Raw genomic sequence first — 55,941 nt, 5'->3', positions numbered from 1 at the left:
TCGCCGAAGCGATCAAGGAGACCGGCGCCAACGTGTCCGTCGTCTTCGTGCCGCCGAAATTCGCCAAGGACGCGATCATCGAGGCCATCGACGCCGAGATCCCGCTGCTGGTCGTCATCACCGAGGGAATTCCGGTGCAGGACACCGCATACGCGTGGGCCTATAACCTGGACAAGGGCCACAAGACGCGCATCATCGGGCCGAATTGCCCCGGCATCATCACCCCGGGCGAGGCGCTGGCCGGCATCACGCCCGCCAACATCAGCGGCCCCGGGCCCGTCGGGCTGGTCTCCAAGTCCGGCACGCTGACCTACCAAATGATGTACGAGCTGCGCGATTTCGGCTTCTCCACCTCGATCGGCATCGGCGGGGACCCGGTCATCGGCACCACCCACATCGACGCCATCGAGGCCTTCGAGAAGGATCCTGACACCAAGGTCATCGTGATGATCGGTGAGATCGGTGGCGACGCCGAGGAGCGCGCGGCCGACTACATCAAGGCCAATGTCTCCAAGCCGGTTGTCGGCTACGTCGCGGGATTCACTGCGCCGGAAGGCAAGACGATGGGCCACGCGGGCGCCATCGTGTCCGGCTCGTCGGGCACCGCGGCCGCCAAGAAGGAGGCCTTGGAGGCGGCCGGCGTCAGGGTGGGCAAGACGCCGTCGGAGACCGCGGCGCTGGCCAGAGAGATCCTGCAGAGCCTGTAGCGGGTCGCCACCATCGACCTGGGCTCGGCGACCCCCGATTAGGCCGGGAGACGGACCTGCGGTAGATAGTTGGTCTATGAATCTCGACCCGAACACCCCCGTCGTCGTCGGTGTGGGGCAGGCCGCCGAACGCATCGACGACGCGAACTACCGGGGGATGTCGCCGGTCGAGCTGGCCGCCGCCGCGGCCCGGGCCGCCGTCGGCGACTGTGGTGTCGAGGACGCCGCGTCGGCCATCGACACCGTGGCCGGCGTCCGGCAGTTCGAGATCTCCGGTGTGATCAACGCCCCGCTGGGGCGGTCGAACAACTACCCGCGATCCGTGGCCAACCGCATTGGTGCGGCGCCCGCTCGCGCCATCCTCGAAATCGTCGGCGGACAGGGGCCGCAGCACCTGATCAGCGAGCTGGCGGGAGAGATCGCCGCGGGCCGCTCCCAGGTCGCGATGGTGTTCGGTTCGGATGCCACCTCGACGCTGCGCTACTTCGCGAAAGCCGAAGCCAAGCCCGACTTCAGCGAGACGGTCGACGGGGACTTGGAAGACCGGGGCCAGGGCATCGAGAAGCTTGTCTCGCGCTACACCGTCATGCACGGGCTGACCAGCGCGCCGATCCAGTACGCGCTGCTGGAAAACGCCCGGCGGGCCGGGACCGGCCTGGGGCCGGCGGAATACCGGCGGCGGATGGGCGAGCTGTTCGCGCCGTTCACCAAGATCGCCGCCAGCAATCCGTTCGCCGCCGCGCCGGTGGAGCGTTCGGTCGACGAACTGATCACCGTGACCGACCGCAACCGGATGATCGCGGAGCCGTACCCGCGGCTGATGGTCGCCCGCGACCAGGTGAATCAGGGCGCGGCCGCGCTGCTGATGTCGGTTGACGCGGCGCGTCGCCTCGGGGTGCCCGAGGAGAACTGGGTGTACCTGCACGGCCACGCCGACATCGAGGAACAGGCGCTGCTCGAGCGGCCCGATCTCGGGCATGCGCCGTCGCACGTGCTGGCGGTGGGTGAGGCGCTGGCGATGGCCGGCATCGGCATCGACGACGTCGCCGCCTTCGATCTGTACAGCTGCTTTCCGGTGCCGGTGTTCAACATCTGCGACGGCATGGGCATCGCGCCCGACGATCCGCGCGGCCTGACGCTGACCGGCGGGCTGCCGTTCTTCGGCGGCGCGGGCAACAACTATTCGATGCACGCCGTCGCCGAGACCGTCGCGCAAATGCGAAGGGTTCCAGGGGAATTCGGCCTGGTGGGCGCCAACGGCGGCATCCTGAGCAAGTACTCGGTCGGCGTGTACTCCACCATCCCGGCGGAGTGGAAGCCTGACCGCAGCGCGCAGGTGCAGGCTCAGGTCGCCGACTGGCCGACCTTGTCGGTCACCGAGCAGGCCGACGGCGTCGGCGCCGTCGAGACCTACACGGTGCGCCGCGACGATGGCCGCCCGACCGGGATCATCGTCGGCCGGCTCGACGACGGCAGCCGGTTCCTGTCCACCACCGAGGACGACGACTTGCTCGCGCTGCTGATCGACGGCGACCCACTCGGGCACTCGGTGCGGGTGCGCTCCTTCGACTACGGCAACCGCTGCACGCTGGCCTGACAGCCGGGTCGCGGTACGAAGGGTTCTCAGACGAGGGCGGCCAGCTTGCCCGCCAGCCGCTCGACGTAGGCGGCGATCTCGTCCTCGGGGCGGTCGGGGAGCCCGAACAGCACCTCGGTGACCCCCAGCTCGGCCCATTTGGCGAGCTTCTCGGGGATCGGCTTGAAGTCCAGCGCGACGATCTGCGGGGCGCCGTCGCGGCCGGCGGCCGCCCAGGTGTCCTGCAGCAACTTCACCGGCTCGTCGATGTCGAAGTCGCGCGGGGTGGTGATCCAGCCGTCGGCGCTGCGGGCGATCCACTTGAAGTTCTTCTCGTTACCGGCAGCGCCGACCAGCACGGGAATGTGTGGCTGCACGGGCTTGGGCCACGCCCAGCTCGGCCCGAACTTGACGAACTCGCCGTCGTAGGCCGCTTCCTCCTTGGTCCACAGCTCCCGCATGGCTTCGATGTATTCGCGCAGCATGGTGCGGCGCCTCGCGGGCGGCACGCCGTGATCGGCGAGCTCGTCGGTGTTCCACCCGAACCCGACGCCGAGGCTGACGCGTCCGCCGGACAAATGGTCGAGGGTGGCAATGCTTTTCGCCAGCGTGATGGGGTCGTGTTCGACGGGCAGCGCCACCGCGGTGGACAGCCGCACCCGCGACGTGACGGCGCACGCCGCGCCCAGGCTTACCCATGGGTCTAGCGTCCGCATGTAGCGGTCGTCGGGCAGCGAGGCGTCGCCCGTCGTCGGGTGCGCCGCCTCGCGCTTGATCGGGATGTGGGTGTGTTCCGGCACGTAAAAGGTCGTGAAGCCGTGTTCGTCGGCAAGCTTCGCGGCCGATGCCGGAGAGATGCCGCGGTCGCTGGTAAAAAGCACAAGCCCGTAATCCATGGAGAGAATTAGAACGTGTTCTACCTGCGCTGAGCAAGCCGCCGTCGTGGCGGCACGGATCGGCGTCCAAGCCGGTGGCCACGGCACCGGCGTTCCGAAGTGCGCTAGCGTGGTTGATCGATCGCGTCGCAACGCAACCGCCGGGCACGGCGTTTATGGAACGGCGCGCCCGCAAGCACAGCGTCGCGACGCAACTGTGGCGCCCGCAAAGGCACTTCAAGGCACTGGAAGCAACAGGAGGAGCCATGACCTACTCGCCCGGTAGCCCCGGATATCAGCCCGCATCGCCCGGGGGCTCCTACTCAGGTGCCACGCCGTCGTTCACCAAGGACGACGACGGCACGACGAAGCTCCCGCTTTACCTGAACATCGCGGTGGTCGTGCTCGGCCTGGCGGTATATCTGCTGAACTTCGGGCCGACGTTCACCATCGGCTCCGAGCTCGGCCCGGGCGTCGGCGGACGCGCCGGTGACGCGGGTACGGCGGTCATCGTCGCGGTGCTGGCCGCGCTGCTCGCGGGGCTGAGCCTGCTGCCCAAGGCCAAGACCTACGCCGGAGTCGTCGCGGTCATCGCGGTCCTCGGTGCGCTGCTGGCCGTCACCGAGACGATCAACCTGCCGGCCGGCGTCGCGATCGGCTGGGCGATGTGGCCCCTGGTCGCGTGCAGCGTGCTCCAGGCGATCGCCGCCGTCGTCGTCGTCCTGCTGGAGGCGGGCGTCATCACGGCGCCTGCGCCGCGGCCCAAGTACGACCCCTACGCCCAGTACGGCCAATACGGCCAGTACGGGCAGTACGGCCAGCAGCCCTACTACGGTCAGCCTGGCCAGCAGCAGCCGCAGCACCCCGGGTACGGGTCGCAGTACGGCGGCTACCCCGCCAGCCAGGCCCCGACCCAAAGCGCGGTTCCGACCGGCGGTTTCGGTGCCCAGCCGCAGTCCGGGCCCCAAGCGACCGCGCAACAAGGACCGTCCACGCCGCCCACCGGATTCCCCAGCTTCAGCCCGCCGCCCGCGGCCGGCTCGGGGTCCGAGGGTTCGGCGCCCAACTACTCCAGCCAGGGCGGGGGCCAGCAGCCGTACGGCCAGGAGCAGCAGCCGCCCTCGTCGCCGTCTGGTCCCGCGCCCTCCTAACCGTGCGCCCTCGCGCCTAGTCGGGACGTACGCCGAAGAGTGAAAAGGGTGTCGGAAGGCGCGGACAACCGGCCAGCGGGCGCTCGCCAGGCGCGTGACCTCGTCCGTGTGGCGTTCGGTCCGGCGGTGGTGGCGTTGGTCATCATCGCCGCGGTCACGTTGCTGCAGTTGTTGATCGCCAACAGCGACATGACCGGCGCGCTGGGCGCGATCGCCAGCATGTGGCTGGGCGTGCACCAGGTGCCGATCTCGATCGGCGGCCGCGAACTGGGCGTGATGCCGCTGCTGCCGGTGCTGCTCATGATCTGGGCGACCGCGCGCAGCACGGCGCGGGCGACCTCTTCGTATTCCTCGTGGTTGGTCGTCCGCTGGGTGGTCGCGTCGGCGGTGGGCGGTCCCTTGCTGATCGCGGCGATCGCCCTGGCCGTCATCCACGACGCGTCGTCGGTGATCACCGAGCTGCAGACGCCCAGCGCCCTGCGCGCGTTCACCAGCGTGCTCGTCGTGCATGCCCTCGGCGCCGCGATCGGTGTGTGGTCCCGGGTGGGGCGACGGGCGTTGGCGGCCTCGTCCCTGCCGTTTTGGCTCGGTGATGCCCTGCGCGCGGCGTCGGCCGGTGTGCTGGCGTTGCTCGGGCTTTCGGGCTTGGTCACGGCGGCGTCGCTGGTGGTGCATTGGGCGACGATGCAAGATCTCTACGGGATCACCGATTCGATATTCGGGCAGTTCAGCCTTACGGTGCTGTCGATGTTGTACGCGCCCAACGTCATCGTCGGCACCTCGGCGATGGCGGTAGGGTCCAGCGCCCACCTCGGCTTCGCGACGTTCAGTTCGTTCACCGTCTTCGGCGGCGACATTCCGGCGCTGCCGATCCTGGCCGCCGCGCCCCACCCGCCGCTGGGGCCGGTGTGGGTCGCCCTGCTCATCATCGGCGCGGCGTCCGGGGTGGCGGTCGGGCAGCAGTGCGCTCGGCGGGCGCTCCCGCTGATTCCGGCGACGGCCAAGCTTCTCGTCGCCTCCGTCGCGGGGGCGTTGGCGATGTCCCTGCTCGCATACGGCGGCAGCGGCCGGCTGGGAAACTTTGGCGATGTCGGCGTCGACCAGAGCGCCTTACTCATCGGGGTGTTCTTCTGGTTCTCGGTTGTCGGCGGGATCACCCTGGTGATGAGCGGCGGCGTCCGGGCCCGGCCCCGGCGGCCCAAGCCCGCGCCCGCCGCGCCCGAACAACCGGCGGACTTCGCCGGGGCCTTCGACGAGGCGGACGACGAACCGCCGCCGGATCTCGCCGATCCCGAGGAGTTCGCCGCGCACGACGCGCTGGTCGGCGACGACGCCGAGGCGGTGGGCGACGACACCTTGCCGCCCCCCGACGAAGGGCAGCCGACCGCGCCCGACCGCGAGCCCGACGAGTAGCTCCCACTAGGCTCTCTGCTTGTGGCCGAACCGCTCCATGTGCCCCCGAGCGCGCCGGCGCGGGTGGTGGTATTGGCATCGGGCACCGGATCGCTGCTGAGCTCCATGCTCGACGCCGCCGTCGGCGACTACCCCGCCCGCGTGGTCGCGGTCGGTGCCGATCGCGAGTGCCTGGCCACCGAGATCGCCGCGAGGGCGTCGCTGCCGACGTTCACCGCCCGGCTCGGCGATCACCCCGACCGCGCCGCGTGGGATGCGGCCGTCACCGAAGCCACCGCCGCGCACTCGCCCGATCTGGTGGTGTCGGCGGGTTTCATGAAAATACTTGGGCCCCAGTTTCTCTCGCGCTTCTACGGCCGGATCATCAATACTCATCCGGCTTTATTGCCGGCGTTTCCGGGCGCGCACGGCGTGGCCGATGCGTTGGCCTACGGCGTCAAGGTCACAGGTTGTACCGTGCACCTGGTGGACGCCGGGACGGACACCGGGCCGATCCTGGCGCAGCAATCCGTGCCGGTGCTCGACGGCGACAGCGAAGAGACCCTGCATGAACGCATCAAGGTCACCGAACGGAAGCTCCTGGTGGACGTGGTGGCCGAGATCGCGACCGGCGGCCTGACCCTGGTCGGAAGAACAGCGACGATCGGACGAAAGGCGACCAACCGATGAGCACCGACGAATGGCCGGAGACGGCGAAAAGACCGATCCGCCGCGCGTTGATCAGCGTCTACGACAAGACCGGGCTCGTCGAACTCGCCCGGGGGCTGGCGGACGCGGGCGTCGAGATCGTCTCGACCGGGTCGACGGCGAAGACCATTGCCGAAAAAGGGATTCCGGTCACGCGGGTCGAGGAGTTGACCGGCTTTCCCGAGGTGCTCGACGGACGGGTCAAGACGCTGCACCCGCGGGTGCATGCCGGCCTGCTGGCCGATCTCCGCAAACCCGAGCACGCCGCGGCGCTCGAGGAACTTGGCGTTGCGGCGTTCGAACTCGTCGTGGTCAACCTCTACCCGTTCAGCGAGACCGTCGACTCCGGCGCCAGCATCGACGAATGCGTCGAGCAGATCGACATCGGTGGGCCCTCGATGGTCCGCGCGGCCGCGAAAAACCATCCCAGCGTGGCGGTGATCACCGACCCACGCGGCTATGACGGCGTGCTCGCCGCGGTGCGGCACGGCGGCTTTACCCTCGCCGAGCGCAAAAAGCTGGCCGCGCTGGCGTTTCAGCACACCGCCGAATACGACATCGCCGTCGCGGGCTGGATGGAGTCGACGCTGGCGCCCGAGCACCCGCCGACGGCGTTCCCCAAGTGGCTGGGGCGCAGTTGGAACCGCTCGACGATGCTGCGCTATGGCGAGAACCCGCACCAGCAGGCGGCGCTCTACAGCGACCCCACCGCCTGGCCGGGACTGGCGCAAGCCGAGCAGCTGCACGGAAAAGAGATGTCGTACAACAACTTCACCGACGCGGATGCGGCCTGGCGGGCCGCCTTCGACCACGAACAGACGTGCGTCGCAATCATCAAGCACGCCAACCCATGTGGGATCGCCATCTCGTCGGAATCGGTGGCCGACGCGCACCGCAAGGCCCACGAATGCGATCCGCTGAGCGCCTTCGGCGGCGTCATCGCGGCCAACACCGAAGTCAGTCTCGAGATGGCCGAGTATGTGAGCACCATCTTCACCGAGGTCATCATCGCGCCGGCGTACGCGCCGGAGGCATTGAAAGCCTTGACGCGCAAGAAGAACATCCGGGTGCTGGTGGCCTCCGAACCGCTGACCGGCGGCACCGAGCTCCGGCCGATCAGCGGTGGCCTGCTGGTGCAGCAACGTGACGAGCTCGACGCGCACGGTGACAACCCGGCGAATTGGACGCTGGCGACGGGATCACCCGCCGACCCGGCCACGCTGACCGACCTGGTCTTCGCGTGGCGGGCTTGCCGGGCGGTCAAGTCGAACGCCATCGTGATCGCCGCCGGCGGCGCGACCATCGGCGTCGGCATGGGACAGGTGAACCGGGTGGACGCCGCTCGGCTCGCCGTCGAGCGCGGCGGTGACCGAGTCCGCGGTGCGGTCGCCGCATCGGATGCGTTCTTTCCGTTCCCCGACGGACTCGAGACGCTGACCGCCGCCGGGGTGAAAGCGATCGTGCACCCCGGTGGGTCGGTGCGTGACGACGAGGTGACCGCGGCGGCGGCCAGCGCCGGCGTCACGTTGTACCTCACCGGCGCCCGCCACTTCGCGCACTGAACGCTCGGCGCGTGGGGCCATTGGCCAACGCGTAGCGTGGAGTGGTGCCATCACCCAGCAATCTGCCCCGCACCGTCGGCGAACTGCGTGCCGCCGGCCATCGTGAACGGGGAGTCAAACAGGAAATCCGGGAAAACCTGCTGACCGCGTTGGCGGAGGGCGATGAGGTCTGGCCGGGAATTCTGGGCTTTGAGGACACCGTCCTGCCCCAACTGGAGCGGGCGCTCATCGCCGGGCACGACTTCGTCCTGCTCGGCGAACGTGGCCAGGGCAAGACCCGGCTCCTGCGCGCGCTGACCGGGCTGCTTGACGAGTGGACGCCGGTGATCGCCGGGGCGGAACTGGGCGAGCATCCCTATTCGCCGATCACGCCGGAGTCGATCCGCAAGGCCGCCACCCTGGGCGACGACCTGCCGATCGAGTGGAAGCACCGCAGCGAGCGCTACACCGAGAAGCTGGCAACCCCCGACACCAGCGTCGCGGACCTCGTTGGTGACATCGACCCGATCAAGGTTGCGGAGGGCCGCAGCCTCGGGGATCCGGAAACCATCGCCTACGGCCTGATCCCCCGCGCACACCGCGGCATCGTCGCGGTCAACGAGCTTCCCGACCTCGCCGAGCGCATCCAGGTGTCGATGCTCAACGTGATGGAGGAGCGCGACATTCAGGTCCGTGGCTACACGCTGCGGCTGCCGCTGGACGTGTTGGTGGTCGCGAGCGCCAACCCGGAGGACTACACCAACCGCGGCCGCATCATCACCCCGCTCAAGGACCGGTTCGGTGCGGAGATCCGCACCCACTACCCGCTGGAGCTCGAGGCGGAGGTGGGCGTGATCTTGCAGGAGGCGCACCTGTCCGCGCAGGTGCCCGACTACCTGATGCAGGTGATCGCCCGGTTCGCCCGGTACCTGCGGGAGTCCAACTCCGTCGACCAACGCTCCGGGGTGTCTGCGCGGTTCGCGATCGCCGCGGCCGAAACCGTGGCGGCGGCCGCCCGGCACCGCGGCGCGATGCTGGGGGAGACCGATCCGGTGGCCCGGGTGGTCGACCTGGGCACGGTGATCGACGTCCTGCGCGGCAAGCTGGAATTCGAGTCCGGTGAGGAAGGCCGCGAGCAGGCCGTCCTCGAACACCTGCTGCGCCGCGCGACGGCCGACACCGCGTCGCGGGTGCTCGGCGGCATCGACGTCGGGTCGTTGGTGTCGGCGGTCGAGGGCGGCTCCGCGGTCACGACCGGTGAGCGGGTTTCGGCCAAGGACGTGCTGGCCGCGGTTCCGGCCCTGCCGGTGGTGGAGAAAATCGCTGCCAAGGTCAACGCCCAGTCGGAGGGCGAGCGCGCCGCCGCGCTCGAACTCGCGCTGGAGGCCTTGTACCTGGCCAAGCGGATCGACAAGGTATCCGGAGAGGGCCAAACCGTCTATGGCTAGAGGCCATTCGTCGCGATACTCGGCGTACACCGGCGGGCCGGACCCGCTGGCCCCGCCGGTGGATTTGCGCGAGGCCCTCGAGCAGATCGGGCAGGACGTCATGGCCGGCACGTCGCCGCGCCGCGCGCTGTCCGAGTTGCTGCGCCGCGGCACCAAGAACATGCCCGGCGCCGACCGGCTGGCGGCGGAGGCGAACCGTCGCCGACGGGAACTGTTGCGCCGCAACAATTTAGACGGCACGCTGCAGGAGATCAAGAAGCTGCTCGACGAGGCGGTGCTGGCCGAACGCAAAGAACTGGCCCGCGCGCTCGACGACGACGCCCGCTTCGGCGAATTGCAGCTCGACGCCCTGCCGGCCTCGCCGGCCAAGGCCGTTCAGGAACTCTCCGACTACAACTGGCGCAGCAACGAGGCCCGCGAGAAGTACGACCAGATCAAGGATCTGCTCGGCCGCGAGATGCTGGATCAGCGGTTCGCCGGCATGAAGGAGGCCCTGCAGGGCGCCACCGACGAGGACCGCCAGCGCGTCAACGACATGCTGAACGACCTCAACGAGCTGCTGGACAAGCATGCCCGCGGTGAGGACAGCCAGCAGGACTTCCAAGGCTTCATGGACAAGCACGGCGAGTTCTTCCCGGAGAACCCGCGCAACGTCGACGAGTTGCTGGATTCCTTGGCCAAGCGCGCCGCCGCCGCGCAACGGTTCCGCAACAGCCTGAGCCCGGACCAGCGGGCCGAGTTGGATGCCTTGGCGCAGCAGGCATTCGGGTCTCCTTCGCTGATGCAGGCGCTGAATCGGCTGGACGCGCACCTGCAGGCCGCCCGGCCGGGGGAGGACTGGAGCGGGTCCGAACAGTTCTCCGGCGACAACCCGTTTGGGATGGGCGAGGGCACCCAGGCGCTGGCCGACGTCGCCGAGCTCGAGCAGCTGGCCGAGCAGCTCTCGCAAAGCTATCCGGGCGCCACCATGGACGACGTCGATCTTGACGCGCTGGCACGCCAACTCGGCGACCAGGCCGCCGTCGACGCCCGCACGCTCACCGAATTGGAGCGCGCACTGGTCAATCAGGGCTTTCTGGACCGGGGTTCCGACGGACAGTGGCGCCTCTCGCCCAAGGCGATGCGCAGGCTCGGCGAGACGGCGCTGCGCGATGTGGCGCAACAACTTTCCGGCCGACGCGGCGAGCGGGACCATCGGCGCGCGGGCGCGGCCGGCGAACTCACCGGCGCCACCCGGCCCTGGCAGTTCGGCGACACCGAACCGTGGCACATTTCCCGCACGCTGACCAATGCCGTACTGCGGCAGGCGGGAACGGCCGCGCCGGACGGCGCGGTCGGACAGCTGAAGATCACCGTCGACGACGTCGAGGTCTCCGAGACCGAGACGCGCACGCAGGCGGCGGTGGCGCTGCTGGTCGACACCTCGTTCTCCATGGTCATGGAGAACCGTTGGCTGCCGATGAAGCAGACGGCGCTGGCCCTCAACCATCTCGTGTGCACCCGGTTTCGCTCGGATGCCTTGCAAATCATCGCGTTTGGCCGCTACGCCCGAACGGTGACCGCGGCCGAGCTCACCGGTCTCGAGGGCGTCTACGAGCAGGGCACCAACCTGCATCACGCCCTGGCGCTGGCCGGCCGGCACCTCCGGCGGCATCCTAACGCGCAGCCCGTCGTCCTGGTGGTGACCGACGGGGAGCCCACCGCTCACCTGGAGGATTTCGAAGGTGACGGTACCACTGTGTTTTTCGACTACCCGCCGCATCCTCGGACCATCGCGCACACCGTGCGCGGGTTCGACGACATGGCCCGCCTGGGCGCGCAGATCACCATCTTCCGGCTGGGCAGCGACCCCGGCCTGGCCCGGTTCATCGACCAGGTCGCGCGGCGTGTCGAGGGGCGCGTGGTGGTGCCCGACCTCGACGGCCTGGGCGCGGCCGTGGTGGGCGACTACCTCCGGTCCCGCCGCCGCTAAGCCGCCAACGGACCCCCAACGGATAGGTGCTCACTCGACCGGGTACACGGAGCGAGAAGGAGGAGACGCATGAGCAAGATTCCAACGATCGAACTCAACGATGGTGTCGGCATTCCGCAGCTGGGCTTCGGCGTGTTTCAGATCAAGCCCGACGAGACCGCTGCGGCGGTCAAGACGGCGCTCGAGATCGGTTACCGGCATATCGACACCGCCGAGATGTACGGCAACGAAAAGGAAGTCGGGCAAGGCATCCGCGACGCCGGTCTCGACCGCGGCGACGTGTTCGTCACCAGCAAGCTCAACAACGGCTTTCACAAACCCGACGACGCGCGCCGTGCCTTCGACCGAACCCTGAAGGCGCTGGACTCCGACTACGTCGACCTGTTCCTCATTCACTGGCCGCTGCCCACCCTCTACGACGGCGACTTCGTCTCGACCTGGAAGGTGTTCGAAGAGTTCGCTCGCGACGGGCGCGCGCGCAGCATCGGCGTCTCGAATTTCCAAGTCGCACACCTGGAGCGGCTCGCCGCCGAAACCGACACCGTGCCGTCGGTCAACCAGATCGAGCTCCATCCGTACTTCGGGAACACAGAGGTCCGCGCGTATGGGCGCGAGCATGGCATCGCCACCGAGGCGTGGGCACCGATCGCGCAGGGCAAGGTGCTCGATGATCCGGTGATCAACCGCATCGCCGAGGCGCGGGGCAAGTCGGCGGCGCAGGTGGTGCTGCGCTGGCACATTCAGCGCGGCGACATCGTCTTCCCCAAGTCGGTGACCCCGGAACGGGTCAAGGAGAACTTCCAGCTCTTCGACTTCGAGTTGGATGATTCCGACATGGACGCGATCTCAGCCCTGGACAAAGGTGAAGCAGGCAGGAACGGGCCCAACCCCGATAAGTTCGACTACGTGCCCGGCTGACGCTAGCCGCGAGGCCTGCGGGCCTTGCGAATGATGCCGACGGCACCCCACAGGGAGAAGCCGCGAATGTTCACCTTCGGTGCGCCGGGGGTGCCCTGGCCGAGGACGCTGCGGTCGAAGTTGCCCATGACGCCGCGGCCGTGAATCTCGACGTTGACTTCGGGCGGCAGCAAAATCTTTGTCGCCCCCATGATCGACATCGCATGGATGTCGACCTCGGTCGAGGTGAAGTCGGCGTAGCGCAGATCCACCACGCCGTTGCCCCACAAGGCGAAGGTGGTCAGCTTCTTCGGCACGTTCCACCGGCCCCGCCGCTCGAACCCGCTCAACAGGGCCAGCAGCAGAGTGGACGGCGCCGGGTTGGGCTTGCCGCCCCGCCGCGGGTTGATCGGCGAACCCGGCAGATCGGCCCGGAGCTGATCCAACTCCTCATAGGTGGTCGCCGCATAGGCCCTGGTCAGCCGGTCTTCGTAGTCTTTCATCTGCAGCCGGCCCTGCTCGGCCGCGTACGCCAGCAACTGCGCGATCTGGATGCGATCGGTGTCGCCCGCGCGCGACGATTCGTCGCGCGTGTCCTTCGCATCGCGTTGCGCGGAGTTGCTCATCACCCACGAGCCTACGACGTCCGGCTATTGCCGCAAGAGGATTGGTCAAACTGCAACCTTGCCCCGCGCCGCCCGGTTCGTCCGGCGGCGCTTGTTTGACACCTGGCTAACTCGTCCAGCTCGGGGCGCGCTTTTGCAGAAACGCCATCATGCCCTCGCGGGCTTCGTCGGAGACGAAAAGCCGGGCCGATTCCTCAGCGAGGCGCTCGGCGTCGCGGTCGAACCCTTCCAGCACCGCCGCAGTGGTCAGCGCCTTGGATGCCGCCAGACCCTGGGGCGAACCGCGGCCCACATCGGCGAGCAGCTTCGCCACCGCGGCGTCGACGTCCTCGGCCGCCATCGTGATCAGCCCGATGTCCGCCGCCACGCCGGCGTCGAATGTCTCGCCGGTCAGGTAGTAGCGCGCCGCGGCCCGCGGCGACAATTTCGGCAGCAGCGTCAGCGAGATGATCGCCGGGGCGACGCCGATCCGGGCCTCGGTCAGGGCGAAGGTGCTGCGGGGGCCCGCGACGGCGATGTCGCAGGCACCGACCAAGCCGAACCCACCCGCGCGGACATGCCCGTCGATGGCGGCGATCACCGGCAGCGGCGAGGAGACGATGGCCCGCAGCAGCACGGTCATTTCCCGGGCACGCGCCACCGCCATGTCGAAGGGGTCGCCCCCGGCGGCCTCGCTCAAATCGGCACCTGCGCAGAAGGTGCCGCCGGTGTGACCGAGCACCACCGCTCGCACCGCCGGATCCGCCCGCGCATCGCGCAGGCCCTGGTGCAGCTGGGTGACCAGCGCGGTCGAGAGCGCGTTGCGGTTGTGGGGCGAGTTCAGCGTCAGCCACGTGAACGGGCCGCCGGTATCGGCAGGCCCTGCGTATTCGACCAGCGTTTCCATCAGTAGCTTCGGGGCAGGCCCAGCGACGTCTGCGCCACGAAGTTGAGCACCATTTCCCGGCTCACCGGGGCGATCCGGCCGAGCCTGGCCGAGGCGAGCATGGCGGCGACACCGTACTCCTTGGTCAACCCGTTGCCGCCCATCGACTGCACCGCCTGGTCGACCGAACGGGTAGCCGCCTCGGCCGCAGCGTATTTGGCCATGTTGGCGGCCTCGGCCGCGCCCGCGTCATCGCCGCTGTCGTAGAGTGCGGCGGCCTTCTGCATCATCAGCTTGGCCAGTTGCACCTCGATGTGGCACTGCGCCAGCGGGTGCGAGAGTCCTTGGTGCGCGCCGATCGGCGTACCCCACACCTGGCGGGTCTTGACGTAATCGGCGGCCCTGTCGAGGGCGAAGCGTCCCATCCCGACCGAGCTGGCGGCGCCCATGATTCGCTCGGGGTTCAGGCCGGCGAAGAGCTGCGCGATCGCCGCGTCCTCGGAACCGACCAGCGCGTCGGCCGGCAGCCGGACGTCGTCGAGGAAGACCTGGAACTGCCGCTCGGGGCTGACTAGCTCCATTTCGATTGGTGTGTAGGAGAATCCGGGGGCATCGGTGGGCACCACAAACAGTGCCGGCCGCAGCTTGCCGGTCTTAGCCTCCTCGGTGCGGCCGACCACCAGGACGGCCTGCGCCTGGTCGATACCGGAGATGTAGACCTTCTGGCCCTTGAGGATCCAGTCGCTACCATCGCGCCGGGCGGTGGTGGTGATCTTGTGCGAGTTGGAGCCGGCGTCCGGCTCGGTGATCGCGAAGGCCATGGTCAGGGTTCCGTCGGCAATCCCGGGAATCCAGCGCTTCTTCTGCTCTTCGGTGCCGAACTTGCTGATGATGGTGCCGTTGATCGCCGGCGACACGACCATCAGCAGCAACGCGCTGCCCGCCGCCGCCATTTCCTCCATCACCAGGGACAGCTCGTACATGCCGGCGCCGCCACCGCCGTACTCCTCGGGCAGGTTCACCCCGAGGAAGCCGAGCTTGCCCGCCTCCGACCACAATTCGTCGGTGTGCTCGTGCGCGCGTGCCTTCTTGAGGTAGTACTCGCTGCCGTAGTTGGCGGCCCACGCGGCGACCGACTTACGCAGGGCCTGCCGCTCCTCGCTCTCGATGAAGCTGGTGTCGGTCATTTACGAATCTCCTTCTGCTTGGGGCGATTCCACTCGTGCCAGGACGGCGCCCACCTCGACTTGCTGACCGGTACCGACGTTGAGCTCGGCGAGCACTCCGTCGGAGGGTGCGGTGATGGTGTGTTCCATCTTCATCGCCTCCAGCCAGATCAGTGGCTGCCCGGCGGTAACGGTGTCGCCGACCGCGGCGGCGAGGCGGATGACGTTGCCGGGCATGGGCGCTACCAGGGAGCCCTTTTCGACCGTAGAGCCCGGCTCCGGGAAGCGCGGCAGCGCGACCAGGTGAACGGGGCCGCGGGCCGAGTCGACGTAGACGTCGTCACCGTACCGCGCGATCGCGAACGTGTGCGCCACCCCGTCGTCCGCGAGAGTGACCTGATCGGCCGTGGCGGAAACCAGCTGCACCCCTGCGTCGTTCGGCAGTGCCAATCCGGTTCTGGTGAACCGGTATTCGATGTTTTGCTCGGTGTCACCGTCGTCACGATAGGCCTTGACCTGGTAGCCAGACGCCAGGTTTCGCCAACCGCTGGGGACGGCTCCGAGGACGGGCGCCGCCGCGCGATTATGGGCCGCCTCGGCCAGCGCGGCGGCGATCGCGGACAGCCGGACGACGGCGGCGTCTGCCAGCGGCGCCGACAATTTGTCCAGGCCGTGCGTGTCGAAAAACGCTGTGTCGGTGGCGCCTTCGAGGAATGCCGGGTGCCGCAGCACGTTGACCAGCAGCTCACGGTTGGTGCGCATGCCGTGCAGGCCGGCGCGGGCCAGCGCGTCGGCGAGTACGAGCGCCGCCTGCCGGCGGGTCGGGGCGTACGAGATGACCTTGGCCAGCATGGGGTCGTAGTGGATCGACACCGTGAAACCGTCGAGGATGCCCGAATCGAGGCGGATTCCGGTCCGGTGGCCGAGTGAGGCGAACTCGGTCCGAACCGCCGGTACGTCGATCCTGTGCATCACGCCGGCCTGGGGCTGCCAGCCGCGTGCCGGGTCCTCGGCGTAGAGCCGGGCCTCGATCGAATGCCCCTGGGCGGCAGGGGGTTCGGCGTCGAGTCGGCCGCCCTCGGCGATCATGAGCTGCAGTTCGACGAGGTCGAGCCCGGTGGTCTCCTCGGTCACCGGATGCTCGACCTGCAGCCGCGTGTTCATCTCCAGGAAGTAGAACTCTCCGTCGTCATCGGCGAGGAACTCCACCGTCCCGGCTCCGGCGTAACCGATGGCGCCCGCCGCCAGCCGCGCCGCTTCGAACAGCTTGGCCCGCATGCCCGGGGTGCGCTCCACCAGCGGCGAGGGGGCCTCCTCGATGACCTTCTGATGCCGGCGCTGAATCGAGCACTCCCGTTCCCCGACGGCCCAAACGGTGCCGTGGGTGTCGGCCATGACCTGAACCTCGATGTGATGCCCGGTGGGCAGGTACCGCTCGCAGAAGACGGTCGGGTCGCCGAACGCTGACTGCGCCTCGCGCCGGGCCGCCTCGACTTCGCCGGCGAGAGAAGACAATTCGCGAACCACCCGCATCCCGCGCCCGCCACCGCCCGCGGAGGCCTTGACCAGGACGGGCAGCTGCGCCTCGGTGACCGCGTCGGGGTCGAGCTCGTCGAGCACCGGAACCCCGGCGGCGGCCATCAGTTTTTTGGCCTCGATCTTGGAGCCCATCGCCCGTACCGCGTCCACCGGTGGCCCGACCCAGGTCAGGCCAGCGCCCTGCACGGCGGCTGCGAAATCGGCGTTCTCCGAGAGGAACCCGTAGCCCGGGTGGACCGCGTCGGCGCCCGCCGCGCGGGCCGCGGCGATGATCGCGTCGGCGTTCAGATAGTCGTTGGTCTTGGGCAGCCGCACCCGCGCGTCGGCCTCGACTACGTGCGGCGCGGCGGCGTCGGGGTCGGTGTAGACGGCGACCGTGCCCAGGCCCAGCCGCCGGCAGGTGGCGAACACCCGCCGGGCGATCTCGCCTCGGTTGGCGACCAGCACTCGAGTGACCATGGGACTCACATCCGGAAGACGCCGAAGTTCGACGTCCCCTCGATCGGGCCATTGGCAATGGCGGACAAACACATTCCCAGCACCGTGCGGGTGTCGCGCGGGTCGATCACCCCGTCGTCGTACAGCATTCCGGACAACACCAGCGGCAACGACTCCGCCTCGATCTGCCCTTCGACGGCCGCGCGCATCGCGGCGTCCGCTTCCTCGTCGACCTGCTGGCCGCGGGCCTCGGCGGCGGCCCGGGCCACGATGGACAAGACGCCCGCAAGCTGGGCGCCCCCCATCACCGCCGATTTGGCGCTGGGCCACGCGAACAGGAACCTCGGGTCGTAGGCCCGGCCGCACATGCCGTAGTGGCCGGCGCCATAGGAGGCGCCGATCAACAGCGAGATGTGCGGGACGGTCGAGTTGGAGACGGCGTTGATCATCATCGACCCGTGCTTGATCATCCCGCCCTCTTCGTAGTCCTTGCCCACCATGTAACCGGTGGTGTTGTGCAGGAACAACAGTGGCGTGTTCGAGCGGTTGGCCAGCTGAATGAACTGGGTGGCCTTCTGCGACTCCTCGCTGAACAGCACCCCGCGCGCGTTGGCGAGGATGCCCAGGGGGTAGCCATGCAGGCGGGCCCATCCCGTCACCAGCGACGAGCCGTACATGGCCTTGAACTCGTCGAATTCCGAGCCATCCACGATGCGGGCGATCACCTCGCGCGGGTCGAACGGGACGCGCAGGTCCGCGGGCACGATGCCGATGAGCTCCTCGGTGTCGAACAGCGGCTCGATCACCGGCCCCGGGGCCGGGCCCTGCTTGACCCAGTTCAGCCGGGCCACGATGCGGCGGCCGATGCGGATCGCGTCGAGCTCGTCGGCGGCGAAGTAGTCGGCCAAACCCGAGATGCGAGCGTGCATTTCGGCACCACCCAGCGACTCGTCGTCGGATTCTTCGCCGGTGGCCATCTTCACCAGCGGGGGACCGGCGAGGAACACCTTCGAACGTTCCTTGATCATCACGACGTGATCGGACATGCCCGGAATGTAGGCGCCGCCGGCGGTGGAGTTGCCGAAAACCAGTGCGATGGTGGGAATCCCGGCCGCGGACAGGCGGGTCAGGTCCCGGAACATCTGCCCGCCGGGAATGAAGATTTCCTTCTGGGTGGGCAGGTCCGCCCCGCCGGATTCCACCAGCGAAATGACGGGCAGTCGGTTCTCGAATGCGATCTGGTTGGCCCGCAGTATCTTTTTCAGGGTCCACGGGTTGCTGGTGCCGCCCTTGACGGTCGGGTCGTTGGCGACGATCAGGCATTCCACACCGGACACCACGCCTATGCCGGTGACCGTGCTGGCTCCGACTGTGAACGCGCTGCCCCACGCCGCTAGCGGGCTGAGCTCCAGGAACGGGGAGTCGGGGTCGACGAGCAGCTCGATGCGTTCCCGCGCGGTCAGCTTACCGCGGGCGTGGTGCCGCTCGACGTACTTGGGGCCCCCGCCCGCAAGCGCTTTGGCGAGTTCGGCGTCGATCTCCTCAAGCCTCGAGGTTGCCGTCGACGACGCGTCGGCGTACGCGGGGGACTTGGGATCGAGCGTGGACTGCAGAGTGGTCACGATTGATACCCCAGGGTCTTAGCTGCAAGTGAGGTCAGGATTTCGGTCGTCCCGCCGCCGATGCCCAGGATCCGCATGTCCCGGTATTGGCGTTCGACTTCGGATTCGGCCATGTAGCCCATGCCGCCGAACAGCTGGACGGCCTGGTTGGCCACCCATTCGCCGGCCTCGACGGCGGTGTTCTTGGCAAAACACACCTCGGCGATCAGGTTGGTCTCGCCGGCCAGCTGACGTTCGACCACGTGGTGAGAGTAGACCCGGGCGACGTCGATGCGCCGGGCCATCTCGGCCAGCGTGTTCTGCACCGATTGCCGCGAGATCAGTGGGCGGCCGAAGGTCTCCCGGTCGCGGCACCACTGCAGCGTCAGGTCCAGGCACCGCTGGGCGCTCGAATACGCCTGCGCGGCAAGGCCGATCCGCTCAGCTACGAATGCCTGCGCGATCTGGGCGAATCCGCTGTTCTCGGCGCCGACCAGGTTGGCCGCCGGCACCCGCGCGTCGACGAAGGACAGCTCGGCGGTGTCCGAGGACCGCCACCCCATCTTGGCCAGCTTGCGGCTCACCTCGAAACCCGGTGTGCCCTTCTCGATCATGAGCAACGAAACACCGGCCGCGCCGGCGGCGCCGGTGCGCACCGCGGTGACCACGTAATCGGCGCGGACGCCCGAGGTGATGTAGGTCTTGGCGCCGTTGACCACGTAATGGTCCCCATCGAGCACCGCCGAGGTTCGTAGGTGCCCGACGTCCGAGCCGCCGGCGGGCTCGGTGATGGCGAGCGCGCCGATCTTGTCGCCCGCCAGCGTCGGCCGCACGAACTCCTCGATCAGCCGCTGATCGCCGGAGGCGATCATGTGCGGCACCGCGATGCCGCAAGTGAACAGCGACGCGAACACCCCGCCCGGAGCGCCGGCCTGATGCACCTCTTCGCAGATGATGACCGCGTCCGCGCCGTCACCCCCGCCGCCACCGACCGCCTCGGGGAAGCCCGCGCCCAGCAGGCCGGCCGCCCCGGCGCGCCGGTGCAAGTCGCGCGGCAACTCGCCGATGCGCTCCCACTCGTCGGCATGGGGCAGGATCTCGCGTTCGGTGAAGGAGCGCACCGTCTTTCGCAGCTGTTCGCGCTCCGGCGTCGTCCACAGCTTCATAGCAGCCTTTCAGGAATGTCGACATGCCGGCCGCGCAGCCATTCACCCAGCCCCTTGGCCTGCGGATCGAAACGTGCCTGATACGCAACACCCTGGCCCAGAATGCCGTCGATGACGAAGTTGACCGCGCGCAGGTTCGGCAGCACGTGTCGGGTGACCTCGAACTCCGCCGCTTCGGGCAGCAGCTCCTTGAGCAGCTCGACGGTCAGGGTGTTGGCCAGCCAGCGCCACTGTTCGTCGGTGCGCACCCAGACCCCGACGTTGGCCGAGCCGCCCTTGTCGCCGCTGCGAGCCCCGGCGATGCGGCCCAGCGGCACCCTGCGCACCGGCCCCGCGTCAATCGGCTCGGGCAATGCCGGGGCATCGGCGGGTGTCAACTCCAAAGTGTCGGTGGCGCAAGGGATATCGGTGCGGGTCCCGTCGGCGTGCACCGCGACGTGCGGCACCTCGTTGGCGTCGACGTAGCCGGCGGTGAACACGCCGTAGACCTGGCCGTCGCCGGGTGGGGCGGTCACGTGAAAACCGGGATAGCTGGCGAGCGCCAATTCGACGGCGGCCGAGGAGAACTGGCGCCCGACGTTCGCGGGATCGGGGTCGCGGACCACGCAGTGCAGGAGCGCGCTGGCGGCTTCCTCGGTGTCGGCGTCGGTGTGGTCGGTGCGGGCGAGCGACCACTGCAGCTCCGCGGGCTTGACGGTCAGCGCGGCCTCGAGCTGCCGGCGCACCAGGCCGGCCTTGGCCTCGATGTCCAGGCCAGTCAGCACGAAGGTCATGGAGTTGCGGAATCCGCCGATGCTGTTCAGCGACACCTTGTAGGTGGGCGGCGGCGGTTCGCCGAGCACGCCGCTGATGCGCACCCGGTCGGGGCCTTCGGCGGACAGCTCGACGGTGTCCATCCGGGCGGTGACGTCGGGGTTGGCGTAGCGCGCGCCGGTGATCTCGTAGAGCAGCTGCGCGGTGACGGTGTCGACGCTGACCAGCCCGCCGGTGCCGGGGTGCTTGGTGATCACCGACGAGCCGTCGGCGTGGACCTCGGCCAGCGGGAAGCCGGCGTGGGTCAGGTCGGGCACCTCCGTAAAGAAGGAGTAGTTGCCGCCGGTGGCCTGCACGCCGCACTCGATGACGTGGCCGGCGACCACCGCGCCGGCGAGCCGGTCGTAGTCGGTGCGGCCCCAGCCGAAGTGCGCGGCGGCGGCCCCGACGATCACCGAGGCGTCGGTCACCCGTCCGGTGACGACCACGTCGGCGCCGTCACCCAGGCAGTCGACGATGCCCCAGGCGCCCAGGTAGGCGTTCGCGGTCAGGGGCGTGCCCAGCCCGAGGTCCGCGGCGCGCGCCAGCAGATCGTCGCCTTCGACGTGGGCGACCCGGGCCGGGATACCGAGGCGCTCGGCCAGGGCGCGTATGGCGTCCGCCAGCCCGGCCGGGTTGAGGCCGCCGGCGTTGGCGACGATGCGGACGCCCCGGTCAAGGGCCTCGCCGAGGCAGTCCTCGAGTTGGGTCAGGAACGTCTTGGCGTAGCCGCGCTCGGGGTGCTTCATGCGGTCGCGGCCCAGGATCAGCATCGTCAGTTCGGCCAGGTAGTCGCCGGTGAGATAGTCCACGTCACCGCCGGTGAGCATCTCGCGCATCGCCGACAGCCGGTCGCCGTAGAACCCGGAGCAGTTCGCGATCCGGACAGCGTCGCGGCCAGGAGCAGAGGCCATGCGGTCCTCCAATCTGCGTTTCACCGGTGAGCGCAAACCAACCAACCAACCGGTAGGTTAGCGGGTCGCGCCGGTGTCACGTCAAGGACGCCCACCCGGCCCGCGCGGCGAGACTGCCGCCACGGTCGTTGACACGCCGGGATCACAGCCGTCACGGCAATCTCGGCGCCGGTGGGCGTCGTTTTGGTGCCGGGCAGGCCACCGACTATCCTGATAGCAATCGTCGCACGTTCGGCCCCATGGGCCACGCCCGCGCGACAAGCCCCCGGACACGAGGAGTTAGGCCCGACCATGGCCGTACCCAAGCGCAGGATGTCGCGCGCGAACACCCGAAGCCGTCGCGCGCAGTGGAAGGCCACCAAGACCGAGCTCGTCGGTGTGACGGTCGCAGGCCAGAAGCACAAGGTGCCCCGCCGGCTGCTCAAGGCGGCCCGCCTCGGTCTGATCGACCTGGACCGGCGTTAGTTAATCTCGGCAAACACCCGGCGCGCCTCTCAGCCCGCTCTCAGGCGTCGGGACGACACTAGGCCCGTGCGGATACTGGTCGTCGACGACGATCGCGCAGTGCGTGAGTCGCTGCGTCGATCGCTTTCCTTCAATGGCTACTCGGTCGAGTTGGCCCATGACGGGCTGGAGGCGCTCGACATGATCGCCAGCGACCGGCCCGACGCGCTCGTCCTCGATGTGATGATGCCGCGGCTGGACGGCCTCGAGGTGTGCCGTCAGCTCCGCAGCACCGGCGACGACCTGCCGATCCTGGTGCTCACCGCTCGCGATTCGGTATCCGAGCGGGTCGCCGGGTTGGACGCAGGCGCCGATGACTACTTGCCGAAGCCGTTCGCATTGGAGGAGCTGTTGGCCCGGATGCGGGCGCTGCTGCGCCGCACCAAGCCGGATGACGATGACGCCGAATCGGTGCCCATGCAGTTCTCCGACCTGGCGCTGGACCCGGTGACCCGGGAAGTGACTCGCGGGCAACGCCAAATCAGCCTGACGCGTACCGAATTCGCCTTGCTCGAAATGTTGATCGCCAATCCGCGCCGCGTGCTCACCCGCAGCCGGATCCTCGAGGAGGTGTGGGGATTCGACTTCCCCACCTCCGGCAACGCGCTGGAGGTCTATGTCGGCTATCTCCGCCGCAAGACCGAGGCCGACGGCGAGCCACGACTGATCCACACGGTGCGCGGCGTGGGCTACGTCCTTCGGGAAACACCGCCGTGATGAGCCGCCTCCGACGATGATCCGGTACCAACGACCCCAACGCGTACCGCTGCGTGCCACCAGCTCGTTGTCGCTGCGGTGGCGCGTCATGCTGCTGGCGATGTCGATGGTGGCGATGGTCGTGGTGCTGATGGCATTCGCCGTGTATGCGGTGATTTCGGCTGCGCTGTATAGCGATATCGACAACCAGCTGCAAAGCCGTGCGCAGCTGTTGATCGCCAGCGGTTCACTGGCCGCCGACCCCGGAAAGGCCATCGAAGGCACCGCCTATTCGGACGTCAACGCGATGCTGGTGAACCCGGGTCACTCGATCTACACCGCCCAGCAGCCGGGTCAGACGTTGCCGGTCGGCGCCCCCGAAAAGGCGGTGATCCGCGGTGATTTGTTCATGTCCCGCCGCACCGCGCTCGATCAACGAGTCCTCGCCATCCACCTGCCCAACGGCTGTTCGCTGCTGATCTCCAAGAGCCTCAAACCGACCGAGGCGGTGATGACCAAGCTGCGCTGGGTGCTGCTGATCGTCGGCGGCATCGGCGTCGCGGTCGCGGCCGTGGCGGGCGGCATGGTCACCAGGGCGGGGCTACGTCCGGTGGCCCGCCTCACCGAAGCGGCCGAACGGGTGGCGCGCACCGACGACCTGCGGCCCATTCCGGTGTTCGGTAGCGACGAATTGGCCAGGCTCACCGAGGCATTCAACTTGATGCTGCGAGCACTGGCCGAGTCCCGCGAGCGGCAAGCCCGGCTGGTCACCGACGCCGGACACGAATTACGCACCCCGCTGACGTCCCTGCGCACCAACGTCGAGCTGCTGATGGCATCGATGGAACCGGGAGCGCCGCGGCTGCCCGAGCAGGAGATGGTCGAGCTCCGCGCCGACGTGCTGGCCCAGATCGAGGAATTGTCCACGCTGGTGGGCGATCTGGTGGACCTCACCCGCGACGATGCCGGCCAGGTGGTGCACGAACCGGTCGACATGTCCGAGGTGGTCGATCGCAGCCTGGAGCGAGTCCGGCGGCGCCGCAACGACATTCACTTCGACGTCGCCATCACGCCCTGGCAGATGCACGGCGACGCTGCGGGGCTGTCGCGTGCGGTGCTCAACCTGTTGGACAACGCGGCCAAGTGGAGCCCACCGGGCGGTCATGTCGGCGTCACCATGCGGCAACTCGACCCGTCGCACGCCGAGTTGGTGGTGTCCGACCACGGGCCCGGCATTCCGCCGCACGAACGCCGGCTGGTGTTCGAGCGGTTCTACCGTTCGACGACCGCACGCGCCATGCCCGGCTCGGGGCTCGGGCTGGCGATCGTCAAAAAGGTCGTGCTGAATCACGGTGGATTGCTTCGTGTCGAGGACACCGTGCCCGGCGGACAGCCGCCGGGAACCTCGTTTTATGTGCTGCTACCCGGTCGGCGGATGCCCCCGTCGCCGTATCCGACACCCGCCGCGGGTGTCCCAGAGGAAGAGTCCGGCACCGATGCCACCGTCCCCGTGGCCGGCGACCAGTCGAACTCTCGGGAACCCGCGAACGTTATCTCAGTGGACTCTCAGTCCGCGCGGGCAAGGTAGGTCTGCAGCTACTGTTGAAGAACCCAGTCGAGCCGACGAGCCGATACTGAGATAGAGGAAGTGCGACCTAGCGACATGACGAATGACCCGAGGTATTCGCCACCGCCGCAGCAGCCGGGATATCGTCCCGCGCCGAATCAGCCTGCGCCCACCCCGACCCACCCGGGGACCTCTGCTTACGGCCAGGGGCATCAGCAACCGTATAGCCAGCCATTCGACTGGCGGCAGCGTTCGCAGACCTCCCAATTCCGGCAGCCCTACGACCCGTACAACGGCACCGGTCCGGGCCGGACGCCGGGGGGAACCGGGGTAGGCCCCCTGCCCGGGGCCACTGGGACCGGCCCGATTCCCGGCATGCTGCCCCCTATGCTGCCGCCGGGCCCCCAAAAACGTTCCCGCGCAGGGCTGTTGACCGTAGGCGCGTTGGCCATCGCGGTGGTGTCGGCGGGCATCGGCGGGGCCGCGGCGACGGCTGTCGAGCTGGGCACGCACACCACCAGCGGCAACGGGCGCAGCGTCATCGGCGCCCCCACCGTCCCGGCGGCGAACATGCCGCCGGGCAGCGTCGAACAGGTCGCCTCCAAGGTGGTGCCCAGCGTCGTCATGCTGGAGACGGATCTGGGCCGCCAGTCCGAAGAGGGCTCCGGCATCATCCTTTCCGCCGACGGGCTGATCCTGACCAACAACCACGTGGTCGCGGCGGCCGCGGGGCCGCCGAAGGGCCCCGCGGCTCCCCCCGGCGGTCCGCCCGGAGGCCCCGGTGGCGGACCCGGTGGTCCGGCGCCCAAGACCACGGTGACCTTCGCCGACGGCCGCACCGCACCCTTCACGGTCCTCGGCGCCGATCCCACCAGCGACATCGCCGTGATCCGCGTGCAGGGCGTCTCCGGCCTCACCCCGATCTCCCTGGGCTCCTCGTCGGATCTCCGCGTCGGCCAACCGGTGGTGGCCATCGGGTCGCCACTGGGTCTGTCGGGCACGGTGACCACCGGGATCGTCAGCGCGCTGAATCGGCCGGTGTCCACCACGGGTGAGTCGGGCAACCAGAACACCGTGCTGGACGCGATCCAGACCGACGCCGCCATCAACCCGGGTAACTCCGGCGGCGCGCTGGTCAACATGAACGGCCAGCTGGTGGGCGTGAACTCGGCCATCGCCACCCTGGGTGCCGATTCGCCGGATGCCCAGAGCGGTTCGATCGGGCTCGGGTTCGCGATCCCGGTCGACCAGGCCAAGCGCATCGCCGACGAGCTGATCAGCAGCGGCAAGGCGTCCCACGCCTCGCTCGGCGTGCAGGTGACGAACGACAAGGGCTCCCCGGGCGCCAAGGTCGTCGACGTCGTGCCGGGTGGTGCGGCCTCGAGCGCCGGCGTGCCCAAGAATGTGATCGTCACCAAGGTCGACGATCGTCCGATCAGCAGCGCTGACGCCCTGGTCGCGGCCGTGCGGTCCAAGGCGCCCGGCGACAAGATCTCGCTGACCTTCCAGGATCCCGCTGGTGGCAGCCGTACCGTGCCGGTGACCCTGGGGAAGGCGGATCAGTAATGCGAGTCGAAGAACCCTCGGCGGCGGGATTGTCGGAGCTCGGTTATACCGTGGCACCCATGGATACGGGTGCGGAGTTGGTAGTCGGCCGGGCCCTGGTCGTGGTGGTCGACGATCGCACCGCTCACGGGGACGAGGACCACAGCGGTCCGCTGGTAACCGAACTGCTGACCGAGGCCGGATTCGTCGTCGACGGTGTGGTTGCGGTCGCGGCGGACGAGGTCGAGATTCGCAACGCGCTCAACACCGCGGTGATCGGCGGCGTGGACCTGGTGGTCTCCGTTGGCGGTACGGGTGTCACCCCGCGCGACGTCACCCCGGAGGCCACCCGCGAAATCCTGGACCGGGAAATCCTCGGCATTGCCGAAGCCATTCGAGGCTCGGGGCTGTCCGCGGGGATCATCGACGCCGGGCTGTCACGCGGCCTGGCCGGGGTGTCCGGAAGCACGTTGGTGGTGAACCTGGCCGGTTCCCGGTACGCGGTGCGCGACGGAATGGCGACGCTGAATCCGCTGGCCGCTCAAATCATCGGGCAGCTGTCGAGCCTGGAGATCTGACCGCCTAGGTCTGTGACTCGGCGTCGGCGCGTGGTCCGTGCTCGGGTGGGGGCGTAGTGGTCGTCCCGCCGTGCTTGCCCGACGAATCTCCGTCGGTCTGGGCGAGCAGGTCCCGGATTTCGGTGAGCAGAACAACCTGGGCGTCGTCGGCCTGCTCGACCTCACCGCGCTTACGCAGCGTGTTGTAGGGCAGCACGACGAAGAAGTAGACGACCGCGGCGATGAGCACGAAGTTGATCGCGGCCGATAGCAGGATGTTCAGGTCGATGGTCTGGCCGCCGCCGATGCTGATCTTCAAGGCGCCGACGTTGGATTGCTGTTTGACGCCGATCCGGTTGATCAGCGGCGCGATGATGCTGTCGGTGAACTTGGTGACCAGTGCGGTGAAGGCGGTACCGATGACCACCGCGACGGCCAGGTCGACGATGTTGCCCCGCGAGAGAAACTCCTTGAACCCTTTGAACATTGAGATGTCCTTCCTGGGATTGGGCAGAGTTTGCTGTCGGCCGCGTGGCCGACGGCGGGGAGGCACTCAGTGCAGGGTGAGGGTCACCGCCTGACCCAGCGCCGAGCCCGCCACCGTATTCGCCACGCGAGCCGGCAGCGCAACTAAGACTACGCGGTCACCGTCCGCGCCCTGCACCTTTGGCCTGGCCGACACGAGCACCACGACGGCGTCGGTGGCCACCACCTTCGGGGCGGCCTGGGGAGTCTCCGGTGAGCCGGTTGTCGGTGCGGCCAGCACGTCGACGACGTCGCCGACGCGGACAAGGTCGATCAGGGCGCTATCCGCCAGCCGCAGCGGCACGATGCGGGCGCCGGGACCCGCCTTCGACGCGATTGCGGCCTCGGCCAGCCGGCTGCCCAACAGCCGCACATCGGTGAGCACCTCGCCGCGCCTCGCCGGGCCGGCCAGCGTCGAACCGGCCACGGCGCTGACGTCGGTCAGTGACCCATCGGGAACGGTTGAGGCCAAACGCTTTTCGAGACGGACATCGGCGGGGGTCAACGCGGCGCCCGGCCGCAGGTCGTGATCGGCGATCAGCACCTCGGCATAGTCACCGGCCGGGTCGGAGCGCAGCGCCGCCAGGGCGGCCAGCACGACGAGCCCGCCGGCGGCGACACGCCGCGCCAGCACGGTCTTGGTCCAATCCGGACGCAGCATCAAGAGGCGGCTGAACAGGCTTGGATTCAGCGATGATTCGCCCACTCCGCGAACGTAAGCGCAACGCGGTCACCGGCGCATGCCGGCGGCAAAAGCGTTTGTGGATAACCCGTTAACTCGAGGCAGCGGCGGCGGACGCCGTCGAGGTACTGCTCGACTTCTCGGTCGAGCCGGATTTCTCGCTCGACCCGGACTTCTCCGCGGATCCCGAGGTCGACCCGGAATCGCTCGACGAGGACCCGTTGGTAGAACTCGTGGACTTCTTGTTGCCGGACTCGCGGCTGTCGGTGCGGTAGAAGCCGCTGCCCTTGAACACCACGCCCACGGAGTTGAAGAGCTTGCGCAGCCGCCCGGAGCAGCGCTCGCAGGTGGTCAGCGCATCGTCGGTGAAGGCCTGCACGATGTCGAAGCGATCGTCGCACTCGGTGCACTGATAGCTGTAAGTCGGCACAAAAACCTCCGGGTGATTGCAAAGTCTGTTAGCACTCTAACGTCTCAAGTGCTAGAACCGCCACGTGACGCCGCTCATTCCCGATCTGTTATCCCAGATCGAGTGGTATTAGTCCCACCCGCGGGGTGAGCGCATCGGTCATCGGTATGTCGTGCGGCTCGGCGGGCAACTCGTCCACCAACTCCGCGTCGCGCACGAGCGCGATCAGCCGGGCGTGGGGGTCGCGGCCGGGCAGGGAGCGATCGTAGAAACCACGACCCCGGCCCAACCGCACCCCGGAGCGGTCGACGGCCAACGACGGCACCAGGATCAGGCTCGCCTCCGCGATCGCCGACGCCGGCAGCCACGGTTCCGGAGGCTCCAGCAATCCCCACCGCGCCGATGCCAATGTGCCGGGCCGGTATTCGCCCCAGCGCAACGGCAGCGGCGTGTTGTCGGCGGTGGTGCGCGCAACCGGTAGCAGCACCCGTCCGGCCAGCCGCAGCAACACGTCCACCATGTCGATCGAGCCGGGCTCGGCGCCGACCGGCACGTATGCGCAGATCGTGCTCCCGCTGCTCAGGAAGTTTTCCGCGGCCTCCAGTCGCTGGCACAACATGCGCGCCTCGTCGGCCCGAACGGCGTCGGCAACGCGACGCCGGGCCGCCTGCAGCTGCCCCCGCAACACGGCCTTGCTGGTGGTTGCCATGGGTTAACCATTGCAGCCGGGTCTTCGGCCGCGCCACATCGACTCGGCAAACCGTGTTCGGGTTATCGTGTGAACAATGTCAAGCCCAAAAGTGGTGGTCCCACACACGGCGATCGTGCCCGCTGCCGGTCTTGGTACCCGCTTCCTGCCCGCGACGAAAACGGTTCCCAAGGAGCTGCTGCCGGTCGTCGATACCCCCGGCATCGAGCTGGTCGCCGCCGAGGCGGCTGAGGCGGGCGCCGACCGCCTGGTGATCATCACCTCCGAGGGCAAGGACGGCGTCGTCGCGCACTTTGTCGAGGACCTGGTCCTCGAGGGCACGCTGGAGGCCCGCGGCAAGAAGGCCATGCTCGACAAGGTGCGTCGCGCGCCGCAGCTGATCAAGGTCGAGTCCGTGGTGCAGGCCGAGCCCCTGGGCTTGGGGCACGCCATCAGCTGCGTGGAGCCCGCGCTGACGTCCGACGACGACGCCGTGATGGTGCTGCTGCCCGACGACCTGGTGCTGCCGACGGGCGTGCTGGAGGCGATGGCGAAGGTGCGAGCGGACCACGGTGGCACGGTGTTGTGCGCCATCGAGGTGACGCCCGAAGAGATCAGCGCCTACGGGGTTTTCGATGTCGAGCCGGTGCCCGGCAACGACAACCCCGACGTGCTGAAGGTCAACGGCATGGTCGAGAAGCCCAAGCGCGAGGACGCCCCATCGATGTTGGCCGCGGCAGGCCGCTACGTGCTCGACCGCGCCGTCTTCGACGCGTTGCGCCGCGTCGACCGTGGGGTGGGCGGCGAAGTGCAGCTGACCGATGCGATCGCCCTGCTCATTTCGGAGGGCCACCCCGTGCATGTCGTCGTGCATCACGGATCCCGACACGACTTGGGAAATCCCGGCGGCTACCTCAAGGCTGCGGTTGACTTTGCATTGGATCGTGACGACTACGGCCCGGATTTGCGGCGATGGTTGGTGGCGCGGTTAGGCCTGGCCGAGAAGTAGCCGGCCGATGCGCCCGGCCCGACACGGCGCCCGTCTAGGGCAGAGAGGCGCGCTGTGCGTTCTGTGGAGGAGCAGCAGGCCCGGATAACGGCCGCCGCGGTGGCTCCGCGGCCGATCCGGGTGGCCATCGCCGAGGCGCAGGGGCTGATGTGCGCCGAGGAAGTAGTCACCGAGCGCCCCATGCCCGGGTTCGATCAGGCCGCGATCGACGGTTATGCGGTGCGCAGCGTCGACGTGCTGGGCATCGGCGAAGTGGGCGCCGACAGTCTGGGCGAACCGCCCGGCGATGCGGAGCTCGACGAAGACCGGCGCGAGGGCCTGGTCCTGCCCGTGATGGGGACCGTCGAGGCCGGTGCGCGCACGCCCAGCCGCCTGCAGCCCCGCCAGGCCGCCCGCGTGCACACCGGGGCCCCGCTACCCACGCTGGCCGACGCCGTCATCCCGTTGCGCTGGACCGATGGCGGCAGCTCGCGGGTGCGGATCCTGCGCGGGGCACCATCGGGCGCGTACGTGCGCCGCACCGGGGACGATGTGCAGCCCGGTGACGTCGCGGTGCGTGCGGGCACGGTCATCGGCGCGGCCCAGGTCGGCCTGCTGGCGGCGGTCGGGCGCGAACGGGTGCTGGTGCATCCGCGGCCGCGGGTGACGGTGGTCGCCGTCGGCGGCGAACTGGTCGATATCTCGCGCACCCCGGGCAACGGCCAGGTGTATGACGTCAACTCCTACGCGTTGGCGGCGGCGGCCCGCGACGCCGGCGCGGAGGTCAACCGCATCGGCATCGTCAGCAGCGACCCCGGCGAATTCCGCGAAGTCATCGAGGGCCAGGTCAACCGGGCCGAGGTGGTGGTGATCGCCGGCGGCGTCGGGGGTGCCGCGGCCGAGCGGGTGCGGTCGGTGCTTTCCGAGCTCGGGGAGATGGAAGTCGTCCGCGTAGCGATGCATCCCGGGTCCGTCCAGGGATTCGGGCAGCTGGGCCGCGATGGTGTCCCGACGTTCCTGCTGCCCGCCAACCCGGTCAGCGCGCTGGTCGTCTTCGAGGTGATGGTGCGGCCGCTGATCCGGCTTTCCCTGGGCAAGCGCCAGCCGATGCGCCGGATCGTGCAAGCCCGCACGCTGTCGCCCATCACTTCGGTCGCCGGGCGCAAGGGCTACCTGCGCGGCCAGCTGATGCGCGACCAGGAGACCGGTGAATATCTGGTGCAGGCGCTGGGTGGAGCCCCGGGGGCGTCCTCCCACCTGCTGGCCACCCTCGCCGAAGCGAACTGCCTCGTGGTGGTGCCCAGCGGCGCCGAACAAATCCGCACCGGCGAGATTGTCGACGTCGCCTTCTTGGCTCAGCGCGGTTAAGTGCAACGACTCCGCGCGTTCGTGAACCTGTTGCGTACCAACGCCCGTCATCCGGGTTGGCCGCTGGACGTCGGGCCGTTGCGCGTCCCGGCGGGGGTGGTTCGGTTGCGGGCGGTGCGAATGCGCGACGGCGCCCAGTGGAGCCGCATCCGGTTGGCCGACCGCGCGCACCTCGAGCCGTGGGAGCCCAGCGCGGAGGGCGATTGGACGGCCCGGCACACGGTCGCCGCGTGGCCGGCGCTGTGCTCCGGCCTACGCGCCGAGGCCCGTGCCGGCCGCATGTTGCCCTACGTCATCGAGCTCGACGGGCAGTTCTGTGGCCAGCTGACCATCGGCAACGTCACCCATGGGGCGCTGCGGTCGGCGTGGATCGGCTACTGGGTGCCGCGGTCGGCGACGGGCGGCGGCGTGGCCACGGCGGCGTTGGCGCTGGGCCTGGACCATTGCTTCGGCCCGGTGATGCTGCACCGCGTGGAGGCCACCGTGCGGCCCGAAAACGCCGCCAGCCGAGCCGTATTGGCGAAAGTCGGGTTCCGCCAGGAGGGGCTGTTGCAGCGCTACCTCGAGGTGGACAAGGCGTGGCGGGACCATCTCTTGATGGCCATCACCGCCGAAGAGGTGTCCGGATCGGTGGCCTCGACCCTGGTCCGGGGCGGACACGCCAGCTGGGCTTGACGGCCCCTCGCGATGTGGCTACCGCGACACGAGTGACTCATGGTGCTTGTGAGAGGCAAATTACAGGTGTGTAATTGTCCTGGTCACCAAGACCCGGCCGCGCTGGACCCGGTGGGCCTCGCGGGGATCGGAACCGAAGAGAGCAGGTCGTCATGCCAAGCATTCCGCAGTCACTGTTGTGGATCTCGCTCGTTGTGCTCTGGCTGTTCGTCTTGGTGCCGATGCTGGTCAGCAAACGCGACGCCGTGCGGCGCACCAGCGACGTGGCCCTGGCGACCCGGGTCCTCAACGGTGGCGGGAACTCGCGCCTGATCAAGCGCAGCGGTCCGGCCGCCGGTCACCGCACCGACCCGGACTGGAAGCCACCGGAAGAGTCGGCCGAAACCGAGCTCGACGAGGACCGCGACCTCGCCGAGGAGGAGAACGAAGAGGACGCAGACGACCACGACACCGAGGAACTGCGCCAGTTGCGCCCGGTGGTCATGAAGGTTGCGGCGCCCGAGCGCACCGAGCCCGACTACCTCGACGTCGACGTCGTCGAGGATTCACAGGCGCTTCCGGCGGGCGCGGCGGTCGAGGAGGAAGCCGAGGACGACGAGGATTCCGACACCGATATCGTCGCCCACGCCGGCGACGAAGAAGACGACGAAGGCTTCGAATACGTCGAGGACTCTTCGGGTCTGGAGCCGGAGGCCGAGGCCGACGACGAGGAAATGCCGGCGCCGATCCCGCGGAACTCCTCCCGTCGCCGCCGGTTCGACGCGAAGACCGCCGCCGCGGTCAGCGCCCGCAAGTACAAGTTCCGCAGGCGCGTGCTGATGGTGATGGCGGTCGTCCTGGTCGGCACGGCCACAGCCGCGTTCAAGATCTCGCCGAGCGCGTGGTGGGCGTGCGGCACCGCCACCGCGGTGACGCTGCTGTACCTGGCGTACCTGCGGCGCCAGACCCGCATCGAGGAGAAGGTGCGCCACCGCCGCATGCAGCGGATGGCGCGGGCGCGGATGGGCGTGGAGAACGCCTACGACCGCGACTACGACGTGGTCCCGTCTCGGCTGCGGCGTCCCGGCGCGGTGGTGCTGGAAATCGACGACGAGGATCCGATCTTCGAGCACCTGGACTACGCGATGCCGATGCGGAACTTCGGTTGGCCCCGGGACCTGCCGCGCGCCGTCGGCGAGTAGTGCCGGCAGTTCGGCGGTTCGTGCCGCGGCTGGTAGCCTGCTAGCGGTCAGGGGCTATGGCGCAGTTGGTAGCGCGACTCGTTCGCATCGAGTAGGTCAGGGGTTCGAATCCCCTTAGCTCCACAGAGTTTGAGCAGGTCAGGCCATCGTTCGAGCAATATCGGGAGCCGTCTGCGGAGACCGCGCGGCAGTTTGGCCGGCCGCGCGCGGCGGCCAGGTCCGGCGTGGTCGCGGTGACTGGCAGGCGTAAATTCGCCTGCATACACTTCGCTCGTGTCTCAACCATTGCGTGTGGATACGGCCGGTGTGCAGGCGATGGCCACCCGTTGGAGCGCCTTGGCTGGCGATCTCGGTGAGACGCTGGCGGCCCCGACGCTGGGTTTGTCCTGTCAGGCCAGCGCGTCTGCGGTCACCGCCGCCCACAGCGACGTGGCCCGGTTCAGTAGCGGATTGGCCGCACGGGTGGGGACACGCGCCACTGCTGTCGCTGAAGCGGATCACCGCTATGCGTCCAGTGAAGCCGCTTCCGCCACGGAATTCGCTGCGGTGGCACCGTCGGTGAACGGCGGGTAGCAATGGCGGGGGTCGCTGGGGTTCCCGGCTTGTCCGCGCTGTTGGCTTGGCCGACCGACCACCTGACCGAGGCGGCCGATTACTGGGAGACCGTCGGCGAGCGCAGTTATGGCGTCGCGCACCAGGTGTGGCGGGACGCGCTGTCAGTCGATTGGCGCGGCGATGCCGCTCTCGCGGTGCGCAGCGCGACGCACTCCGATATGACAAGCACCAGCGCGGTCGTCGACCAACTCCGAGCCGCGGCAGGCGTCGCACGCGGCGCCGCTTCAGATCTCACCGCGGCTCGCTCCCGGGTGCGTTACGCCGTCGAAGACGGGCGCAGCGCGGGGTTTGTTGTTGGCGAAGATCTTTCAGTTAGCGATCGTATGGTCGGCGGCTCGACCGTGCAGCAGGCCGCTCGGCAAGCTCAGGCGCAGGCCTTGGCGAGCGATATCCGCCAGCGCGCCGTGCAACTCGTGAGCCTCGACCAAGAGGTCGCCGGCAAAATCAGTGTCGCGGTCGCCGGCATCCGCGATACCTTCCCGGCCGACAACCACGTTCGTGGCGTCGCCAACCACACGTTCAAAGACGCTCCGCAGCCGGCGATGTCACGCGAGCAAGCCAAGGCGGGCCTGCGGGATGTCAACCGGAGGATTTGGGAGCACAACAATATCGATAAGCCGGTCATTGATCGGCTGCCGCCCAATGATCCGCGACGAGCCGATTTCAACTTCGAGGCTGAGCAGCTGAACTCGGAAAAGCGGCAATATCTTGACGTCCTATTCCATCAGCATCCGCCGGAAACCGTCGCCGGCCCGCACGGGGAGCAGCTGCCGGGCGTTCCTGCCGGCGAAAGTTCAACCGGGCCAGCAGATTCCGGTAAGGGGTGGCTTTTCCCCATCCAGCCCGGACAGGCGGGCTGCGATCCGCGGGTGACAACTATTCGCGTCATGGAGCCGACGCCCCAGTATCCGAATGGTTATGTAGTGTATATGAATGGCATGGGGCAAACGGTGAATCCTTTTACCGGACGGACGATTCCACCATCCGACGACTTCGCACATATACCGTTGCCGGAGTGAGGAGAAGCTACTACCCATGAGTCTTTATCCGGTCAGTCAGCTTTACGAATTCACACCGGAGGTGGAGGCAACAACGTCCTCGCGACGAAATCCCCTCGTCTTGGTAGGCGCGCTGGATGAAGCCGAGTTCATTGATATGCGCCTGTCACCCCAGCGCTCCCGCGTCGGAGTTCTGTGCGCCATTCAATGGTGTCGCGACTTCGAGGGTTCGAACGCGGCCCTGGTCGTGCTGAACGGCGTGGGAGGCGTGACCTGGTCGAACGACGACCAGGTGCGTCAGCGCCCCTGGCACGCTCAATATGGTGATTGGGAGCCGACGCGATCTGCACGGGCCGGGGGGCCATTCCCGACGCGGGATGCCGGGAACGAGGATTCGTGGGCTGTTGATGCGGCCGGCGCGCCACTGCCTCTTGAGGGTTCGAAGGGCGCTGAACCGCCGGACTATGTTCTGCGGTTCGGTCGTTTGACCGTGTCGGGTCAAGCAGCTCGTGTTTACATCGGGCAGATCGAGGGGTTGGGCGATACTCCGCCCGATATGGGGGAGTTGGGCGATGCCGAGATTATCGCTGGATTTCCGCAGTGGTCATCGGTAATGGAAGTCCGGGAGTACTACACGTATTTCTGGTCCGCGGAATAGCCGACCACGCGACCTATTTCTTGTCGCGGGGCAGCCGGCAGCCGGTGTAGCCGGCGACGACGAGGTTCCCCCGGTAGCCGACCTTGATGAAGATCCCGGTGGGGCCGTAGAACCCCACGTCGTGGTTTCCGGGGCTGTTCTGCATCACCTGCACGTCGGTGGCGTCGATCTTGGCGGCCGCCTGTTTGGCGGTCTCTTGGATCGTCGCCCACTGTTGCTCGGAGACCGGCACGTTGGCGGCAACGGCGTCGGGGAGGAAGTAGCGTTTGCCGTCGGTTTGCTCGTACGGTCGCTCGCAGTTGTCGCCGGAGCCCTCGTGCGGTGTCTCCCACCTGATCGAGGGGATCAATTTGCTTGCCGCGGCGGTGATCTCGTTCATCGCGGCCTGCACCTGGGTTTGGGTGTCCTCGAACGAGGGCAGGGACTTGAGCACCTGGAGGGCCTTGGTCGCGTCGTTGGGTGGGGTAGGCGCGTAGGGCTGGTTCACGTGACATCCTCCTGCGGCTAGTGCGATTGCGGCCATGGCGATGCACAGCATGCCGTGGCGTTGCAGGTTCCGGGCGCTGGTCTGGTTGTTGCTCACTTCGTGGGAACCGCCTTATCTCCGAGTCCGGCGAGGACGGCGGCGATGTTGTAGTTGGTCGTTCTGAGTCCGCCGCCGTCGGGAAAGCGAGGGTAGTCGCTGTGGCCGTGCGCGTCTTGAAGGGTGAGGGTGCCGCCATCGCCGTCAGACACGGTGGCGGGACCGGTGGCCAGGTGGGTGAAGTTCGGGTTGGTCGCCGGGTTCGGGCCGAAGTGGCCGGCGCCGGAGGCGTCCGCCGCGCCCAGGACACTTGTAGCGAGGTCCCGGAAGGGCGGCGGCAGGAAGGGGGCGACGTCGTGGGCGATGGCCGGGCCGTCGTAGGTCCACTGGATCGGGTCGTCGGGCGTTTCCATGGTGAACACGTGCCCGGGCTGCAGGTGGAGCTGTTGCGGTGTGGAGGCTTCGATGCCGGGTGAGCCGTAGAACAACGCTCGCGACACCCCGTGATCGCCGGGCTCTTGCAGGGCAAGGCCGGTGGTCAGTGAGCCGTAGGAGTGTCCTATCGCCGTGAGGTCGGCCGGGCCGCCGTGGTGGGCGGCCTGAATCCCGTCGTAGAAGCCGGCCAGGTCATGGGCACCGGCTCTGGCGACGGCGTCGTGGCTGACATCCCACCCGCCGGCAAGCGATTTGCCGATGTCGTCGAAGCCCGGCACCTGCGGCGGGTCATAACCGATCCACGCGATGGCCGACACGGTGTCGTGTTCGTGCCCAGGGGTCAGGCTCAATTGGCGGAGCGCTTCCTTTCTCGCGTCGGTCGCCTCGGACACCATGCCCCCGATGGCGCCGTGGACGGTGGTGTTCAAGCCGGGCGCGGTGACCGATACGTGGGTGGCCGCGTCGGGGTCTCCGACCGCGATCGCGGCGCGGGCCTGCTTACCGGTTTTGGTGTCGAGCAGCATGAGCTTGCGATCGGGGCTCGCTTTGACGGTTCTGTCGACGGCTTGCAGGTCGGGCAGGTACTTGGCCCCGTCCCGGGCGGCATCGTATTGGCGTTGCCACGCCTCGTAGGCGAGGCGGTCGTCGAAAATCGCCCCCGGCTCGTTCGGCGGCGGAATGTTCTTGCCCGCCGCCCAATCGGGATGCTGGGCCTTCAGCGCGTCGGCCTGTGCAGCGGCCGCCTGGGCGCGGCCCAGTTCGTCGGCCAGGTTGAGCCGGTTGTAATGATCCCGGTCCACCGCGGGCATCCCATTGTGATTTCCGATCATTGGGTTCCGTTGGTACTCCCGGTCCTTCTGCGCGGGCGTGAGAGTGTTCCAGACGTCCGCAAATTCCTTGGGGTCGTCCGGCAGGTCCGGTACCGGCGACAGCGGACCCTCGACCGCCTGGATACCCGACTGGTCGTATCCGTCGCCGTGCAAGGCGCCCAGTGACCTCTGCAGCGTGTTGGAGTAGCCGTCGCGGATCGACTGCAGCTGGTGCAAAGCATCCCTGGTCTCGTCGGCGGCGTCGGCACGGGCGTCTTTGATCAACGACTCCAGCTGGGAACGACTGCTCGGGTCGAGTTTGGGGTCCTCCAGATCCTTCATCGCCGCGCCGATGAGCTTGTCGAGCAGCTGCAACTGCCGTTCCAGCGCGGCGATCTGGGCGGCGCCGGCCTTCTGCGCCTCGGCCAAGGCGGCCGCGATGTTCTCCAGGTCGACCCCGATCTTGGGTAGCTTCAGGCATTGCGCCCCAAGCGATTTGACCGTCCGCTGCACCTCGGCCGAATCGTTGATCGGGTGGTCGCCGTTCTGGTGGTTCCAGGCCGCGTCGAATCGGTTACGGGCTTGCTCGAACGCATGGTCCGCCTCGGCGGTGCACACGCCGGCCTGGTGGAAGGCGTCCGCCAATTGAGAAATCTCGAACGGGTTGCCGGCCTGCAGACTCCGGTTGATCGCCCACGGGTCACCGCCGGCCTGGCCGATCAAATCGGCAACGTTGAGCCAGACCAGCTGCATCGCACCGCCAGAAAGTTCGCCATTCGTTCCCCGGACAGGCTGATGACGTTACTCCCCGAATTGGGATCCCGTGTTCAAGCGCTCAACCCGTCACGGGTGAGCGACGAGATACGTTTCGTTGTCCAGGTCGGCGGTCAGTTCGTCGACGTTGAAGGGGCGGTTGAGCCGGGCGTGCAACGCCTTCGGGTCGATCAGGAGGCTGATCTCGGCGGTCTGGCGAGCGAACATTCGTCCAATGAGTGGATAGAGGCGCCGCATGATCGCCCGCTCCCCGGCGGTGCAGCGCGATGCGCAGTAGCCGACGTGTCCGATCTCGTCCGTCAGGATCTCGCTGTACAGCAGTTCGATTCGCTCGGCGACTTCCGGTTCGTCCGCGAACAGTTTGATGCCGGCGCGCCGTAGCTCGTCGAACATGATGCAGCCCGCCATCTCAGCGGCTCCGACGAAGAGAAAGCTCGGCCGTTCGGGTAGGAAAACGCCGGTCTTCACGAACTGGCGCATCACGAACGGTGGGGGAACGACTTGAAACGTCAGATCGAAGATGTCGAGGGCGTACGCGAGCAGCCGCGTGTGGTAGTGCTCTTCGAGTTCGAGGTAAACGTTCTCGGGCGGCAGGTTCTGATCGCTGTTGCGCCCGTAGGTTTCCCCGAGTCCGACTCCGAACCTCTCAGCCTGGTTCAGTTTGGCCGTTGCCAGCAGGAACAGCATCTTCGGATCCAGCCCGGCTTCCGGTCGCCGGCGGCGCAGGTTGCGAAGGAACGTGTCTCGGTCGGCGGGATGGGCTGACCGGACGGGGTTCGCCTCGAGCTCGTTGAAGAAATGCTCGCGATTCGCCAACCGCCTGTTGAGCAGGTCGGCTTCGCCGTCACGCCGGGCCAGAAAGTCCCGGTACCCTTCGATGCCGTTCATCGTTTCTCCATTCCTTTGACAATCGTTGTCACGTAACGGCTTAACTGCGCAGGATCGTGTGTTCCGGTGGCCAGCAGCGCGAAGAGCCCGGTGAGAAAGAACGTGCCGAGCTCCGCGGCGTCTACCTCGGCCGAGACTTGCCCCGCGGATTGCGCCCGGCTGATGAGGCCCACCAGAAACCGTGCGAGCGGGTGTTGCGCGAACTCGTCTTCGACCGGACGGGACGACGAGAAGTGTAGGCCGAGCATATCCCGGAAAACTGCGGCGCCCAAACGTTTTTCGGCATCCAGGACGTGGGCCACGAGTTGCGAGAGGATCGACGACAGGTCGCCGTTGGCGGCGCCGAGTTCGCTGATGATCCGCGTCTCCTCGCTGCGCTCCAACTCGGCGAGAACGTGCTCCTTCGTCGGGAAGTGGAAATAGAAGGTTCCCCGCACCACGCCCGCCGCGGCGGCGATGGCGCTCACGTCGGCGGCGGCAAGCCCGCGCTGCGCAATCTCGGCCAGCGCGGCGTCGAACAAGCGTGCCCGGGTCTCGAGTCGTCGAGCCTCCCGGACGCCCCGCGCCGATGTTGCGGCTCCGGGAGGGGCCTGTGCCTCCATGGCTGCACGGTACGGCAAGTCACTGACGCCCGTCAATGACGGCCGTCAACGAATCGAGGGGCGATCGAAGAGCCGGACCGACTGCCCTTAGCGGCCGGCTGATTCACCCTTCGGTGAAGCCGGGAGCAAGAAACCGGTGCAGCACTTTTCGTTCGACGCGACTGCTCGCCAGCGGCCAGTAGGCCAGGGACAGCACCACCCGTACGATCCACTGCGCCGCCTCCGGGTCGTCGGTGATTCCCGTGAGCTCGGCCGCCAGATGACTGAGCACCGGCGAGGAATGCAACTCGCCCAAGTCCGGAGAACTGCCCGGACTGAGCATCAACCGTCGCAACGGGTCCGATCTGATCTGCTCGAGTGCGACGGTGACGGCGGTGATGACGCGTTCGGGCCCACTGAGCCCCTCCACGGCACGGCGAACCGTCTCGATGATCCCCGCTGCCAGGCGAATCAGCACCGCGTCTCGTATCTGGGCTTTGCCGCCCGCATAGCGGTAGATGGTGGCTCGCGAGCAGTGGACCCTCGTCGCCAGGGTGTCGATGTCGAAGGCATCCAGCCCTTCGCGCACTACGAGGTCGGTTGCCGCGGCGTAGATACGTTCAGCCGCCGCGGTCCGGCGATCGCCACCGACGACCCAGTCGTCTCGGACCACGGCCTCCACCCCCTTGAGTCGCTGAATGTATATCTTCTCAGAATTGAGACGATCTTGGCGATATGTTTCACCGTGTCCGCAGGTCATGTCCCGCTGGTGAGACGACGCGGTCGGGAGGCGGGTACCGGGGATTGCAACTTCGTCGATTTCGATTGACTCGGCAGGTCTTCGCCGCTCAGCGTTGAGGAATGACATCGAGAGACGGTGGTCTTGGCCTGGCGCTCTTCGACGACGAGTTCATCCAGAACCCGTATCCGCTCTACGAGCGGATGCATCAGGCCGGACACGTCCATCGCATCGGAGATTCGGACTTCTACGCGGTGAGTAGTTGGGCTGGTGTGAGCGAGGCGGTAACACGCTGCGCCGATTTCTCGTCGAACCTGACCGCGACGATGATGTATCAGCCAGGAGGGGGCGTCGCAGCTTTGCCGATGGGCGAACTCGGCGGACCCACCCAAGCGTTGGCCACGGCCGACGAGCCGGTCCACTCCGTGCATCGGAAGGCGTTGCTGCCACAACTCGCGGCGAAGCGCATCCGCGCCTTCGAACCATTCATCGCCGACACCGCAGCCCGGATCTGGGATGTCCGGGCGCGAGACGGACGCATCGAATGGATGAGCGCAATGGCGAACCGGCTGCCTATGATGATCGTTGGCAGGATCATCGGCGTTCCCGACGCCGACATCGACAAGCTCATCCGGTGGGGTTACTCCGCGACCCAAGTGGTCGAAGGGCTGGTCACCCAAGATCAGCTGGATGCCGCGGGCATCGCGGTGCTGGAACTCAGCGGCTACGTCACGGAACTGTTCCAGCACGCGGCCGGCAATCGACAAGACAATCTGCTCGGTGATCTCGCTAGCGCCTGCGCCTCCGGCGATCTGGACGACTTAGCGGCACTCGCCATAATGATCACACTGTTCAGCGCGGGTGGCGAGTCCACGGCCTCCCTGATCGGTTCTGCCGCTTGGGTTTTGGCGACTCGGCCGGATATCCAGCGGCAGCTGCGGGATCGGCCGGACGCGCTCGGGGCGTTTCTGGAAGAGGTGCTGCGCTACGAACCGCCCTTCCGCGGTCACTACCGGCACGTCGTCGACGACACCGAACTGTGCAGCGCCGAATTGCCGGCGGGTTCGCGCCTGATCCTGTTGTGGGGAGCCGCCAATAGGGACCCCTCGCACTTCGACAACCCCGCAGAGTTTCGACTCGACCGGCCTGCGGGGAAGGGCCACATCAGCTTTGGGAAGGGAATCCACTTCTGCGTCGGAGCCGCACTCGCCCGGTTGGAGGCGACCATTGTGCTGGGCCACCTCCTCGAGCGAACCTCGAACGTCACGGCCGCCGCCGTCGGGAGGTGGCTCCCCAGTCTGCTGGTTCGGCGCCTCGAACGGCTGGAACTCGCGTACGCGTAACCGCCGCGCCGAGCAGGCCCGAGGTTGCACACCACACCAGCGGGGTACTGATCCTTTCGGACGAGCCGCGAACCTGAAAGGACCGAATGGCGACGCGCGAGGACAACGCCACCGACGGCCTGCTGCAAGAACTCCTGTGGGCCTACGGGCCGTGCGGCCAGGAAGCCGACGTGCGCGCCGTGTGTGCCCGGGAACTGCGACCGGTCGTCGACGACATGTGGACCGACGACGCCGGGAATCTGATCGGGTACATCGCCGCCGATCCGCCCGCCGACGGCGTCGGGCGCGCCCACCGGCACCGGGTGTCCTCGGCGGCCGAACCCGGCGTGGCGACGCGGATCATGGCGCACATGGACGAACTGTCCATGCTGGTCAAGCGCGTGGAGCCGGACGGCACGCTGCACCTGACCCAGCTGGGCACGATGTATCCGGGCAACTTCGGCCTCGGGCCCGTCGCCGTGCTCGGCCAGCACGAGACGCTGACCGCGGTGCTCACGCTCGGTTCCGAGCACACCACGCAGGAGAGCCAGCGGATCTGGCAGACCAAGCCCGACCAAGGCGATAAGGCGCTGGACTGGGATCACGTCTACGTCTTCACCGGGCTGAGCACCGACGAGCTCGAGGCCGCCGGCGTGCGCCCGGGCACCCGGGTGTGCGTCGACCGCAGCAAGAGGACGCTGGTCGAGTTCGGCGGCTACCTGGGCTGCTACTTCCTCGACGACCGGGCCGCGGTGGCCGCCCTGCTGCGCGCGGCCGCCCAGCTGCGCGACCGCGGCCAGCGGCCCGTCGACGACGTCTACCTCGTGTTCACCACCAACGAGGAGATCGGCGGCGTGGGCGGCACCTACGCCAGCGGGTCGCTGCCCGGCACCCTCACCCTCGCGCTGGAGGTGGGCCCCACCGAGCAGGAATACGGCACCACCGTCACCGGCGGCCCGATCGTCGGCTACAGCGACGCCTTGTGCGTCTACGACAAAGACGTCGCCGACCGGCTGATGAGCATCGCCACCGAGTTGGGGCTGTCGCCCCAGGCCGCCGTGCTGGGCGCGTTCGAATCCGATGCGTCGCATTCGAAGGCCAACGGGCTGACGCCGCGCGCGGGCCTGCTGTGCGTGCCCACGCTGAGCACGCATGGTTACGAAGTCATACCCCGCCGGGCCATCGACGACATGGCGGCCGTGATCGCCGAGTTCGTCCTGCAGCCCGGTGCGCATGCGCGCGGCGAAGATTAATACGGTCCCAAAATTTGCCTGAACATTGCTTAAGAGGCGCGTGGCGGCCCCCGGCGCGCCGGAATACCGGTCCTACGGTCGACGGATGAACGTTGACTACTACCTGCAGAAGGTGCCGGTTGAGTCGGTGCGGCCAGGGTTCTCACTCGCCATCGATCAGGGCGGTGATTATCGCCTCTTCCAGGTCGAATGCACGCAGATGACCCAGCGCAGCGGGCAGCCGGTGAGTTTCACCCTGACTTCGGAGCCCATCGACGACGGCGACCCCTGGGTGCTGGAATGCGCGGCTGGCACGCCGGTCGTCCGGGTCCTCGGCGTGTGCAAGGTGGCCTCCTAGTCTCGTCAGTCCGGCTTTGCGGCGGCGACGAATTGCAGCGCCCGCTGCGTCTGTTGCTCGACGTCGACCAGCCCGGCCGAGGAGAACAGGTCGACGAAGGCGCGCCGGTCGAACATGGTGAGCCCGATGACGCCGGCGCCGGCGGTCATCGCATGCCGCACCGGCGGCAGGTCCGGGACGTAGCTGGTGAGGACCGCGATGCGGCCCCCGGGCTTGAGCACCCGCACCATTTCGCGAGCCACGCGGAACGGCTCGGGCATCAGGTACAGGGCCCCGAAGCAGCAGACCGCGTCGAATGTCGCGTCGGCGAACGGCAACGCGCGGGCGTCTCCGCGGACATAGCAGGTGCGCGGGGTGCTGTTGTCCAGGACGGCGCGCGTCAGCATCGGCTCGGAGATGTCGAAACCGACGGCCAGGCCACCGTCCGGTAGCTGTTCCGCCAGCGATCCGGTGAAATTGCCTGGGCCGCAGGCGACGTCGAGCAATCGTCCCGCAGTGGACAGCCGCAACGCCGTAGCCGCGCGCCGCTGCTCGGCGCCGGTGGTGACGCCACTGGCCGCATAGAACGCGGCGGGGCGCCACAGCCGCTCGTAGACCGTCGCGACGAAGGGGCTGTTCATGGCTCGCTGCGCGAACGTCGGGGCCGGGGAACTCATCGATTCGCCCAATACGTCGAGGAAACCGTGCCGCGGTACCGCGGCCTCGGTGAGCAGACCACGGGTCAATTCGACTGCATCCTGGGTCATTTCATCGCTTTCGTGAAGGCTTGGACGGGTTGGCATAATCCGCAGGTGAATCCCGATTTTTCTGCCGATCCGGCTGTTACGCTAGGGCTCTTCGTGAGAGGCGACGCATTGGGGCCTCGCGCAGGCAACGGATGGGATTAGGACGTGGCGCACCTTTCGCAGACGATCGCGGGACGCGCGTCGGCCGGCTGATCGGATTACGTCGAGTGAATCCCCTGCCCCGGCCCCGAATCCGCGCGCGTGCGCCGCTGCGGATTTCATTCGCGGGGGGCGGCACCGACGTACCGCCGTTCCCGACCACCGAAGGCGGCTGCGTCCTCTCCGCGACCATCGACCGATACGCGCAGGGATCGCTGTCCCCGCGCACCGATCGCCGGGTCACGATCGAGTCGGTGGACTTCAAGACCACCCACGAGATGACGCTCGACAGCGAGATCCTCTACGACGGCAGCCTGGACCTGATCAAGGCCGCGGTGCGCAGGTTCGGCAAGGAGGGCACGGACGGCTATGACCTGGTGCTGCGTTCGAGCGCTCCGCCAGGATCGGGTCTGGGCTCGTCGTCGACGATGATGGTCGCGCTGACCGGCCTGCTCGCCGAGCACTACGGCGTGCCGATGGGCGAATACGAGACCGCGCAGCTGGCCTGTGCCATCGAGCGTGAGGACCTGGGCATCACGGGCGGCATGCAGGACCTGTATGCGGCGACGTTCGGCGGGTTCAACTTCATCGAGTTCACCGACCGCGTGATCGTCAACCCGCTGCGTATCCGCGAGGAGACCGCGTTCGAGCTCGAACTGAGCCTGCTGCTGTGCTTTACGGGGATCACGCGGGACTCCGCCCGCGTGATCGAGGACCAAACGCGGCGCGCCACCACCGGCGCCGACGACACCCTGGCCGGACTCCGGGCACAAAAGGAGCTGGCCGTTGCCATGAAGGCCGCCCTGCTGACGAACAAGCTGAACGATTTCGGCGCCCTGCTGGGCGAGGCCTGGACCCAGAAGAAGCGCATGTCCCCGTACATCACTAATGAGCGCATCGACGAGCTCTACGACCTGGCCCTGCGCAACGGCGCACTCGGCGGCAAGATCACCGGGGCGGGCGGCGGCGGTTACATCCTGCTGTTCTGCGACTTCGCGAAGAAGCACCGCCTGATCGAAAGCCTCGAGTCGGCCGGGGCCACCATCACCGAATTCGCTTTTGAGAGCAAGGGATTGACCACATGGCAGGCATGAGCCGCTCGGATGTCGTCACGCCGAGCGTCGAGCTGGTCCAGGAGCGACTGGCCGACACCATCGCGGTCAAGCAGCAGATGCTGTCGGGCGCCATCGCCGAGCAGACCGTCGAGATCGCGCGACTAATGATCGAGTCGTTGCGAGCCGGAGGAAAGGTGATCTTCTTCGGCAACGGCGGATCCGCACAAGACGCGGGGCATCTGGCCGCAGAGTTGATGGGGCGCTTCGCTTTTGACCGCCCGGGTCTCGCCGCGTTCAGCCTGCCGGACGCCACGGCGGCGATGACGGCGATCGGCAACGACTACTCCTATGACGAGGTGTTTGCCCGCCAGGTGCTCGCCGCCGGCCGCGCGGGGGATGTCGTGGTCGGCCTCACCACCTCGGGCAACTCACCGAATGTCGTCCGCGCGCTCGAGGCGGCCGCCGACGCCGGGATGACGACGGTGGCGCTCACCGGTGCGCGCGGGGGAAAGGTGGCCGATGTGGCCGAGTTCTGCATCCGGGTACCGAGCGATAACACCGGGCGGGTCCAGGAGGCGTGCCTGCACCTGGGCCACTCGATCTGCGAGATGGTCGAAGCGGCGTTGTTTCCGCGGCCCTGCTGAGACCGTCGCGACTGATGCTCGATCTACGGAAAGTGAGCACCGTCTTCCTGGATCGGGACGGGACCATCAACGTCAAGGCCGCCGACGGCGAGTACATCCGGTTCCCCGAAGACCTGGTGTTGTTGCCGGGCGCCGCCCGATCGGTGGCCGCCCTGAACGCGGCCGGTCTGCGCACCATCCTGGTGACCAATCAGCGTTGGCTATCGGAGCCGGCCGCCGACGCGGCGCGTTTCGCCGCCGTGCACGACCGCCTGGAACAACTCCTGGCGGCCGAAGGCGCCCGCCTGGACGCCGCCTACCACTGCCCGCACGCCGCGGCCAGTTGCGACTGTCGCAAGCCGGGTGCGGGCATGCTGGTGCGCGCGGCACAGGAGCATGGGTTCGCCCTGGCCGAGGCGGTGATGATCGGCGACAGCGAGAGCGATGTGGAGGCGGGCCGAGCGGCCGGCACGGCGACGGTTCTGCTTCGCCGCGGTGACGGAGATGCTGCGGGCGCCGACGTTGTGGTCGATGACCTCGCCGCCGCCGTGCGACTCATCTTGAGCGCCAAGGAATCTAGCCCCGCCTAAACCGTTGGGCCGCAGAGCGGATCACCAGTGCCAGCGCGAACGGTAGGTCGTCCCGCAGGTACCGGCGGGCGAGGCGGCGCGGCTCGAGCGCCAGCCGGTGCACCCACTCGAATCCGAGCCGTTGCAGCACGGGGGAGGCTCGGCGGACGACCCCGGCGGTCATCGCGATGCCGCCGCCGCAGGCAAGGCACCAGGCATGGGGGAGCTCCTGGCGCACCAGCTCGATGAGGCGCTCCTGCCTGGGGAAGCCCAAACCCACGAAGACCAGATCGGGTGCGGCGGCTGCGACGGCGGCGACCGCCCGCCGCGCCCCGTCCTCCGTGTCGTCGAAGCCGAACGACGGCGAGCACGTGCCCGCGACGCGCAGGCCGGCCGATTGCGCGACGAGCGCCGCGGCCGCTTGCTCCGGGACGCCCTCGGCGCCGCCGAGGAGGTAAACCGACTTGCCGTCGGCGGCCGCCGCGGCGCTCAACGGGAAGATCAGCGACGAGCCGGCGACGCGCTCGGGCAGCCTGTCCCCCTGGGCCCGCGCCGCCCACACCAGCGGCATGCCGTCGGCGACCACGAGGGTGGCCCGGGCGATCAGCTCGGCGAGTTCGGGGCGGCGCGCGGCCGCCCGGGCCACGTCGACGTTCACCGGGACGATCGAGCCGCCCCGACCAGCGGCCCACGCTTCGCGCACGACGTCGACGACCTGGTCTTCGGTCAGGGCATCGAACCAGAGACCGCCGACCTGAATCTTGTCCGGGCCCGCGCTCACCCGGACATCATGCCCCGCGGCATCATCCTGGCGAAGCGGTTCAGCCTTGCCGCGGCCGGAACCGAGCCCATAACCTGGGCAACATCCGACCGCGTCGGAAGTTCGGGGACTGGCGGGGTAGACGACGGCAACGCAGGCGGGCAGGTCATGGCACAGCGGTCACCGCGATGCGCAGACCCACGGCGCGACGGTGGGATCGGCGGGCTATCGCAGTGGCCTTGACCGGCGCGCGGGCCGACGAGCTGGCGACAATGGACATCTTCGAGGGATGTCCCGCCTCCGATCTGGTGCCGTTGGCCGCCTCTCTGCAACCGCTGCGCGCGACGGCCGGCCAGGTGCTGATGCAGCAGGGCGAAGAAGCGGTCTCTTTCCTGCTCATCTCGTCGGGCATCGTCGAGATCACCCACGTCGGCGACGACGGCGTGGTCATCGCTGAACACGCATTGCCGGGCATGCTCATCGGAGAGATCGCCCTGCTTCGTCACATCCCGCGGACCGCGACGGTCACCACCGCCGGGCCGCTGACCGGATGGATCGGCGACAATGACGCCTTCGCCCGCATGGTCCACATTCCCGGGGTCATGGAACGTCTGCTGCGCACGGTGCGCCAGCGCCTCGCCGCGTTCATCACGCCGATCCCGATCCGGGTCCGCGACGGCTCGCATCTGATGCTGCGACCGGTGCTGCCCGGTGACAGCGAGCGAACCGTGCACGGGCACATCGAATTCTCCAGCGAGACGCTGTACCGGCGCTTCATGACGCCGCGCCTTCCCACTCCGGCGTTGATGCACTACCTCTCGGAGGTCGACTACGTCGACCACTTCGTCTGGGTGGTGATCGACGGGAAGGACCCGGTGGCCGACGCGCGATTCGTGCGCGACGAAGGTGACCGCAGCGTCGCCGAGATCGCCTTCACCGTCGCCGACGCTTACCAGGGACGCGGGATCGGCACGTTCCTGATCAACGCGCTGTCCATCGCGGCCCGGGTCGCCGGGGTCGAAAAGTTCTCCGCGCGAATGCTTTCCGACAACCTGCCGATGCGCACAATCATGGACCACTACGGAGCGGTCTGGCAGCGCGAAGACGTCGGCGTCATCACCACCGTCATCGACGTGCCCGAACGACGCGACCACGGGTTTCGGCGTGACATGGCCGCAAAGATCGAGCACGTCGCCCGCCAGATGATCGAGGTGGTCGGCTGAGCCCGCTCGTTGTGCTATCAACGGGCATGCGGCCGTTCCGGTTTGGCCCGGTGACGACTTGCGCGATCGCGTTGCTGGTGGCGGCGTGCGCTCACGCTCCGGCGCCCACACCGTCGCGGGCGCCTGCAAAGGCGCCGCCGCCGACGGCGGTCAACCCCGCCAACATCAAACGGGTGGTTCGCGACCTGCCGCCCGGTTACGAGGCGACCACGGGCATTCCCAGCGGAGCTTCCCCCGGAGTGATCTGGAGCCTGGGGCCCGACGCGTCGGATAGCAAGACGCGGCCGCCCCAGTGCGGGACCCTCGCCGACCCCGGGAATGGACGCGACCAGTCGGCGCAGGGCGTGTCCGGTTCCGGCAGCGGCGGCATCGTCGACGCGGTGGTGGTGGCTTTGCCGGGGCCCGTTGACCTGCCCGGCGAGGTCGTCGCCGCGTGTGGCCAGTGGACCATGACCGCCGGGCGCACCACAGCAAGCGTGCACCTCGTCGACGCCCCGCGCATCGATGGCGCCCAAACCGTCGGGATGGTGGCCGACGTCAGGTCGGCCGTCGAGTCGGGCACCGAGATCGATTCGCGCACATACACGTTCACCGCCTACCTGGGCAACTTCTACGCGTTCACCACGTTGACCACCGACCCGGGTTCGGTGGTGGCCGCACTGCCCCCGCAATTCGCCGCCGATCTGCTCGTCAAAACGGTGTCCACGTTGCGCAGCTGACGCATCGGCCTTGGGTAGATTGGCCACGATGTTCAAGGTGGCGTTCACAGTCGCGGTGGTGGGTGTGCTCGCCGGCTGCTCAACGGGGGCCACCTCGGCGAAGGTCGACATCAAGAAGGTCTCCGAGGTCAAGTCGAGCTTCGGGCCCGACTTCAGGGTCACCGACATCGGTGAACGGGGGATCGATCCCAAGGTGTTGTCCGGCCGCAAGCTCCCCGACGGGCTGACGTTCGACCCCGCCAATTGCGCGAAAGCGGCGGCGGGGCCGGAAATGCCACCGGACCTGCAGGGCAACATGGCCGCGATTTCGGCCGAGGGCAAGGGCAACCGGTTCGTGGTCATCGCCGTGGAGACCTCAAAAGCCCTGCCCTTCAACGACCCCGGTAAGGACTGCGCCAAGGTGGCCTTTTCCGGTCCGCAACTGCGGGGCGGCATCGAGGTGGTCGACGCGCCGCAGATCGACGGAACCCACACGCTGGGGGTGCACCGCGTCCTGCAGGCGCTGGTCGCGGGGGGCCCCCGCACCGGCGAGCTCTACGACTACTCCGCCCAATTCGGTGATTACCAGGTGATCGTCACCGCCAACCCGCTGGTGACCCCGGGGCAGCCGGTCGTCCCGGTCGACACGCAACGCGCCCGCGACTTGCTCGTCAGCGCGGTGAAGGCGGTCCGGACCTAGCGCGATGACGGTGAGCGCCGGAACGGCGCGAACAAGGAATCGCGCAATCGGACCTAGCGCGATGACGGTGAGCGCCGGAACGGCGCGAGCAAGGAATCGCGCAATCGGACCTAGCGCACGCCGCGGGGCCGGAACTGGATGCTGACGCGCGGGCCCACCGGTGCCGACGTCTTGGGCACGGCGTGCTCCCACGTGCGTTGACAGGATCCGCCCATCACGAGCAGATCCCCGTGCGCCTGCGGCAGCCGCAACGACGGACCTTTAGAAGGACGTGCGCGCCGGCGCATGGCGAAGGTACGGGTGGCGCCCAGGCTGATGATCGCGACCATGGTGTCCTCGGAGCTGCTGCGGCCGATGGTGTCTCCGTGCCAGGCGACGCTGTCGGAGCCATCTCGGTAGCAGCACAATCCGACCGTGGTGAAGGGCTCGCCGAGCTCGCCCGCGTAGATGTCGTTGAGCCGGCGCCGCAGCCGGGAAAGCAACGGATGGGGCGGCTCGTCGACGGTGAGGTCGTGAAAGCTGACCAGCCGCGGCACGTCGACCACCCGGTCATACATCTGGCGGCGTTCCTCCCGCCAGGGCACGGTGGATAGCAGGCCTTCGAGCAGGTCGTCGGCCTCGGTGAGCCAGCCCGCGCGGATCTCGATAAACGCGCCGTCACCGAGTTCTCTGCGCTCGGTGTGCTGGAACAGGGAGCCTTGTACCGCCATCTCCACGGGGCCGAGTCTATCGCACATCCGTTCGATGAAGAGGGGACCGGCGGCGTGAGCGGCTACCGTTTTCAGTGTGGATGTGGTTGAGCTGGGCACCAATTCCGAGGTTGGCACGCTGCGGGCCGTCATCCTGCACCGCCCCGGCGGCGAGTTGCGTCGGCTCAATCCGCGCAACATGGACCAGTTGCTCTTCGACGGGTTGCCCTGGGTCGCCCGCGCGCAAGAGGAACACGACCAGTTCGCCGAGCTGCTGCGTTCCCGCGGCGTGCAGGTGCTGCTCTTGTCGGACCTGCTGGCCGAGGCGCTGACCCACAGCGGGGCGGCGCGGATGCAGGGCGTCGCCGCCGCGGTCGACGCGCGCCGGCTCGGAGTGCCGCTGGCGCAATCTCTTTCGGCGTACCTGCGGGGGCTGGACGCGGGCAGGCTGGCCCAGGTGCTGATGGCCGGCATGACGTTCAACGAATTGCCGTCGGACATCCGCACCGACGTGTCGTTGGTGCTGCGCATGCACCATGGGGCCGACTTCGTCATCGAGCCACTGCCCAACCTGGTGTTCACCCGTGACTCGTCGATTTGGATCGGCCCGCGGGTGGTCATCCCCACGCTTGCGCTGCGCGCTCGGGTGCGCGAGGCGTCGTTGACCGATCTCATCTACGCCCATCACCCGCGGTTCACCGGGGTGCGGCGCGCCTACGAGTCGCGCACCGCTCCGGTCGAGGGAGGTGACGTGCTGCTGCTCGCCCCCGGTGTGGTCGCGGTCGGCGTGGGCGAGCGCACCACCCCGGCGGGAGCGGAAGCGTTGGCCCGTAGCCTTTTTGACGACGACCTCGCGCACAAGGTGCTGGCCGTGCCGATCGCCCAGCGGCGCGCGCAGATGCACTTGGACACGGTGTGCACGATGGTCGACACCGACACCGTGGTGATGTACGCCAACGTCGTCGACACGCTCTCGGCGTTCACGATCGAGCGCACGCCGGACGGCGTTGCCATCAGCGACGAGGCGCCGTTTCTGGAGGCCGCCGCCAAGGCCATGGAGATCGACCAGCTGCGCGTGATCGACACGGGGTTGGACCCCGTAATCGCCGAACGGGAACAGTGGGACGACGGCAACAACACGTTGGCGTTGGCGCCCGGCGTCGTCGTCGCCTACGAGCGCAACGCGCAGACCAACGCGCGGCTGCAGGACGCGGGCATCGAGGTGCTGACCATCGCGGGGTCCGAGTTGGGCACCGGCCGCGGCGGGCCCCGCTGCATGTCCTGTCCGGTCGCCCGCGACCCGCTTTAACGTCGACATTGCCGCGCGCACACTACCGCCAGCTGGGCAGCCAGATCTCCATGTCCCAAGTCTGCTGCGAAATCGGCAGGCCGGTGAGCACCGGGAAGAGCCAGGCGAAGTTCGTCACCACCAACGCGACGTAGCAGCAGACGGCGATCAGCCCGAGCGTGCGTCGTTCCGAGCTGAACCCGCGGGCGCGGCCCGGCTGGTAGAGGATGTCCCCACAAATCAGCGCGATCCCCATCACCAGGAACGGCGCCATCGTCGCCGCGTAGAAGAAGTACATCTGGCGGTCGATGTCGGCGAACCAGGGCAGCCACCCCGCGCAATATCCGGTCAGCACAACGGCGTAACGCCAGTCGCGGCGGACGAAGGTGCGCCAGGCCGCATAGAGCAGGACCGGGACCGCGAGCCACCACATGGCCGGTGTGCCCACCAGCATCTCCGCCTTGACGCACGACTGCGCGCCGCACCCGGAGACGTTCTGCTGATCGATCGCGTACAGCACGGGCCGCAACGACATCGGCCAGCTCCACGGCTTGGACTCCCATGGGTGGTAGTTCCCGGCGGCGTTCGTCAGGCTTTTATGAAAATCGAAAGCCTTGACGGTGTAGTGCCATAGCGAGCGGATGGCGTCGGGCAGCGGCACCACCGAGTGCGGGCCGATCGACTGGCCCACCTCGTGTCGATCGATCGCCGTCTCGGACGCGAACCACGGCGCGTAACTGGCCAGGTACACCGCGGACGGGACGAGCGCGAGTGCGTAAGCGGTGGGGAGCAGGTCACGCCGCAAAACGCCCCGCCACGGGTTGGGCACCTGGTACTGGCGCCGCGCCGCGACGTCGAATGCCAACGACATCACGCCGAAGAACAGCACGAAATACAGCCCGGACCATTTTGTCCCGCAAGCCAATCCGAGCAGGACGCCCGCCAGGAAGCGCCACCAGCGCACACCCAGCCGCGGGCCCCACACCGTCTCGGCGGCGCGCCCCTCGAGCAGCGCGACGTGCATGCGCTGGCGCACCTGATCCCGGTCAACGATGAGCGCGCCGAACGCCGCGACCACGAAGAAGGTGAGAATGCCGTCGAGCAGCGCGGTGCGCGCGGCAACGAAGCTGACACCGTCGCAGATCACCAGCACGCCGGCGATGGCGCCGACGAGCGTCGAGCGGCTGATTCGCCGGACGGTCCTCATCACCAAGACCACCAGCACCACGCCGAGCAGGGCGCCGGTGAACCGCCAGCCGACGCCGTCGTACCCGAAGATGGCCTCGCCGAGCGCGATCAGCTGCTTGCCGACCGGCGGATGGACCACCAAGCCGAACCCGGGGTTGTCCTCCACGCCGTGGTTGTGCAGCGCCTGCCAGGCCTGCGGCGCGTAGTGCTTCTCGTCGAAGACGGGGGTGCCGGCATCGGTCGGCGAACCGAGATTGAGGAATCGGGTGATCGCCGCCAGGACGGCGACCACCCCCGTGACGACCCAGCCGCGGATTTGATCGGTGGGCCCGAAGTCGGCCACCGGAACCATCGGACCCGGGCTGACGACGGGCACGACACGCTCCGGGCCGGCATCTTCTACGTTCAAGGACGCTTCGCGGGGCGGGGCGGACATCGGTGTCGATCGTAGGCTGTCCGTCATGACCACTGGCCGCCTGTTGCTGGGCGCGACCCCGTTGGGTCAGCCTTCGGACGCCTCGCCCCGCCTAATGGACGCCCTCGCCCACGCGGACGTGGTGGCGGCCGAGGACACCCGCAGGGTGCGGACGCTGGCGAAAGCGCTGGATGTCGCCATTTCCGGCCGGGTGATCAGCCTGTTCGACCGGGTCGAGGCGGCCCGGGTGGACTCGCTGATCGCCGCCCTCAAGGCGGGCGCGACGGTGCTGGTGGTCAGCGATGCCGGGATGCCGCTGATCAGCGACCCCGGCTTTCGGCTGGTAGCGGCGTGCGTGGAGGCTGACCTTCCGGTGACCTGTCTGCCGGGCCCGTCGGCGGTGATGACCGCGCTGGCGCTGTCCGGTCTGCCGGCGGAGAAGTTCTGTTTCGAGGGTTTCGCCCCGCGCAAGAAGGCGGCGCGGCGGACCTGGCTGGAGTCGCTGGCCGACGAGCGACGCACCTGCGTCTTCTTCGAATCGCCGCGCCGGTTGGAGGCGTGTCTGCGCGATGCCGTCGACCGGCTCGGCGGTGACCGTCGGGCGGCGATCTGCCGGGAACTGACCAAAGTGCACGAGGAGGTGGTGCGCGGATCGCTCGACGACCTGGCGGCGTGGGCGGACGACGGGGTGCTCGGCGAGATCACCGTCGTGCTCGCCGGCGCCACCCCCCGCGCCGACCTGCCGTCGCTGGTCGCGCAGGTGGAGGAGCTGGTCGCCGGCGGCGCCCGTGTCAAGGACGCCTGCGGTGAGGTGGCCGACGCGAATCCGGGCGTGCGCTCGCGGCAGCTCTACGACGCGGTCCTGCAGTCCCGCCGCGGGTGAGGGGTCAGCCGGCCGAAAACGCGGCGGCGATGCGCGGCTGCCCGACAATGGGGGACGCCTTGTGCAGGCATTCGGCCCATTCGGCGTCGGGATCGGAGTCGGCGGTGATTCCCCCGCCGACGCCGAGCACGGCGCCGCCCCCGGGGTCGAACTCGACCGTGCGGATGGCGACGTTCAGCTCGCATCCGGCCACGGGGGATGCTAAACCGATTGTGCCGCAATATATTCCGCGACGATGCGGCTCCCATTGCGAGAGCAGTTGGCGGGCCCGGTGTTTGGGTGTCCCGGTAACCGAGGCCGGCGGGAAGGCGGCGTCGAGCAGCGCCGACGTCGGCAGTTCGACGGGAACCCGCGCCGAGACGGTGGACACCAGGTGCCACACGCCGGGGGCGCGCCGGACCACCAACAACTCGGGCACGGTCACGGTGCCGACGAGCGCCACCCGGCCGAGGTCGTTGCGCACCAGGTCCACGATCATGATGTTTTCGGCCACCTCTTTCGCCGACGCCCGCAGCGCGGACGGCCAGGCGTCCAGGGGCAGGGTGCCCTTGATCGGGCTGGAGGTCACGAGCGTGCCGCGCCGCCGCAGGAAGAGCTCCGGGGACAGCGACGCCACCGCGCCCCACGGCCCGGCGAGATACGCCGCGCGAGCCGGGGAGGTGCGGGCGATGCCGTCGGCGAAGAAGTCGAGCGGGGCGCCCGAGACCGTACCGGTGAAGTGCGTGCACACGCACGCCTGGTAGACCTCGCCGGCGCGGATGGCCTCGAGGCAGTTAAGCACCCCGTCGCGGTGAGCCGCCCGATCGGAGGGCCCCCAGTCGATCCGGCAGTCGCGCTGCGGCGGCGGCGCGGTCGCGAGCGCGGCCGCCAGCCAGTCCGGCATCGGCGCGCCCGACAGGCTTTCGTACCACCACTGCCCGTCCCGGTCGCGGCGCAGGACGCAGTCGGTCCAACCGCCCGCGGCTTCGGGGATCCGGTTCGGACCGCCCTCGGCGCCGGGATCGGGATAGGAGAGGTAGCCGATCCAGCCGCCGCCCACCGCTTGCGAGTCGACCGTTTGCGAGTCGAGCCGGACCGCGAAGGCCGCGCCGGGATCGACCGGCTGCGCCGACACGCTCGGGGCGATCACCGCCAGCGCGCCGAACCAGTCGCCGGTCAGCGCGGCCGGCGGCGGCAGGCCGAGGCGTGCCGTGGCCTCGCCCACGGCGCGCAGCACCTGCGGTGCGGCGCCATGGTCGCCGAGCCGGTCGATACGCACCGCCCTAGCTTGACAGAAGTGCGGTCACCTAGCCGCGGCTGACGTCACGGGCGGTCGCCAGCGCCACCAGCTTGTCCGGGTTGCGGGTCACGTAGAAGTTGGTGATCTTGTCGTCGGCGATTTCCAGCGTGATCACCCCTTCGAGGTGATCGCCGAGGTAGAGCAGCACGGCCGGCGCGCTGTTGCACGTCACCATGTCGACGCGGAACTCCGCGAGCTCCGTCGCCTTGCGGATCAGGCCGACGATGGCCCGGGCCACCCGATCGGCCCCCACCACCGGCCGGCGCGCCGCGGACACCTTGCCGCCGCTGTCCGCCGTCCAGGTGGCGTCGGGCGCGAGCATCGTCATCAGCGTCTCCACATCGCCGGTGGCCGCCGTCGCGAGGAACTGCGCGGTGATCTGCTCGTTGCGTTGCGGGTCCGTCGCGTCGAACCTCTTCCGCCGCGCCCGCACGTGCTCACGCGCCCGGTGCGCCACCTGCCGGACCGTCGGTGCCGGCTTGCCCACCGCCTCGGCGATCTCGCCGTAGTCGAAGCCGAACACCTCGCGTAATACGAACACCGCCCGCTCGTCGGGACTCAGCGTCTCCAGCAGGACCAACATCGCCATCGAAATCGATTCCGCCAGAACGACATCGGTGGAAGGATCCTGCTCGTCGAGCAACAGCGGCTCGGGCAGCCACGGCCCCACATAGTCCTCGCGGCGACGCGCGTCGGCGCGCAGCGCGTTGAGGGCCTGGCGGGTCACCAGCTGGGCCAGATACGACTTGGTGTCGCGCACCGTCGACAGGTCGACCGCCGCCCACCGCAGATAGCTGTCCTGCAGCACGTCGTCGGCTTCGGTGGCCGAGCCCAGCATCTCGTAGGCGATGGTGAACAGCAGCGGCCGCAGCACGGTGAACCGTTCCGCGTGCTCACTGCCGGCCGGTGGGGGCGTCATCGCAGGGCGATCTCGGCCGGTGTCTGCGCGGGCCTCTTGCCGCCCTTGAGCCAGAGGTAGGAGCCGGGCTTGGCGGC

Annotated in this window: 56 protein-coding genes and 1 tRNA gene (2 of these 57 running past the window's edge); 33 read left to right on the top strand and 24 right to left on the bottom strand. The window is 68.4% G+C overall.

What is annotated here, in order from left to right:
- Window positions 1-707, top strand: partial view of a succinate--CoA ligase subunit alpha gene (gene sucD, locus A5750_RS20940; RefSeq protein ID WP_066957483.1) — the 3' portion only. 196 nt of this gene lie to the left of the window's left edge; only the last 707 of its 903 coding nucleotides appear in the window; its start codon lies beyond the left edge, outside the window; the stop codon is at window positions 705-707.
- A 76-nt stretch (window positions 708-783) separates the two neighbouring features.
- Entirely contained in the window at window positions 784-2,304 is a 1,521-nt protein-coding gene (locus tag A5750_RS20935) for an acetyl-CoA acetyltransferase (protein ID WP_067265435.1), read from the top strand.
- A gap of 26 nt (window positions 2,305-2,330) precedes the next feature.
- Here the strand turns inward: A5750_RS20935 and A5750_RS20930 are convergent, their stop codons facing one another.
- On the bottom strand, window positions 2,331-3,179 hold the full coding sequence (locus tag A5750_RS20930) for an LLM class F420-dependent oxidoreductase (protein ID WP_066957480.1): 849 nt from the start codon (window positions 3,177-3,179) through the stop codon (window positions 2,331-2,333).
- 245 nt (window positions 3,180-3,424) lie between these two features.
- Between A5750_RS20930 and A5750_RS20925 the strand changes: the two genes are divergently transcribed.
- The 7 genes from A5750_RS20925 to A5750_RS20895 all read left to right on the top strand — a co-directional run bounded on the left by A5750_RS20925 (window position 3,425) and on the right by A5750_RS20895 (window position 12,288).
- A complete protein-coding gene (locus A5750_RS20925; protein ID WP_066957800.1) occupies window positions 3,425-4,309 on the top strand; it encodes a DUF5336 domain-containing protein in 885 nt (294 codons plus the stop codon).
- 39 nt (window positions 4,310-4,348) lie between these two features.
- Window positions 4,349-5,722: a DUF6350 family protein gene (locus tag A5750_RS20920; RefSeq protein ID WP_082959162.1), complete on the top strand. Its 1,374-nt coding sequence runs from the start codon at window positions 4,349-4,351 to the stop codon at window positions 5,720-5,722.
- 21 nt (window positions 5,723-5,743) lie between these two features.
- A complete protein-coding gene (gene purN / locus A5750_RS20915) occupies window positions 5,744-6,391 on the top strand; it encodes a phosphoribosylglycinamide formyltransferase (protein ID WP_066957475.1) in 648 nt (215 codons plus the stop codon).
- Window positions 6,388-7,971: a bifunctional phosphoribosylaminoimidazolecarboxamide formyltransferase/IMP cyclohydrolase gene (gene purH / locus A5750_RS20910; RefSeq protein ID WP_066957474.1), complete on the top strand. Its 1,584-nt coding sequence runs from the start codon at window positions 6,388-6,390 to the stop codon at window positions 7,969-7,971. The genes purN and purH overlap by 4 nt, the downstream gene beginning before the upstream one ends.
- A 41-nt stretch (window positions 7,972-8,012) precedes the next feature.
- A complete protein-coding gene (locus tag A5750_RS20905; protein WP_066957472.1) occupies window positions 8,013-9,398 on the top strand; it encodes an ATP-binding protein in 1,386 nt (461 codons plus the stop codon).
- Window positions 9,391-11,370, top strand: coding sequence for a VWA domain-containing protein (locus tag A5750_RS20900; RefSeq protein WP_066957469.1), 1,980 nt, complete (start codon window positions 9,391-9,393; stop codon window positions 11,368-11,370). Before A5750_RS20905 ends, A5750_RS20900 begins: the two co-directional genes overlap by 8 nt.
- Before the next feature lie 69 nt (window positions 11,371-11,439).
- Window positions 11,440-12,288: an aldo/keto reductase gene (locus A5750_RS20895; RefSeq protein WP_066957467.1), complete on the top strand. Its 849-nt coding sequence runs from the start codon at window positions 11,440-11,442 to the stop codon at window positions 12,286-12,288.
- A gap of 2 nt (window positions 12,289-12,290) precedes the next feature.
- Here the strand turns inward: A5750_RS20895 and A5750_RS20890 are convergent, their stop codons facing one another.
- The 7 genes from A5750_RS20890 to A5750_RS20860 all read right to left on the bottom strand — a co-directional run bounded on the left by A5750_RS20890 (window position 12,291) and on the right by A5750_RS20860 (window position 21,374).
- On the bottom strand, window positions 12,291-12,893 hold the full coding sequence (locus tag A5750_RS20890) for a DUF1707 domain-containing protein (RefSeq protein WP_066957465.1): 603 nt from the start codon (window positions 12,891-12,893) through the stop codon (window positions 12,291-12,293).
- Window positions 12,894-12,999: 106 nt separating this feature from the next.
- A complete protein-coding gene (locus A5750_RS20885) occupies window positions 13,000-13,779 on the bottom strand; it encodes an enoyl-CoA hydratase family protein (RefSeq protein ID WP_066957463.1) in 780 nt (259 codons plus the stop codon).
- The gene (locus tag A5750_RS20880; RefSeq protein WP_066957461.1) at window positions 13,779-14,945 is read right to left on the bottom strand and encodes an acyl-CoA dehydrogenase family protein; all 1,167 of its coding nucleotides are present in this window, start codon (window positions 14,943-14,945) and stop codon (window positions 13,779-13,781) included. The genes A5750_RS20885 and A5750_RS20880 overlap by 1 nt, the downstream gene beginning before the upstream one ends.
- A complete protein-coding gene (locus A5750_RS20875; protein ID WP_066957459.1) occupies window positions 14,946-16,922 on the bottom strand; it encodes a biotin carboxylase N-terminal domain-containing protein in 1,977 nt (658 codons plus the stop codon).
- 5 nt (window positions 16,923-16,927) lie between these two features.
- Window positions 16,928-18,523, bottom strand: a complete 1,596-nt coding sequence (locus tag A5750_RS20870) for an acyl-CoA carboxylase subunit beta (protein WP_066957458.1) — start codon at window positions 18,521-18,523, stop codon at window positions 16,928-16,930.
- A complete protein-coding gene (locus A5750_RS20865) occupies window positions 18,520-19,668 on the bottom strand; it encodes an acyl-CoA dehydrogenase family protein (RefSeq protein ID WP_067265431.1) in 1,149 nt (382 codons plus the stop codon). The genes A5750_RS20870 and A5750_RS20865 overlap by 4 nt, the downstream gene beginning before the upstream one ends.
- On the bottom strand, window positions 19,665-21,374 hold the full coding sequence (locus A5750_RS20860) for an acyclic terpene utilization AtuA family protein (RefSeq protein ID WP_066957454.1): 1,710 nt from the start codon (window positions 21,372-21,374) through the stop codon (window positions 19,665-19,667). Before A5750_RS20860 ends, A5750_RS20865 begins: the two co-directional genes overlap by 4 nt.
- 291 nt (window positions 21,375-21,665) lie before the next feature.
- Here A5750_RS20860 and rpmF point away from each other — a divergent pair, with 291 nt between their 5' ends.
- From rpmF to A5750_RS20835, 5 genes are all read left to right on the top strand, one after another.
- A complete protein-coding gene (gene rpmF / locus A5750_RS20855; RefSeq protein ID WP_007168835.1) occupies window positions 21,666-21,839 on the top strand; it encodes a 50S ribosomal protein L32 in 174 nt (57 codons plus the stop codon).
- A gap of 66 nt (window positions 21,840-21,905) precedes the next feature.
- Window positions 21,906-22,595, top strand: coding sequence for a two-component system response regulator MprA (gene mprA / locus A5750_RS20850; protein WP_066957451.1), 690 nt, complete (start codon window positions 21,906-21,908; stop codon window positions 22,593-22,595).
- A gap of 16 nt (window positions 22,596-22,611) precedes the next feature.
- Window positions 22,612-24,162, top strand: a complete 1,551-nt coding sequence (locus A5750_RS20845) for a HAMP domain-containing sensor histidine kinase (RefSeq protein WP_067265429.1) — start codon at window positions 22,612-22,614, stop codon at window positions 24,160-24,162.
- 75 nt (window positions 24,163-24,237) lie between these two features.
- Complete coding sequence (locus tag A5750_RS20840) at window positions 24,238-25,707, top strand: S1C family serine protease (protein WP_066957448.1); 1,470 nt, start codon at window positions 24,238-24,240, stop codon at window positions 25,705-25,707.
- Window positions 25,707-26,264 (top strand): molybdenum cofactor biosynthesis protein B, encoded by a 558-nt coding sequence (locus A5750_RS20835; protein WP_066957446.1) that lies wholly within the window; start codon window positions 25,707-25,709, stop codon window positions 26,262-26,264. Before A5750_RS20840 ends, A5750_RS20835 begins: the two co-directional genes overlap by 1 nt.
- Before the next feature lie 4 nt (window positions 26,265-26,268).
- Here A5750_RS20835 and mscL read toward each other — a convergent pair whose 3' ends face one another.
- The 4 genes from mscL to A5750_RS20815 all read right to left on the bottom strand — a co-directional run bounded on the left by mscL (window position 26,269) and on the right by A5750_RS20815 (window position 28,568).
- A complete protein-coding gene (gene mscL / locus A5750_RS20830; RefSeq protein WP_066957443.1) occupies window positions 26,269-26,730 on the bottom strand; it encodes a large-conductance mechanosensitive channel protein MscL in 462 nt (153 codons plus the stop codon).
- A gap of 66 nt (window positions 26,731-26,796) precedes the next feature.
- Window positions 26,797-27,474, bottom strand: a complete 678-nt coding sequence (locus A5750_RS20825; protein ID WP_067265426.1) for an SAF domain-containing protein — start codon at window positions 27,472-27,474, stop codon at window positions 26,797-26,799.
- 67 nt (window positions 27,475-27,541) lie between these two features.
- Window positions 27,542-27,880 carry an FmdB family zinc ribbon protein gene (locus A5750_RS20820; RefSeq protein WP_066957439.1) on the bottom strand — a complete coding sequence of 113 codons (339 nt, stop codon included), beginning with the start codon at window positions 27,878-27,880 and terminating at the stop codon, window positions 27,542-27,544.
- An 88-nt stretch (window positions 27,881-27,968) separates the two neighbouring features.
- Window positions 27,969-28,568, bottom strand: a complete 600-nt coding sequence (locus A5750_RS20815; RefSeq protein ID WP_067265423.1) for a 5-formyltetrahydrofolate cyclo-ligase — start codon at window positions 28,566-28,568, stop codon at window positions 27,969-27,971.
- A 76-nt stretch (window positions 28,569-28,644) separates the two neighbouring features.
- Here A5750_RS20815 and A5750_RS20810 point away from each other — a divergent pair, with 76 nt between their 5' ends.
- From A5750_RS20810 to A5750_RS25975, 8 genes are all read left to right on the top strand, one after another.
- Window positions 28,645-29,556: a UTP--glucose-1-phosphate uridylyltransferase gene (locus A5750_RS20810; protein WP_066957434.1), complete on the top strand. Its 912-nt coding sequence runs from the start codon at window positions 28,645-28,647 to the stop codon at window positions 29,554-29,556.
- 54 nt (window positions 29,557-29,610) lie between these two features.
- Window positions 29,611-30,903 carry a gephyrin-like molybdotransferase Glp gene (glp, locus tag A5750_RS20805; RefSeq protein WP_067265420.1) on the top strand — a complete coding sequence of 431 codons (1,293 nt, stop codon included), beginning with the start codon at window positions 29,611-29,613 and terminating at the stop codon, window positions 30,901-30,903.
- A gap of 21 nt (window positions 30,904-30,924) precedes the next feature.
- Window positions 30,925-31,578: a GNAT family N-acetyltransferase gene (locus tag A5750_RS20800; RefSeq protein WP_197505487.1), complete on the top strand. Its 654-nt coding sequence runs from the start codon at window positions 30,925-30,927 to the stop codon at window positions 31,576-31,578.
- A 152-nt stretch (window positions 31,579-31,730) separates the two neighbouring features.
- The gene (gene glpR, locus A5750_RS20795) at window positions 31,731-32,759 is read left to right on the top strand and encodes a gephyrin-like molybdotransferase receptor GlpR (protein ID WP_067265417.1); all 1,029 of its coding nucleotides are present in this window, start codon (window positions 31,731-31,733) and stop codon (window positions 32,757-32,759) included.
- A gap of 50 nt (window positions 32,760-32,809) precedes the next feature.
- Window positions 32,810-32,882, top strand: a tRNA-Ala gene (locus tag A5750_RS20790).
- A gap of 150 nt (window positions 32,883-33,032) precedes the next feature.
- Window positions 33,033-33,332, top strand: coding sequence for a hypothetical protein (locus tag A5750_RS20785; protein WP_231989269.1), 300 nt, complete (start codon window positions 33,033-33,035; stop codon window positions 33,330-33,332).
- Window positions 33,333-33,334: 2 nt separating this feature from the next.
- Window positions 33,335-34,393, top strand: coding sequence for a hypothetical protein (locus A5750_RS26435; protein ID WP_067265415.1), 1,059 nt, complete (start codon window positions 33,335-33,337; stop codon window positions 34,391-34,393).
- Between the two features lie 16 nt (window positions 34,394-34,409).
- The gene (locus A5750_RS25975; RefSeq protein WP_156659759.1) at window positions 34,410-35,030 is read left to right on the top strand and encodes a hypothetical protein; all 621 of its coding nucleotides are present in this window, start codon (window positions 34,410-34,412) and stop codon (window positions 35,028-35,030) included.
- Window positions 35,031-35,043: 13 nt separating this feature from the next.
- On the opposite strand, the gene A5750_RS20775 is transcribed toward A5750_RS25975, so the two are convergent.
- The 5 genes from A5750_RS20775 to A5750_RS20755 form a co-directional block, all read right to left on the bottom strand.
- The gene (locus tag A5750_RS20775; protein WP_231989268.1) at window positions 35,044-35,613 is read right to left on the bottom strand and encodes an LppA family lipoprotein; all 570 of its coding nucleotides are present in this window, start codon (window positions 35,611-35,613) and stop codon (window positions 35,044-35,046) included.
- The gene (locus A5750_RS20770) at window positions 35,610-37,550 is read right to left on the bottom strand and encodes an alpha/beta hydrolase (protein WP_067265412.1); all 1,941 of its coding nucleotides are present in this window, start codon (window positions 37,548-37,550) and stop codon (window positions 35,610-35,612) included. The genes A5750_RS20775 and A5750_RS20770 overlap by 4 nt, the downstream gene beginning before the upstream one ends.
- Window positions 37,551-37,640: 90 nt before the next feature.
- Entirely contained in the window at window positions 37,641-38,459 is an 819-nt protein-coding gene (locus tag A5750_RS20765; RefSeq protein ID WP_067265410.1) for a hypothetical protein, read from the bottom strand.
- Window positions 38,456-39,061 carry a TetR/AcrR family transcriptional regulator gene (locus A5750_RS20760; RefSeq protein WP_066957422.1) on the bottom strand — a complete coding sequence of 202 codons (606 nt, stop codon included), beginning with the start codon at window positions 39,059-39,061 and terminating at the stop codon, window positions 38,456-38,458. The genes A5750_RS20765 and A5750_RS20760 overlap by 4 nt, the downstream gene beginning before the upstream one ends.
- A gap of 103 nt (window positions 39,062-39,164) precedes the next feature.
- Entirely contained in the window at window positions 39,165-39,713 is a 549-nt protein-coding gene (locus A5750_RS20755) for a TetR/AcrR family transcriptional regulator (RefSeq protein WP_066957791.1), read from the bottom strand.
- 188 nt (window positions 39,714-39,901) lie between these two features.
- Between A5750_RS20755 and A5750_RS20750 the strand changes: the two genes are divergently transcribed.
- The 3 genes from A5750_RS20750 (at window position 39,902) to A5750_RS20740 (ending at window position 42,691) form a co-directional block, all read left to right on the top strand.
- On the top strand, window positions 39,902-41,122 hold the full coding sequence (locus tag A5750_RS20750; RefSeq protein ID WP_067265407.1) for a cytochrome P450: 1,221 nt from the start codon (window positions 39,902-39,904) through the stop codon (window positions 41,120-41,122).
- 86 nt (window positions 41,123-41,208) lie between these two features.
- Window positions 41,209-42,354: a M20/M25/M40 family metallo-hydrolase gene (locus A5750_RS20745; protein WP_066957417.1), complete on the top strand. Its 1,146-nt coding sequence runs from the start codon at window positions 41,209-41,211 to the stop codon at window positions 42,352-42,354.
- Window positions 42,355-42,439: 85 nt separating this feature from the next.
- Window positions 42,440-42,691 carry a hypothetical protein gene (locus tag A5750_RS20740; protein WP_066957415.1) on the top strand — a complete coding sequence of 84 codons (252 nt, stop codon included), beginning with the start codon at window positions 42,440-42,442 and terminating at the stop codon, window positions 42,689-42,691.
- Window positions 42,692-42,696: 5 nt separating this feature from the next.
- Here the strand turns inward: A5750_RS20740 and A5750_RS20735 are convergent, their stop codons facing one another.
- Window positions 42,697-43,437: a class I SAM-dependent methyltransferase gene (locus tag A5750_RS20735; protein WP_066957413.1), complete on the bottom strand. Its 741-nt coding sequence runs from the start codon at window positions 43,435-43,437 to the stop codon at window positions 42,697-42,699.
- 215 nt (window positions 43,438-43,652) lie between these two features.
- On the opposite strand from A5750_RS20735, the gene A5750_RS20730 reads away from it, so the two are divergent.
- Genes A5750_RS20730 through A5750_RS20720 form a run of 3 tightly spaced genes read left to right on the top strand, consistent with a single transcriptional unit; the run spans window position 43,653 to window position 45,843 of the window.
- Complete coding sequence (locus A5750_RS20730; RefSeq protein ID WP_066957790.1) at window positions 43,653-44,669, top strand: GHMP kinase; 1,017 nt, start codon at window positions 43,653-43,655, stop codon at window positions 44,667-44,669.
- Window positions 44,657-45,274: an SIS domain-containing protein gene (locus tag A5750_RS20725; protein WP_197505486.1), complete on the top strand. Its 618-nt coding sequence runs from the start codon at window positions 44,657-44,659 to the stop codon at window positions 45,272-45,274. The genes A5750_RS20730 and A5750_RS20725 overlap by 13 nt, the downstream gene beginning before the upstream one ends.
- A 14-nt stretch (window positions 45,275-45,288) precedes the next feature.
- Entirely contained in the window at window positions 45,289-45,843 is a 555-nt protein-coding gene (locus A5750_RS20720) for an HAD-IIIA family hydrolase (RefSeq protein WP_066957409.1), read from the top strand.
- Here the strand turns inward: A5750_RS20720 and A5750_RS20715 are convergent.
- Window positions 45,830-46,603, bottom strand: a complete 774-nt coding sequence (locus A5750_RS20715; RefSeq protein WP_066957408.1) for a WecB/TagA/CpsF family glycosyltransferase — start codon at window positions 46,601-46,603, stop codon at window positions 45,830-45,832. The genes A5750_RS20720 and A5750_RS20715 overlap by 14 nt on opposite strands.
- A gap of 251 nt (window positions 46,604-46,854) precedes the next feature.
- Between A5750_RS20715 and A5750_RS20710 the strand changes: the two genes are divergently transcribed.
- From A5750_RS20710 to A5750_RS20700, 3 genes are read left to right on the top strand one after another with little or no spacing between them, the layout of a single operon-like run.
- On the top strand, window positions 46,855-47,805 hold the full coding sequence (locus tag A5750_RS20710) for a GNAT family N-acetyltransferase (protein WP_369817364.1): 951 nt from the start codon (window positions 46,855-46,857) through the stop codon (window positions 47,803-47,805).
- Between the two features lie 26 nt (window positions 47,806-47,831).
- Window positions 47,832-48,524, top strand: coding sequence for a DUF5642 family protein (locus tag A5750_RS20705; protein ID WP_066957404.1), 693 nt, complete (start codon window positions 47,832-47,834; stop codon window positions 48,522-48,524).
- A gap of 28 nt (window positions 48,525-48,552) precedes the next feature.
- Window positions 48,553-49,203, top strand: coding sequence for a DUF5642 family protein (locus A5750_RS20700; RefSeq protein WP_066957402.1), 651 nt, complete (start codon window positions 48,553-48,555; stop codon window positions 49,201-49,203).
- Between the two features lie 110 nt (window positions 49,204-49,313).
- Here the strand turns inward: A5750_RS20700 and A5750_RS20695 are convergent, their stop codons facing one another.
- Window positions 49,314-49,919: an alpha-ketoglutarate-dependent dioxygenase AlkB gene (locus A5750_RS20695; RefSeq protein WP_197505485.1), complete on the bottom strand. Its 606-nt coding sequence runs from the start codon at window positions 49,917-49,919 to the stop codon at window positions 49,314-49,316.
- A 70-nt stretch (window positions 49,920-49,989) separates the two neighbouring features.
- On the opposite strand from A5750_RS20695, the gene arcA reads away from it, so the two are divergent.
- Window positions 49,990-51,201 (top strand): arginine deiminase, encoded by a 1,212-nt coding sequence (arcA, locus tag A5750_RS20690; protein ID WP_067265403.1) that lies wholly within the window; start codon window positions 49,990-49,992, stop codon window positions 51,199-51,201.
- 22 nt (window positions 51,202-51,223) lie between these two features.
- Here the strand turns inward: arcA and A5750_RS20685 are convergent, their stop codons facing one another.
- Window positions 51,224-52,804 (bottom strand): dolichyl-phosphate-mannose--protein mannosyltransferase, encoded by a 1,581-nt coding sequence (locus A5750_RS20685; protein ID WP_067265400.1) that lies wholly within the window; start codon window positions 52,802-52,804, stop codon window positions 51,224-51,226.
- Window positions 52,805-52,829: 25 nt separating this feature from the next.
- Between A5750_RS20685 and rsmI the strand changes: the two genes are divergently transcribed.
- Window positions 52,830-53,666 carry a 16S rRNA (cytidine(1402)-2'-O)-methyltransferase gene (rsmI, locus tag A5750_RS20680; RefSeq protein ID WP_066957395.1) on the top strand — a complete coding sequence of 279 codons (837 nt, stop codon included), beginning with the start codon at window positions 52,830-52,832 and terminating at the stop codon, window positions 53,664-53,666.
- Between the two features lie 4 nt (window positions 53,667-53,670).
- Here rsmI and A5750_RS20675 read toward each other — a convergent pair whose 3' ends face one another.
- The 3 genes in view from A5750_RS20675 to A5750_RS20665 are tightly spaced (at most 28 nt apart) and all read right to left on the bottom strand, a layout consistent with a single transcriptional unit that may run on beyond the window.
- Complete coding sequence (locus tag A5750_RS20675) at window positions 53,671-54,924, bottom strand: aminodeoxychorismate synthase component I (protein WP_067265397.1); 1,254 nt, start codon at window positions 54,922-54,924, stop codon at window positions 53,671-53,673.
- A gap of 28 nt (window positions 54,925-54,952) precedes the next feature.
- On the bottom strand, window positions 54,953-55,864 hold the full coding sequence (locus A5750_RS20670; protein WP_066957391.1) for an RNA polymerase sigma-70 factor: 912 nt from the start codon (window positions 55,862-55,864) through the stop codon (window positions 54,953-54,955).
- Window positions 55,861-55,941 carry the end of an NAD(P)/FAD-dependent oxidoreductase gene (locus A5750_RS20665; RefSeq protein WP_067265394.1) on the bottom strand. It continues 1,101 nt past the right edge of the window, so the window shows 81 of its 1,182 coding nt (coding positions 1,102-1,182); its start codon lies beyond the right edge, outside the window; its stop codon occupies window positions 55,861-55,863. Before A5750_RS20665 ends, A5750_RS20670 begins: the two co-directional genes overlap by 4 nt.

The organism is Mycobacterium sp. 852002-51613_SCH5001154 (assembly GCF_001667425.1).
In the GTDB taxonomy this organism is placed as follows: Bacteria; Actinomycetota; Actinomycetes; order Mycobacteriales; family Mycobacteriaceae; genus Mycobacterium.
Note: the sequence above shows the minus strand (reverse complement) of the source record. Positions and strands in the feature narration are given on the sequence as shown.

Excerpts from the sequence above, each read along its gene's own strand:
- glpR (WP_067265417.1), top strand. The coding sequence starts at position 31,731 with ATGCCAAGCATTCCGCAGTCACTGTTGTGGATCTCGCTCGTTGTGCTC.
- A5750_RS20815 (WP_067265423.1), bottom strand. The coding sequence starts at position 28,568 with ATGGCAACCACCAGCAAGGCCGTGTTGCGGGGGCAGCTGCAGGCGGCC.
- A5750_RS20725 (WP_197505486.1), top strand. The coding sequence starts at position 44,657 with ATGGCAGGCATGAGCCGCTCGGATGTCGTCACGCCGAGCGTCGAGCTG.
- mscL (WP_066957443.1), bottom strand. The coding sequence starts at position 26,730 with ATGTTCAAAGGGTTCAAGGAGTTTCTCTCGCGGGGCAACATCGTCGAC.
- A5750_RS20770 (WP_067265412.1), bottom strand. The coding sequence starts at position 37,550 with ATGCAGCTGGTCTGGCTCAACGTTGCCGATTTGATCGGCCAGGCCGGC.
- A5750_RS20835 (WP_066957446.1), top strand. The coding sequence starts at position 25,707 with ATGCGAGTCGAAGAACCCTCGGCGGCGGGATTGTCGGAGCTCGGTTAT.
- A5750_RS20750 (WP_067265407.1), top strand. The coding sequence starts at position 39,902 with ATGACATCGAGAGACGGTGGTCTTGGCCTGGCGCTCTTCGACGACGAG.
- A5750_RS20710 (WP_369817364.1), top strand. The coding sequence starts at position 46,855 with ATGGACATCTTCGAGGGATGTCCCGCCTCCGATCTGGTGCCGTTGGCC.
- A5750_RS20865 (WP_067265431.1), bottom strand. The coding sequence starts at position 19,668 with ATGAAGCTGTGGACGACGCCGGAGCGCGAACAGCTGCGAAAGACGGTG.
- A5750_RS20810 (WP_066957434.1), top strand. The coding sequence starts at position 28,645 with ATGTCAAGCCCAAAAGTGGTGGTCCCACACACGGCGATCGTGCCCGCT.
- purH (WP_066957474.1), top strand. The coding sequence starts at position 6,388 with ATGAGCACCGACGAATGGCCGGAGACGGCGAAAAGACCGATCCGCCGC.
- A5750_RS26435 (WP_067265415.1), top strand. The coding sequence starts at position 33,335 with ATGGCGGGGGTCGCTGGGGTTCCCGGCTTGTCCGCGCTGTTGGCTTGG.
- A5750_RS20740 (WP_066957415.1), top strand. The coding sequence starts at position 42,440 with ATGAACGTTGACTACTACCTGCAGAAGGTGCCGGTTGAGTCGGTGCGG.
- A5750_RS20930 (WP_066957480.1), bottom strand. The coding sequence starts at position 3,179 with ATGGATTACGGGCTTGTGCTTTTTACCAGCGACCGCGGCATCTCTCCG.
- rsmI (WP_066957395.1), top strand. The coding sequence starts at position 52,830 with ATGACCACTGGCCGCCTGTTGCTGGGCGCGACCCCGTTGGGTCAGCCT.
- A5750_RS20765 (WP_067265410.1), bottom strand. The coding sequence starts at position 38,459 with ATGAACGGCATCGAAGGGTACCGGGACTTTCTGGCCCGGCGTGACGGC.
- A5750_RS20895 (WP_066957467.1), top strand. The coding sequence starts at position 11,440 with ATGAGCAAGATTCCAACGATCGAACTCAACGATGGTGTCGGCATTCCG.
- A5750_RS20845 (WP_067265429.1), top strand. The coding sequence starts at position 22,612 with ATGATCCGGTACCAACGACCCCAACGCGTACCGCTGCGTGCCACCAGC.
- A5750_RS20900 (WP_066957469.1), top strand. The coding sequence starts at position 9,391 with ATGGCTAGAGGCCATTCGTCGCGATACTCGGCGTACACCGGCGGGCCG.
- A5750_RS20705 (WP_066957404.1), top strand. The coding sequence starts at position 47,832 with ATGCGGCCGTTCCGGTTTGGCCCGGTGACGACTTGCGCGATCGCGTTG.
- A5750_RS20875 (WP_066957459.1), bottom strand. The coding sequence starts at position 16,922 with ATGGTCACTCGAGTGCTGGTCGCCAACCGAGGCGAGATCGCCCGGCGG.
- A5750_RS20670 (WP_066957391.1), bottom strand. The coding sequence starts at position 55,864 with ATGACGCCCCCACCGGCCGGCAGTGAGCACGCGGAACGGTTCACCGTG.
- A5750_RS20860 (WP_066957454.1), bottom strand. The coding sequence starts at position 21,374 with ATGGCCTCTGCTCCTGGCCGCGACGCTGTCCGGATCGCGAACTGCTCC.
- rpmF (WP_007168835.1), top strand. The coding sequence starts at position 21,666 with ATGGCCGTACCCAAGCGCAGGATGTCGCGCGCGAACACCCGAAGCCGT.
- A5750_RS20720 (WP_066957409.1), top strand. The coding sequence starts at position 45,289 with ATGCTCGATCTACGGAAAGTGAGCACCGTCTTCCTGGATCGGGACGGG.
- A5750_RS20735 (WP_066957413.1), bottom strand. The coding sequence starts at position 43,437 with ATGACCCAGGATGCAGTCGAATTGACCCGTGGTCTGCTCACCGAGGCC.
- A5750_RS20700 (WP_066957402.1), top strand. The coding sequence starts at position 48,553 with ATGTTCAAGGTGGCGTTCACAGTCGCGGTGGTGGGTGTGCTCGCCGGC.
- A5750_RS20890 (WP_066957465.1), bottom strand. The coding sequence starts at position 12,893 with ATGAGCAACTCCGCGCAACGCGATGCGAAGGACACGCGCGACGAATCG.
- A5750_RS20685 (WP_067265400.1), bottom strand. The coding sequence starts at position 52,804 with ATGTCCGCCCCGCCCCGCGAAGCGTCCTTGAACGTAGAAGATGCCGGC.
- A5750_RS20745 (WP_066957417.1), top strand. The coding sequence starts at position 41,209 with ATGGCGACGCGCGAGGACAACGCCACCGACGGCCTGCTGCAAGAACTC.
- A5750_RS20925 (WP_066957800.1), top strand. The coding sequence starts at position 3,425 with ATGACCTACTCGCCCGGTAGCCCCGGATATCAGCCCGCATCGCCCGGG.
- A5750_RS20760 (WP_066957422.1), bottom strand. The coding sequence starts at position 39,061 with ATGGAGGCACAGGCCCCTCCCGGAGCCGCAACATCGGCGCGGGGCGTC.
- A5750_RS25975 (WP_156659759.1), top strand. The coding sequence starts at position 34,410 with ATGAGTCTTTATCCGGTCAGTCAGCTTTACGAATTCACACCGGAGGTG.
- A5750_RS20880 (WP_066957461.1), bottom strand. The coding sequence starts at position 14,945 with ATGACCGACACCAGCTTCATCGAGAGCGAGGAGCGGCAGGCCCTGCGT.
- A5750_RS20840 (WP_066957448.1), top strand. The coding sequence starts at position 24,238 with ATGACGAATGACCCGAGGTATTCGCCACCGCCGCAGCAGCCGGGATAT.
- A5750_RS20885 (WP_066957463.1), bottom strand. The coding sequence starts at position 13,779 with ATGGAAACGCTGGTCGAATACGCAGGGCCTGCCGATACCGGCGGCCCG.
- A5750_RS20935 (WP_067265435.1), top strand. The coding sequence starts at position 784 with ATGAATCTCGACCCGAACACCCCCGTCGTCGTCGGTGTGGGGCAGGCC.